Source organism: Streptococcus sp. C150 (assembly GCF_000187445.1).
Lineage (GTDB): Bacteria > Bacillota > Bacilli > Lactobacillales > Streptococcaceae > Streptococcus > Streptococcus raffinosi.
The window spans coordinates 454,853-495,409 of the sequence record NZ_GL698449.1 but is presented as its reverse complement, the minus strand read 5'-3'; the positions used below and the strand labels follow the sequence as shown (position 1 = coordinate 495,409).

Below are 40,557 nucleotides of genomic sequence, written 5' to 3'. Positions count from 1 at the left end.
ATGCAAAGAGTTTGTATTAAGCCTATCTCAAAGTAACTTGTGTGAGATTATCCGTCAATCTACCTCCAAACGCATCTCTGAAAAACGTATTGCTTACCTAACTGATAAACTTATAAAACTCGCTAAACAATCTTTTTGTGCGGTCAAGAAAACCTCTCCAATGCTTGAAGAGGTTCGTTACTATGCTCAAGAATTGCTTCGTCTTTCTGAACGCAGACAAGTTGTATTAAACGACATGGTAGCTCTAGCTCAGCCTTTACCAGAGTATGACATCTTACGGTCAATTCCTGGCATCGCAGAAACCACAGCGACATCTATCATTGGCGAATTGGGAGATATTCGTCGCTTTCAGTCTACCAATCAAATCAAAGCTTTTATTGGCATTTACCTGAGACACTATGAATCTGGGAACTTTCTCGCCAAGGAACACATCACTAAGCGAGGTAATCCCTATGCCAGAAAAATCTTGTTCAAATGCATTCACAACATCGCTTCAGCTAGTCATACCAATCCCTGCCATATCGCTGACTTTTATGAGAAACGAAAAAGACAATCGACAATAGCTTCAACTAAGCCACATACGATTGCCTCTATATATCGTCTCATTCGAACAATGTATTACCTCATTACGCATAACAAACTTTACGATTACTCTTTGACCCAAAATCGATAAGGCTGTCTATGCCGTATTATTGTAACACCTTGTTTCAAAAAATACCAGATGAAGTGTTTTTTTAGCATGCCCATTTATAGATCAAAAAGTGTTAAAAATAAGACAGTAACCTCAGAATAGATACTGTCTTATCTCTTTTTTTTACTTAAAGCCTTGATAGACTTGACAAATGGTAGAAAAGAGCCATTTTTTCTGCCTAACTTTTGGAGTGCCATTCACGAGTGTTGCTTTTTTCATTGTTTAGAATGACTTATCAAAGATAATCTCTAAAGAGTTATTTTATTTTTAGTTCATATTTTCTGGTGGGTAAGCAAGACCGTTTTTATCAAAGAAAACGAAGACTCCTGGTTGAATTTCTACCCAAGTGCTGATGGCTTTCTTGCCACTATCACCAAAGTAATAGCTAATACGGCCACTGCGAGTAGTTACGATTTGACCCTTAAGTTGTTTGCCGTCTTTAGCAAAGAAATAAGTGTCATCACCAATCTTCACTTCTCCAGTCACTGTCTTACCGTTGGCACCAATATAATACCAATGATTGTCTCCTGTTGTGAAGAACTCGTTGGTCAAGCGTTCACCAGAAGCAGCGTCATACTTGCTGTAAGTACCATCTGAGTTCTTAACAAAATCACCCTTAACCTGACTACCATCTTCTTTGAAGAAGAGGTGTTGACCATTGATAACTTGAGCGCCTGTAACAGTCTTACCGTTGGCACCTGCATAGTACCAAACGTTATCGCCTGTTGTGAAGAATTCGTTAACGACCAAATCTCCAGAACTATCTTTGTACTTGCTGAAAGTACCATCAGCATTCTTCACAATGCTACCCTTAACTTGGCTACCATCTTCGTTAAAGTAGAGGTGTTGGCCGTTAATAACTTGAGCACCTGTAGCAGCGACACCATTTGCATCGAAGTGGTACCATTTACCCTTGATATTTCTCCAAGTGTTCTTGATGGCATTACCAGTATGCGCTTCAAAGTAATAAGTCTTACCGTTATAGGTTACCAACTCATCTTTAGATTGGATACCATCTTCATTGAAGTATTGCGTGAAACCATCAACGACCGTAACACCCTTAGCCATGACACCTTCGTTAGTGAAGTAACGGAATTTCACGACCTTAGACTCTTTACCGTCTTTAGTTTCAGTAACGTCAAATTTAGAGTAACCACCCTTGTACATTTGACCTTTTGAATTGTAAAGGTAGGTATTGCCATTACCATCAACGTAGAAGGCATTGCTCAACATGATACCATTTGGCAAGAAACGATAGACGTCTTTACCATTTGGTGAATATTCACCGTTGGTAACCATGTGACCACGAGCATCAAAGTAATAAGTGTTACCATTGAAGGTTACAAAGGCAGACTTGGCTTGGTTACCACTTGTACCAAAGTAAGTAATACCTTTACCATCACTTGAGAAGCCTGTGATAACTTTTTTATTCCCCTTCAATTGAAGCGGAATGAAGTTACCTTCTTTCGTTACGGTGAAGTATTTACCTGTTGCTTCATCACTAAGAACATAGCCAACACCACGGTCAAGAACATTGGTTCCGTTGAAGTATTCGGCCTTCCATTGTTTCAATTTAACAGAATCATCAATTGGTTTACCAGTTGAGATCATGTTGACTTTGAACATTTCAGGGTATTTAGCCTTAAGTTCAGCCAAGAATTCACCACCGTATTTTGCTTGGTAATCCTTACCTGATGACTTAGAGTTAGCTACATAAAGAGAATGATCAATGATAGCATCTGAAATCTTACGTCCGGCACCATCTGTACGGGTCGCAGTGACAACTTCTTTACCAGGCAATTGGTAAATTTGGTCTGGGACCCAGTCAGCGATTGCTTGAATACCAGCCTTATGAAGTGCCTTAAGGGCATTACGCAAGTCTTCTTTAGAACCGTATTTATTGTTCTTACTCATGGCAAGGTCATAACGGTCCGCAAAGGCATAACCATTTTGAATGACAGAGTCAAGGAAGGTACCATCATCAGCTGATACAAATTGTGGTGCCATTTCAAATGATGTCACACCCCAAGACTTGAAGAGGTCAACATTTTCAGCAATCTTACGGTTAGTATAAACTGAAGGATCTGAACCATCTGGAATCGTTTGGAAGTTAGAAAAGCCTTCGTAAATCAATTGTGAATCGTAAGCTTCAGTCGCTTTAAGAGTCAATTCACCCTCTTTTTTAGCTGCTGTTGAAGCTGCTACACGGATATCTTGGTCATCTGAAGCGCCAACTGGAACCCAAACTGCTACGAAACCAGACATATCAAATGTTTCATAACCCTTGATGTCATTGGCACCAAAAGTCAAGACACCATTGCCATCTGTTTCTTTCACGTAACCTGCTGCAATGGCTTCTGCATCAGATGTGAAGTTCTTAATACCATTTGGTGTCCCAACAATCAAGGCACGGTATTTTTGGTTAGCATGGATTTTACCCATCACAACATTTAGCTTAGCTGACTGATCCAAAGTCAATTTTGGATTATTGACAACCAAGGTTACTTGTCCAGATGTACGGCTGTATTTTGAACCTTGAGTATCATCAGCTGTCATAATATCTTTACCATAACGGACTGACGTATAGACTTCATTTGTGCGGTAGAGTTCAACGTCTGACTTGTCCATCTTGCCATCAGTTGGCAACCAGTATGAACGTTGCGCTTGACCACCAGAAACATACTTGATACGGCTCTTCATCAAGTTAACAATGGTATCGTAGTATGGAGATTTGGCTTCCATATAGTTACCATCATCAGTGTAGAGGTCACCATAGTAGACACGAGTGATAGTTTCCATGTTTTGCAACATGACAGCGTAGGCTGCTGGAATATTGTTCAAGGTATATTTCTTATCATTGCTGAGCATGTCTTTGTTATAAATCTCAAAGGCACGTTTCATCTCAGAATCAGTAATGGTGAAACCATCTGATTTTTCGTTGATTTCTTTCTTGATGATTTCAGCAATGATGTCTTGAACGTTGTTGTCGTGGGCACGGATGAAGACGTAGTTTCCTGACGCATCACCGTACTTCTCATTGTATTTACCAATTGTAGACTTTTTAACGGTTCCGTCTTCGTTATAAGCCTTGCTTCCATCTTTGTTAATCCAATCAGTCTTTTCATCACGTTGTGTCGTGTTGAAAGTATTGTTATACAAAGGACTTACAGCCGGTGTACGTTCTTTGATTGGTTTAGCCAATGAGAAGAGGAGAGCCAAACGTTGTTTGTTTTCCATAGCAAGCGCAGCGACATCTGTCTTGTCATTGTAGTGGTTGTCATTAAGACTCCATGCTTCAAGGACTGAGATGTGAGCAAGAGCGTTTGCTTCAGATTTGTTAACACCATAGTACTCACGGAAGTAGTTTGTGTAGAGTTGAAGCATGTCTGCATCGACATTATCTACCGCGTCGACACGGATACCATCGAAGTTAGCATCCTTGTCACCCATAACGATTGAACCCCAGTTCATAAGGTAGTGGATTTGGTTCAATTGTTCCGCTTGAACAACTGGGTTTGACAAATCTACGTCATTAGCTAGCAAGAAGTCGAAACCACCCATGTGGTTTGGATCTGATTGCTCATCAAGAATTGATTTATCAATTGTACCAGTCTGGTTAGTTGCTGTACGGTTCAAAAGACGATAGTTAGAGTTCGCCCATGGTGTACGTGAATCATTTACATAAAGAAGGGCACCACCTTGAAGGTGATCTTCGCCGCCACCTTTAGAGTAGTTTTCAGTTTCTTTGTTCCATTGTGGTTGTGTCTTAACAAAGGCAGAGATAGTTTCACGCAACCATTGTGTTGATTTTTCAGCCTGAATCTTTTGCTCAATCTTGATTTGAATGTCCTTAGCAGCAACTTTCAAAGTTTCTTGCTTATCTGTACTTGAATATTTAGCATCCAAATTGAAGACTTTAGACATGTAGTTCAAGTAGTTAACTTGAGTATCTACATTTGGCCACCAAGCCATCAAAAGTGGACGGAAATCTTCTGCCGTTGATGCTTGCCAAGTTACACCATCTTTGATGATAGAAGCTGGACGGTACCAGCTATCTGCAGTCAAATAACCATCAATCAATTCAAAGCTAGCTTCAGATGAATCGTAGGCACGGTTATTTATTGAGAAACCATCAACAATATTTGTTGTTCCTTGTGTGAAAGAGTATGTTGATGAGCTTGTAAGGGCACCATCTTTACCGAAGTAAAGCAATTGACCATTTACAGTAATGGCAAAGTTTTCTTTGTGTGAACCATCTTCATTAACATAGTAATATTTACCATCAATGTTTTTGATGTTTTTCAAGGAAAGCGCAGCTTCTACTTCTGAATCTTTCAAAGCAGCTTCTGGCGCTTTAACTTCTGTGTTTACAACTTCAGCCTTCACTGTTGCTGGTTGTTCTTCTGCTTTTTCAGTTGTAACAGCTGGTGCATCTGTTGTCACAACTGCTTCTTTATTTGGAACAGCTGCCACTGCTACATCAGCAGTAGTTGCTGTTTTAGCTACTTCAGCTGTTGCTTGTGTATTCGTTGTAGTTGCTGTTTTAGCTGCTTCAGCTGTTGCTTGTGTATTCGTTGTAGCTGCTGTTTCGACAGTATTTGTTTCTTTAGCAGGTGTCAAAACATCTGCTTCTTTTGTATTTGTACGTTTATCGACTTCTTTGGTTGCTTCAGTAGAAGTAACTAAATCGGCTGTTGTATCTGAATTTGGTTGAGTTACTGTCTTATCTTGAGTTTCATCCGCTGAAACTGAAGATGTTGTTGCAGACAATCCTCCTACGACAGTAGCAAGTGCTGCAGAGGCAACTGCAATTGTAACCCATTGCTTCTTAACTTTATGAAGCTTATAGTGTACCTTATTTTCCATTATAATTTTCCCCGTGATTTTATTTGTCAAAATCAGACTGAAATCTATCCGATTTCAAACAATTACATTATATCATTATTTTCTAACTATTTTTCAAATTAATTGTATTTTTATAAAATATATGTAATATAATAGTAATATTAGAAAGGTTTTGTAATGCGCCTGTTTCATAGGTTTTCAATTCTCATTTTATATCATTTGATAACTGAAACTATTTTTTAGAAAATGTCTAGAACACTTGATTTAATAACATTTGTAGCCTTTCTGACTCAAAATTGATATTTGTCAGATTTTTTTCTTTAAGGAGCAAAAAAAGGTGAAATTTCTTTAAACGATTCTCGTTTTCAAGAAATTTCACCTATAAATTCATGTCAAATCATATCGTTTTTCACTTAATCTCTCAGATTAAGATTAGATTGATTGATTATTTATCGAAATCAGCATAACCATTTTCATCGAAGAAGACAGTCTTACCGTCTTGGAAAGTGATCCATGTGTTTGTCACACGTTCGCCAAGAACTGATTCGTAGTATTCTACTCCTTTTGGTGTGCTGATTGGGCTACCTTTAACTTGGCGTCCCAATTTATCAAAGTAATATTCTTTACCATCGATATTTTGGCGTCCTGTTACAGCCTTACCATCTTTGAAGTAGTACCAAACATTGTTACCAGTTGTCAAGAAACGGTTATTGAGACGCTCACCTGAATCTTTATCATAGTAAGAGAGTGATCCGTCAGCATTCTTAACAAAGTCACCTTTGACTTGACTACCATCTTCTTTGAAGTAATAGTTTTTACCGCCAACACTATAGGCACCTGTCACGATTTCACCATTATCTTTGGCATAGTACCATGTCTTACCACCATCAAGAGTGAAGAAATCAGATTTAACTTGGCTACCATCAGCATTGAAGTAATAGTTAAGGTGGTCAATCGTTTGACGACCTGTGGCGAGGTTACCATCCTTATCAGCATGGTACCACTTGCCGTTCACTTCGAAGAACTTGTCTTTTACTTTATAACCGTTATCTACAGTGTAGTAGCTGATTTTACCGTTTTCAGTAACAAAATCACCTTTAACTTGGGCACCATTTGCACGGAAGTAGTATTCGTGACCATCCAAAGTAAGGGCACCTGTCACATTCTTACCAGCTGCATCACGATAGAACCATGTTGAGCCATCAGTTGTGTAGAATTCACCCTTCGTAGCTTGTGCATAGCCTTGATCGTTGAATTCATACCAGATACCATCGATTTCTGCCCAACGGTTTGTATAGGCATTACCTGAATTTTTATCGAAGAAGTAGAGTTTCCCATCTGGAGTCACATACTTAGTACCTTTAGCTTGGAAGCCATTTTCATCAAAGTATTGCAATCCTCCACCAGCATAAGTCAAGCCAACTGCCATTTCTCCAGTTGATGAGAAATAACGGAATTTAGCTTCTGTTTCTGAAGTACCTTCTTTCGGTACATCGAATACAAAGTAACCATCTTTGTACTGCTCACCAAAGCTACCAAAGTAATAATATTTACCATCCTGTTGATAAATAGAATCACGAAGCTGGATACCGTTTGGCAAGAAGAAATAAGTCTTACCATCGACATCTTGACGACCAGTTAACATATAACCTTCTTTATCGAAGTAATAGTAATTTCCAGCATATTTAATGAAGGCATTCTTAGCTTGGAAACCACTATTATCAAAGTAGGCCATACCCTTACCATCATAGTAGAAACCTGTCTTACCACCTTGATCTGTCAAAGGTTTTGGCAAGAAGATACCATTATCAGTAACTTGATAGTAGCGACCAGTAGCATCGTTGCTGAGAACATAACGACTACCACGACCAAGGATATTAGTACCATTCATGTACTTAGCAGACCATTGCTTGATTTTAACAGATGGATCAATCTTCTTACCAGTTGATATCATCACATCTTCAAACAACTGTGGATATTTCTTTTGGAGCTCATCAAGGAACTCACCACCATATTGAGCTTGGAAGTCCTTACCTGATGATTTAGAATTTGCAACATATAAAGTGTTATTGATATAAGCATTGGCCTTTGGAGTACCATAACTATTAGCACGTGTTGCTGTTACAACTTCTTGTCCTGGCAATTGGTAAAGTTGATCTGGAACCCAGTCAGCAATTGCTTGAATACCTTGCTTGTGAAGGGCTTTAAGTGCATCACGAAGATCTTCTTTAGAACCGTATTTGTTATTCTTGCTCATGGCAAGGTCATATCGGTCAGTAAAGGCATAACCATTTTGGATAACAGAATCAAGGAAGGTACGGTCATCAGCCGATACAAATTGAGGAGCCATCTCGAATGATGTGATTCCCCATGACTTGAAGAGTTCTGCATTTTCTGCAATCAATTTATTAGTATATTGGCTATCTTTTTCAACAAAATCTTGGAAGTTTGAGAAACCTTCATAGATAACTTGTGAGTCCAATGCTTCAGTAGCAGAAAATGTCTTGTCAAGTTTCTTATCTGAACCTTTAACACGGATATCTTGGTTATCAGGTGCACCTACTGGTACCCATACACCAAGATAACCTCTCATATCAACAGTACGATACCCCTTAATTTCATCTCCACTAAAAGTCAAGTTCCCTTCAGCATCAGTGTATTTAATTTTTCCAGCTGCTGCTGCATCATTTTCGTAAGTGACAATTCCCTTATCAGTACCAAGAAGTAATGGACGGTAGGCTTGGTTAGCATGAAGTTTACCCATGTTAACTTTCAAAGTACCATCACCCAGTGAGAAATCCTGATTATTGGCAATAAGGGTCAACATACCAGAATGTTTACTTGTTTCTGCTACACCCGTAGTTTGGTCAGCAGTCATAATATCTTTACCGTAACGAACAGATGACAAGATTTCTTTTCCATTGAACGTGTCGACTTTCATCGATTGTCCACCTGAAACATATTTCATACGGTTCTTCAAGAGCGTTGTGATAGCATCGTAATAAGGAGACTTGGTAGCCATATATTGACCGTTATCCGTATAAAGATCTCCATAATAAACACGAGTTACCTGCTCCATATTTTGAAGAATCAAAGCATAGGCGGCTGGAATATTGTTAATAGTATAACGTTTTTCTGCCTTCTTCATATCTTCATTATAGATTTCAAAGGCACGTTTCAATTCAGCATCAGTCATGGTATAACCATCTGATTTTGGATTGATCTCTTTTTGAACGATATCACGAATGATATCTTGAACAAGGTTATCATGAGCACGCGCAAAGATGTAGTTAGCTTGTGTATCTCCATACTTACTATTATTTGTACGGTCTGTCAAACTGCTAGTAATCAAATCTTTCAATGAAGAGCCCGATCCATAAAGTGCACCCATAATTGCATAACGAAGGTTATTATCCATGGCAAGGGCTGCACCATCATGTTTTTGATTATAAGCATTATCATTTAAATCCCAAGCTTCAAGGATAGAAATGTGAGCGAGTGCATTGGCTTCAGATTTATCCACACCAAAGGCCGCACGGAAGTAGTTTGTATAAACTTGGAGAAGGTCTGCATCGACATTGTCAACTGCATCAACACGGATACCATCAAAGTTAGCATCCTTATCACCCATAACAATTGATCCCCAGTTCACAAGATAGTGAATTTGGTTCAACTGCTCAGCTTGCACAACTGGATTTGAGTTATCAACGTCATTGGCAAGTAGGAATTCATAACCACCCAAGTATCTTCCTGTACCATTTAGAGAACCATCTTGGTTACTTGGTGTACGGTTAAGCAAACGGTAATCAGAATTTGCCCAAGGTGTCTTATCATTATTGACATAAAGAAGGGCTCCACCTTGAAGGTGGTCAGCTTGTGTATAGTTTTCTGTTGCAACACTCCACTGCTCTTGTTCCTTAACAAATGAAGAAATTGCTTGACGAAGCCATTCTGTTGATTGTTTAGCAGAGATTTCTTGCTCAATCTTAATTTGAATAGTCTTAGCAGCTGCATTCAATTCTGATTGACTTTGGCTGGTTGAATAAGTTGCGTTAAGGTTAAAATGTTTAGAGAAAGTATTGAGGTAGGCCACTTGTGTATCTACATCAGGCCACCATGCCATCAAAAGTGGACGGAAGTCTTTCTCAGTTGACACGCGCCATTTTTCACCATTTTCCAAAATAGTGACTGGACGGTACCAGCTATTTGGCGTCAAATACCCATCTACCAACTCAAAGCTTTCTTTCTTAGAATCGTAAGCACGATTATGTGAAGAGAAAGAATCAACTAGATTAGTTGTACCTGGTGTGAATGAGTGTGTTGATGTGCTTGTCAAAGCACCGTCTTTACCGAAGTAAAGCAACTGGCCATTAACTGAAACAGCAAAATTTGTTTTGTATGAACCATCTTCTTTGACATAATAGTATTTTCCATCAACTTGCTTAATGTTGTCCAAAGAAAGCGCTGCTGTTTCTTCTTTTTCAGTAACACCAGATTTTGGTTTTTCAGCTACTGTAAGCGTTGTATCTGTCGCTACAGTTGCATTTGCTGGTGTTTCTGTAGCACCATTAGCTACTGCTGCACGATCAGTCGCTGCTGGTGCTGCCACATTAGTAGTTGTATCAGTTGTAGCCGTTGCTGGTGCTGGAGTTGCTACAGTATCTGTAGTTGTTGCCTTGTCATTTGTTACTGCTGTAACATCTGTCGTAGCAGTTGCTGCTGGAGTCTCTACTTCATGCGTTTCGACCACAACATCGCTTTCAGCTGTCGTAGTAGCAACTGGTTCTGTTGTTTCATCGGCTGAAACCTTTTGATTAGCTACTGTAGCACCACCTACAATAGAGGCAAGTGCTGCCGAAGTGACGGCAATCGTCACCCATTGCTTCTTAACTTTGTGAAGCTTGTAATGTACCTTTTTTCCCATTTTAGGTCCTCATTTCATTTTCCTAGTTTGAATGAAATCTACACCATTCAAACAGTCTCATTATATCATAATTTTTTTACCCATTTCTTTACTTTATCATTCCAGTTTCGTTTTTTAACCATAACTTAAATTGATTAGCAGTATTTCTAATCTAAAAAAACTACCGAAATCACGTAACGGTAGTCTATGGTTTATAAGTTGTATTTAAAGCCTTCAAGGGCTGCCCCAAGCTTAAGAGATGACATATTTCTATTATAGTTTGGAATGTTGAAACTGTTTATTAAGTAAATACAAGAGTATGTTGGACCCTATAGCTGACTAAAAAGAGTAAGGTTTCTGTAAGTAATTTAGCTAGTACCAGGCCAAGACCAATGGCTACCAGGCTACTCAACAAGAAATAGTTACAAGCCAAGAGAACCAATACCAACATAAAATAGCGAACACTTGATCTAAAGAGTGAACTGGTTGGATTGAAGACCACATTCGCATTCAGTAGACATTGGCTAGAAGCCGAAATCACACGGGCTAGCACGACCGAAAGCAGGAGATTTTTCGTCAAGGCAAAGAGCACAAATAAGGCTGTTGCATCAATGAGTGAGGCCAAGACGGCCGTGCCAGAGAACTTTAAAAACGGGCTATAAATACGGATGGAATCACGAATGGGCCGAAAGTGCGAACTTTTATTTTCCTCCAGATAGACCGTCTCAATAGGAACTTCAGAAATATGATAACCTGACTTTTTAGCTTCGAGGAGCATATTAAATTCGTATTCGAAGCGGTTCCCATCCAAACTAAGCAACCATGGAATGAGGTCTGTCGACATGCCACGAAGTCCTGTCTGAGTATCCGTTACCTTTTGACCAGTTACTAGACGGAAGAGCCCAGCAGTCACCTTATTACCAAAGCAGCTACGTGCTGGTACCTTACCCACAAAAGCACGGGCACCCAAAATCAGATGACTTGGATTTTCCTCAGTCGCTCGAGACACTCGGACAATATCCTGAATCAGATGTTGACCGTCACTATCAACTGTCACGATAGTCTGGGCTGGGAAATGTTGACTCACTACCTCCTCTTGAATATGCGCAAAGGCAGTCTTGAGGGCAGCTCCCTTTCCCTTATTAACCGGGTGTTTAAGGACGGTTGCTCCAAAAAGAGCCGTTTCGTCGTAAAAGTCGTCATAGCGTGGACCGCTCCCATCATTGACAACAATAATCCGTGCTTTAGGGAGTTTTAAAGTAATATCTTGAACCACCTGAATCAGGCGAATGTCTGGTTCATAAGCTGGAATAACAATATACATAGGCACTTCCTTTCTGTTTCATCCTATGATGCTTTATTGGCCTCCGCCAAAGCCACCTGCAGGGCCACCGCCTTGGAGACCACCGCCGCCTTGAGGGCCACCACCGCCACCAGGCATAGAGTTTTCAATCTTGGTTTGTTTTTCACCATTAATAGTAATGTCACCACCGGTATAGGTCGCTGTACCATCAAAGTCAAAGCCAGATTGACCGGTCAAGTTGATCGTTCCCCCCGATACAATAATATCACCATTTGAATCAATTGGGTCTGTGTCACCTTGACCAACCTCGACATTAAGGGTTCCACCTGTCATCTTGAAGAAAATTTCGCTTTGACTGGCATTGGCATTAGCCGCATTTACCCCATCATCTGTCGCATAAACATCGATCTTGCCACCGTTAATGGTTACAGATTTTCCTTCGATACCTTCGGTTGATTTTTCAACTTTGTAAGTACCGCTATCAATAATCAGATCGCCTGAGGCATGAATACCATCGTCACCAGCCTTGATAGTCATGGTATTGTCAGACAGATACATGGTACCTACTGAGGTGTCGTTATCGTTATCGACCTTAACGGCATCTTCTTCGGCCTCAATAGTCATGGTTGTTCCTGTGATATTAAGTTCATCATTAACATTGAAGGCATCACCGACTGAGGTAATCTTATAGGTACCACCAGTTATATGAAGACTGTCGCTTGCCTTAATACCGTTGTTTTTCTTGGCATCAATGTTAAGAGTACCTAAGCCGTTAATAGTCAAATCTCCCTTAGAGAAAATCACGGCATCCGCATCTTCGTCACTATTTGAACTTGAATCAGAAAGGGTGCTCGTAGTGCCATCTTTAAGTGTTAGATAGACATGACCAGCACTTGTCGCAGTAATTGGGGCATTGGTGTTGGTCATAGTTGCACCATCTAGAACAATATGGACATCGTCTGAATCACCAGCGTCCACCTTGATTTGCACACCATCAGATTTTCCTGAAATGACGTAGGTACCCGCTTTAGAGATGGTTACCGTTGACCCTGATACTGCTACGCCATCTCCTGAAACATCCGCAGATGAGCCTGATAGTTTAATCTTAGAAGCTGAACTTTCATCATAAGATGTCTCTGAGTCTTTTGATGTGAAATAGTTGCTGTTCTTTTTATTAGTAGTCTTATTAGTCGTTGCAGTTACAGCACTTGTTTTTGATGTCGTGCTTGAAGTCGTCATCGTTGCTTGACTGTTTGATTGGCTACAAGCTGTCATGACTGTTAGGGCTGTCGCACAGGTTACTAAAGTCGCACATTTTTTTAGTTTTTTTGATTTCATATCTTTTTTCCTCTCGGGTTCGTTTTGATGATTACAGTTTACGGAACTTCCCTAAAACATTTCTGAAGGTTAACTAAAACTTTTCTTAAGTTAAGTTTGGTGAAAGTTTGACTTAGGACTTCTTTCAGAAAAGTTCCATAGACTAATAGGCGAGCAAGTAAGTGCTATATAAAATAGTACATTTTCGCTCAACTTTTCTACTATAAAAATAAAAGCCAAATCTTAAAGTGAAGGCTTTGTATCTTATCTAATTGAACACGCCTACAACTCGGGGGAAAAAGATGGTCCTTGCTTGGAGATAAACTCCTACGGCTGGTCCCCCTATTTCTAATTCCGAGAATTGATTTGAAATGAAAAAGAATGCTGATAAATCAACATTCTTTTTAAGTATTATTTGCAAAAAACAAGATATTTTGTCTGTTTAGCTACCAAAAAGATACCATATCTGCTTATTTTTTCTTACAATTTTTTTGATGTGCTTTTAATTTCTTCATCGCCCAATCATAATGACTTGAAGTAGTGCTTACAAAATACGAACCAAGTACACTTCCTCCTACCCTACAATATTTGTACAAATTTTATAGGTTTCATCTAATAGAAACTTATAACTTGGGATTTGTTTACTTACAGTACGCCTCTATTTTATCCTCATATTTTTTCAAAAGTTCCCGTGAATATATTTTTTCATTTTTTGAATCTCTAACTTCTTTCCAAAGGATAGCTGCAACTTTTAACTTGTTAGAATAGTATTCGCTAAATTCATCTGTACAAAAATCTTTTAAAAATTGGTTCCATTGGCAAACTGAATTATCATATTTGGCATAGTCTGATTCTCCATAGTATATTTTAATCATATCTTGGATTGTAAATTTTATATCGTTATCCCTTTTTACTTTTCGCCAAGCTGTTGCCATATCAGCATTAAATTTAAACGAATTAACGCCTATTACCTCTGAAAAATAATCTCGAAATTTTTGGTTAAAAGAAAATCCGCATTCAAGTAACGGTGTATCTAATGTTATAACTTCGGATTGATTTTTGTTTCCTTTGCTCAAAAATTTTTCTATCCTATTTCCCTTAAAATATTGTTCTATAATATGATTCAACTCCTGTTTTGTACATCTATACTCCAATCCAAGAGATTTACAAATTTGTGAAAGTTCATCTCGATACCAGTAGTATCTGTTAAATTCTTCAAATGATTTTATATCTCGAAAATCAGGTCTATTCTCTTTCAAATGCTTACCTCTACAAGTTCTAATTTTACTATTTCTTTTTCTTGGGGTTAGGTGTTGGTAGCTCATCATACATTGAATTGTTTATTAAGAAGTCCTGTAAAAGACTAATAATTTGGTTTTTATCTTCCTCTGTTAATTCATGTTCTCTCAATAAACTAACTATCTCCTCAAGGCCATCATCTCGTCCTTTAAGAATCTCAAAAGAAGTATTTAAGATTTCAGCTAGTTTCTCTACTGTATCATCCTTTGGATTTCTCCCCCCGTTCTCCCACCTAGCATATTGAGCTTGAGCCACACCTAACTTTTCAGCAACTTCTAATTGAGTAAGTCCTGCATCTAGTCGGGCTTTTTTTATATTGTCTTTTAACATGTTATAATTCCTTTCGTTTTTCTATTGACTTATAACCAAAATGGTTATATAAAAACAAAGCATACAAAATAAGTGATACTAGTTAAATTTATGAGTATGCAAAAACACCCCAGAAAGCTCTGCAAAGCGTTCTGAGGCTTTCGTTTAAAACCAATACAATTATACCAAAATGGTAATAAAAAGTCCATAAAAAGCGAGATATGGCTAGATTGAGAATATTATGACATCAACACAATTGGCATTTCAAAACAACAAAATTAACAATACTCATTCTTTTTATTCGCCTAGTTTAGAAGAATATATTCAAGTAAATGATGATGTATTTAACGATATTCGAGACGAAGAAATTGAACTTCGAGCACTTGAACTGCTCTCGAGTTTTCTAGACAAGTATTTTGGGTAATTTAAAAACTAATAAATTAGAGATTGGGAGACAAGTGCAAGGGCGCGGGCCGAAGGCAGAGCGCCCGAAGCTCGAAGTTCTCCCAATCTCTAACATAAAAGCTGGCGTTTCTAACAGCCAGCAAACCGATACACTTAAGACAACGTCCTAAGTAACGAGTCATTGGCAAAAATCAATAGTAGCAACGAATTACGCAGTTTTTAAACATAGAAAGGAGGCGTTACAGTTGAAAAATACCATTCAATCTCTACGAGAGTATCAAAATCAAGTAGATTTATCAGAACTAGAAAAATCTATTTATATCAGTATTGACCGATTAACAGTAATCTTTGATAGTGAAAACCAATCATTTAGACGAATATTTCGTGAATTACGAAAATCACTCGATAATATAATTCAAGAATTTAGTATTCAAGAAAATCTAAAAGAAGACTTTTTTACTCTATATAAAACAATAAACGAAGATAGTATAAATCTAATTTTCTTCCAACTTTCTGATTATGGTGGTTATCAAGTCATACGCCTAGACTTCAACCCAAACTCACTAAAAGAATTTGAGGGTTTACAAGTGTGGAGGCAGATTATGAATTACGCTCGATTAAATCGATTAGAAATTAGACTGTCACGATTAGACCTTGCTTTTGATATCTTTAATAGGCCAGAAATAGTTTTTTTACAACATATCAAAGGAGGGGTTAGTCATAAAATATTCTACGGTAGAGGGGGAAATATAGAAAGTAAATACTGGGGTGCAAGTGGTAGCAACGTTCAAGTACGTTTGTACGATAAGAATATAGAGGTACTAAGTCACAAAAGAGCTGATAAATTAGATATAGAAAACAAACCCTTTTGGTGGCGGTTAGAGTTCCAACTACGAACAAAGGCTATAAACGAGGAAACCATTTCAGAGATTTCTAAACGATTGGAGAATTTTAGCTTTTTTAGTCTTTCAAATGTTCCAGATGATAGCAAAGCATTTGCCTATATTTTTCTTCATGAACCAGCACTCTTACCCGAATTATTCCCCTACCTGAAACCTAACACTATTAGAGTGAAAAAGACCAGACTTAGAAAACACCTAAAAGCATTTGATAGTAGCTCATTTTCTTTAGAACTACAAGATGCACTTAAAGAACAAACCCCACGGTTAAATAATGAACTCAAACAATTAATAGGAGAATTCCTAGAACTTACTAGTAAAGGAGAAACTGACTTATGAACGATAAGCTAACTATGACAGTACAAGAAATTATGGACTTAGGTTTTTCAAAATGGACTGCTTATAATATTTTACGGCAAGCAAAACATATTATGGTTGAACGTGGATTCGATTTTTATAATAATAAAGGACTTGGAACAGTTCCAGTATCAGTTGTAGCAGAGATACTTGGATTGGAGGAACTACATGTCAAAAACTAGATATACCGGTGTTACGAAAGATGATAAGACTGGCAAATATACTTATTATTTTAAAGCTGGAGTTGACCTAGCTACTGGTAAACCTTATCAAGAACGTAGACGTGGTTTTCAAACCGCAAAAGAAGCCTTTGAAGCACGTACAAGAGCCTTGAATAAGATACAACAAAAAGGAGGAATTAAGCATACTCAATGGACTTTTAAGCAGTTTATGGAAGAAGTTTTTATGCCAAATTATTACGCTACAACAAGTCCGGATCTCGAACACAGACGTCAAGTTATATTCGATGAATTTATTCAATACTTTGGTAAGAAAAAACCTAGAGAAATTACTACTTATGATGTGATTAATTATAGAAACGGTTTATTAGAGAGATATTCAAATTCATATGCAAGAAACAAGATGACTTTGCTTAATCAAGTTTTGAAAACTGCAAAAAAATATGGGTTGATTTTTCATGAAATTCCCACAAGTAATATCAGTCCAATTCCAATCATAAAAAAACATATAGATTTTTGGACAAAAGACGAGTTCCAAAAAGTAATACAATCACTTGATAAAAAGAGTTATTTTGAGCACTTTGTTTATACACTTTTTTGGCTTTATTATTTTACAGGAATGCGTGTAAATGAGGCGACTGCTCTTTATTGGGAAGATGTAGATTTTGAAAAGAAAACTCTAGCAATCAATCACAACTTACAGTACATAAACCGTGAAAATTGGGTTAGGCGTAACAAACTAAAAACCGAAAGCTCCAGACGAACCATTGGCCTTGATGATAATACTCTAAACGTACTTAAAGAATGGAAAGAAAGACAAGCAAAAGTTGACAAGATACCATTCATTCTATCTCTTGATGGAAATCCATATCGTAAACGTAGTATTAGAGACCAGATTCTAAAATATTCTAAACGTGCAGGAGTTAAATACATTCAACCAAAAGGTTTAAGACACTCCCATGCGTCATTACTTATTAATGAATATAATGTAAATGCTCTATATATTCAAAGACGATTAGGTCATTCTGATGTCAAAACTACACTTAGCATTTATAGTCATTTATACCCAAACGCTGATTCCGAATTAACGGATAAACTCAATCTCATATCAAGTGATTTTATCGATTAATTCTCTTTGGCTACCAAATTAGCTACCAAAAGATAAAAAACTACCTCAAAAGCCTTATTTTAAAGGGCTTTTTTCCTTATTTTCCCACTATTTTCCTGAGAGTTGCTTTACGGCTTTGTATCTCATCTATAAAAGGAGTTTTTTCATGGTTAAACAATTGGAAACACGTTTTAAACGTATTGAAACAAAATATGTGGTCTCAAAGGACAATCTTGAAGACCTGCTCGCTGATCTCAAGGAGTATTTGGTAGAAGATGATTATCCGACATCTACCATTTCAAATATTTACTTTGATACGGATAATTTTGATGTCATCCAAGATGCCCTTGATGGTAATCATCGTCAAGAGAAGATCCGCATGCGTACCTACCTAGCCAATCCCAAAATTGATAGCAAGGTCTTTCTAGAGGTCAAAGCTAAAGATGAGGAGGGAATCGGTCATAAGTTTCGTCTCGTTTCAACACCCCTTGCCATCACTAACTTGATGACAGACGGTAAGAATCATAGCCAAATCACCGATCGTCAGCTGTTACAGGATATTCACCACTTACGTCAGCGTTATGATGAAGGTCTCAAACCACGTATGTATATCTACTACGACCGTTTTTCAATGAAAGAAAAAGAGACTATCCAAGGCTATGCCTACAATAAAGTTCGTGTGACCCTAGACCAAAATCTGACTTACCGTGATGAAGACGTCAGTCTCTTTAAGGGCAATTATGGGTTTCCCCTTCTTGATGAAGATACGATTATCATGGAAATCAAGGCACCTGGCCAAAAGCCAGACTGGCTTCAAGCTATCTTAGACAAACATGGTTTGGAAGAGCAGAAATTCTCAAAATACAGCTGTGCCTATCATAAGTCTCAAGGTCTAGATTACGGGCCACATCCAGTCCAAGAAAAAGGAGCTGCCGCCTATGTCTAATCTCTTCAATTCTATCTTTAATGATGCAACCGCAACTGCAAGTCCCCTTCAACTCATGCTGGCCTTACTGGTCAGCCTTGTTTTAGGCTTGGCCCTAACCTGGACTTATAAATACCGAACCCTCTACACCCGAGAATTTGCCATCAGTTTGACCTTGCTGCCATGCTTGATGACCCTAGTAATCTTCCTTGTTAACGGTAGTTTGGGGACCTCTATTGCCGTTGCAGGGACCTTTAGTCTCATTCGTTTTCGTTCGGCTACCAGTGGTTCCAGAGAACTAATCGCCGTCTTTATGGCCATGATTATTGGTCTGGCATCTGGGACAGGCTATCTCTTACTAGCCGTCCTCTTCACCGCCTTTCTTTTGGCTGTCTGGCTCCTTTTGGAAAATCGTCAAAGTCGTACCGACAACCAACGTCGTAGACTCCTGACCATTAACGTCTCACATCAGGACATGATTGATCAAAAAATCACTAAAACCTTGCTCAATTTCACCAGTGAATGCGACCTGATTTCCCTTAACACAACAGGTGGGGGCGAAAGCATGCAACTGGTCTACGAAGTGGATTTGAATCCCAAAGTGGATGACTTCCAATTGACTAACCACCTTATCTCAAGTATTGAAAATTGTGATCTTGCCCTAACCAAAAAAGCTAAAAAGAAAAAGAATTTGTAAAGCAAAAAGACATCTCCGACTGATTTTCGGAGATGTTTTTGTATATTACAAATGATTTCTCAAAGAGAAATGAATGACTTAAGCATTATTTGAATCTTTTTTCAATACAATCACTTCAGGTCTTTTTTTAGTCTCAATCGCTTGATATAATCCTCAATAATCCGTTACTTCTTTTCGGTCATGGACATTGCTTTGTTTGCCTTGACGTGCTTTAAGTACGGCTTCAACGTCTTCAGGGCTGACCCCTGTTTCAACGAGCATGACTGCTAGGTGATAGAGGACGTCTGCTGTCTCGTTGGCAATTTCTTCTTTATCAGCATTTTTGGCCCCAATCACAACTTCGGTCGCTTCTTCGCCAACCTTTTTAAGAATCTTGTCTAGACCCTTGTCAAAAAGGTAATTGGTATAAGACCCTTCTTTAGGATTTTTTTTACGATCTAGGGCTTCTTTATAAAGTGTTTCTAACATAACTACTCCTATCTGTCTTGATTGTCATCATATATATCCGTAAAGAAACAGCTGTAAGCTCCTGTATGACAGGCTGCTCCTTCTTGTTCCACAGCGATAAGCAAGGTGTCCTGATCGCAATCTGTCTTGATGCTTTTGACATGCTGAAAATGACCAGATGTGGCTCCCTTATGCCAAAGCTCATTTCTAGAACGGCTCCAGTAATGCATTTGTTTGGTCTCTAGGGTCAACTGATAGGACACCTCATTCATATAGGCCAACATGAGCACCTGCCCCGTCTTGTAATCGGTCACAATGACTGGTACAAGTCCCCCTTGTTTATCAAAATCAAGTTTAACCTCTGTCATCGTCTCACCTCAATTCCTGCATTTGCCAAGACTTGTTTGGTTTCGCCTATATTTACCTCACCAAAGTGGAAGATAGAGGCTGCCAGTGCACCAGTCGCTGTTGTCTTTTCAAAGACCTCTACAATGTCCTCAATATTTCCCGCACCACCAGAAGCGATAATCGGAACATCAACGACTTCCGCCACACGATTTAGCATTTCCAAATCAAAACCAGACTTAGTGCCGTCCTTGTCCATGCTGGTTAAGAGAATTTCTCCAGCCCCCAAGGCGACGACTTCTTGAGCCCATTGGATGAGGTCCCTACCTGTATCCTTACGGCCACCTGCCACAAAGACATGCCAGCTCCCATCAGCCATCTTTTTGGCATCAATCGCAGCCACTACACACTGGTTGCCAAATTTTTGAGCACAATCAGCGATTAGTTGCGGGTTGGCAAGGGCTGAGGAATTGACCGCAACCTTGTCAGCACCGGCTTTGAGCATCTTGTTCATGTCTTCAACTGAACGGATACCTCCACCAACTGTGAAGGGAATAAAGACCTGATCGGCAACGCGTCGCACCATGTCAACCGTTGTTTCACGATTGTCTGAAGTCGCTGTGATATCTAGGAAAACGAGTTCGTCACAGCCAGCCTCATAGTAAGCACGTGCAGAATCAACAGGGTCTCCAACGTCTGTCAAATTCACAAAATTAACTCCCTTGACAACACGACCATCCTTGACATCCAAACAAGGAATAATACGTTTTTTAAGCATCTTAACCTCCGAAAGACTTGAGTTGGTCTAATGTGATATTGCCGTTATAGTAGGCTTTACCGACAATGGTTCCTGACACACCAATCTCTTGTAGGTGATCTAAGTCGGCTACTTCTGCAATCCCACCGGAAGCGATGACTTTGGCGGTTGTGAGTTCAGATACCAAACGTTTGTAGTGATCAAGATTGGGTCCTGTCAGTGTGCCATCTCGATCAACATCAGTATAGACAAAGAGGGTTACGCCCATCTTTTCCATTTCCTTGGCCAAGGTAATAAAGTCCACATTGCTGGTTTCCAACCAGCCTTCAGTAGCGACAAACCCTGCCTTGGCATCAATACCTACGACAATTTTATCAGCACCAAATTCCTCTAAAGCTGCTCGAACGAAGTCAGGTTTTTTAACCGCCATTGAACCGATAATGATACGGTCGATGCCAACTGCCAAATAGTCTCGAATCTGCTCCAAGGTACGGATACCGCCACCAACTTCGATGCCAAGTCCAGAAACCTTCTTGACCTCTGCAATCAAGTCACGGTTAGTGGCACGACCATCAAGGGCACCGTCCAAGTCCACGACGTGAATAAATTGAATGCCCGCATCCTTAAAGGTCTTTGCCTGCTCAATAACATCAGGATTGACAACGGTTTGTTGGTTGAAATCTCCTTTGAAGAGGCGAACAGCCTGGCCATCCTTAATATCAATTGCTGGTAGAATTTGCATCTCCCCTACCATCCTTTCTAAGTGAAAAAAACTTTGCTCTCACTAGCTTCTAGGCTTTGCATAAACCTACAAATTGTTCAATAATACCTAAACCAATATCACCTGATTTTTCGGGATGAAATTGAGCTCCATAAACATTGTCTTTATGAATCATGGCTGGCACCTCGATACTATAATCTGCGGTAACATCAATATATTGGCTAGGGACATCCGTGAAATAACTGTGAACGAAGTAGACAGCTTGGCCGTCTAAACCATCTGTCAAAGGGCTGGCTTGCTTAACAGCCAAATCATTCCACCCCATATGTGGGACAGGTTGCTCCTTGCTGGCTGGAATAGCACGGCAAACACCTGGAATAAAACCAAGACCATTTGTTTCCTCATGTTCCAGTCCTTTTTCCGTTAAAATTTGCATGCCTAAGCAGATTCCTAAAAGTGGAACTCCCTGTGCGACGGCCTCTTTGATAACAGCTACCAAGCCTCTTCGCTCAAGCTCTGCCATGGCTGTTGGATAAGCACCCACACCAGGTAAAATCAACCCATCTGCAGCTAGGATTTTTTCTTTATCGGCAGACAATTCTGCAGTCACACCGATCTTTTCAAGGGCACGCAAAACATTGGCGGTATTCCCCGCATCGTAATCAATGACGATAATCATAGCATCCCCTTTGTTGAGTTTACACCATGAATATCAGGATTAACTGTGATAGCCTCGCGCAAGGCACGTCCTGTTGCCTTGAAGAGACTTTCTGACTTGTGGTGATTGTTTTTTCCGTGGAGAATCTTGAGGTGGAGATTCATTTGAACATTAAAGGCCAAGGCTTGGAAAAATTCTTCTACCAATTCTGTGTCAAAATTACCCAATTTTGGATTATCAAAACTAGCATCAAAGACCAAGTAGCTACGTCCAGACAAGTCTAAACTTGCCATTCCAAGGGTTTCATCCATAGGTACAAAAGCCGTTCCATAACGATTGATACCTGCTTTATCGCCCAAGGCCTCTTTAAGAGCTTGGCCAAGGACAATACCGACATCTTCAACGGTGTGGTGACTATCAACCCAAAGGTCGCCATCAGCCTTCACCACCAAAGACATACGGCCGTGACGGGCAAACAAGGTCAACATGTGGTCAAAAAATCCGACACCTGTTTGAATATCTACTGGTTCTTGAGCATCCAAATTGAGGCTTAACTTAATTTTGGTTTCAAAGGTATTACGTTCAATTTCTGCTTGTCTCATAACTTCTTCCTCTACTCTCTCAATTATTGTCGTTTCTGACTTCAATAGCCTTAGCGTGGGCCTGCAAACCTTCCGCGTAAGCCAAGGTTGTGATATCGTGTTGAGCCTTATTGACTGCTGCTTTGTCATACTGCGTATATTGGATACGTTTGACAAAATCGTGCACACCTAAAGCTGATGAAAATCGGCTGGTTGCTGTCGTCGGAAGAACGTGATTGGCACCAGCATAGTAGTCACCAATTGGTTCACTGGTAAAGTGACCAAGAAAGACGGAACCCGCATTTTCCACTTTTTCTAGATAATCATAGGCCTTGTCCATAGCAATTTCCAAATGTTCTGGCGCAACCAAGTTCATGAGTTCAAACATAGCATCTGTATCATTGGCTATAATAATTCGACCGTTATTTTCGATAGATGGACGAGCAATCGCCTCACGTGGCAAAAGCTTAAGTTGACCTTCAATCTCACTTTCAACTGCATCAGCAAAGGCTCGAGAATCTGTTACCAAAATGGCGCGTGCACGTGTATCGTGCTCTGCTTGAGACAAGAGATCGGCTGCCACATAGGTTGGATTAGCGCTACTATCAGCAATAACACCGATTTCTGATGGTCCTGCAATCATATCAATACCGACAATACCGTAAACTTGCTTCTTAGCAGTCGCCACGAAAATATTTCCGGGACCTGTAATCTTGTCAACCTTTGGAATCGTTTCTGTACCAAAAGCCAAGGCCGCAACCCCTTGAGCCCCACCGACTTGATAAATGCTATCCACACCAGCCAATTTTGCGGCTACTAGAATTGCAGGAACAAAGTGTTCTTGTGGCGGCGTAATCATAATAATCTCTTTAACCCCAGCAATTTTAGCCGGGATGACATTCATAAGAACTGATGATGGATAAGCCGCAGTTTCTCCAGGCACATAAACACCTACACGATTGATGGGACGAATCAATTGACCACGAATAACACCCTCACTTGGTTGGTCCTCAAAACCAGCCTCCAACTGATGCTTGTGGTAAGATTCAATGTTTTCTTTAGCATTAACTAGGGCTTGGTAAACCTCTGGATCAATCTCTTTAAAGGCTTGATCAATCAAGTCCTGTCCTACTTCAAAATCAGTCAAGTCAACCTTATCAAATTTAGCAGAGTAATCACGAAGGGCCTCGTCTCCTCGTTTTTTGACATCCTCAATAATGGCTTGAACCGTGCTTTCAACATCTCTATTTTCTTTTGAAAGTTCCAATTGCTCCTGATAAAGAAGCTCAGCAATTTCTTTATTTGTTCCAGTTAATCGTTTCATTCGAACGGTACCTCCTCGTTCCCTACAAGTGATTCAATCTTACGAATGAATGGCAGAACTTCCTTGTTATTTTTCAAAGAAGCCTTATTAACAATCATTCGTGCTGAAATCCGGCAAATATCTTCATAAACTTTTAAGCCATTGGCAACAAGAGTATTCCCTGTTTCCACAATATCAACAATGGCATCCGCTAGACCAATGACGGGGGCAATCTCAACACTCCCTTGAATCGAAATGATTTCAACATCCTCACCTTTTTGATTAAAATAATCCGTCGCAATGGTTGGATACTTGGTCGCAATACGTTTTCGCTTATGGTCATTAGGATTATAGTCCTCTGTTGATGCTACGGAGAATTTACAAAGGCCAAAATTAAGGTCTAACATTTCCAAATAGCCTGTCGGATGTTCAACTAGAACATCCTTACCGACAATCCCAATATCTGCGACACCATGTCGGACATAGGTGGTCACATCTGGAGCTTTGACCAAGAGAAAACGGAAACGGTTATCAGGACTCTCGAAAATCAAATTACGTCCCTTATCGGCCATGAAAGACATATCAAAGCCAGCTTTTTCCAGTAATTTAACCGTATCTTTCTCAATACGTCCCTTGGTCAAGGCAATTGTGATTTGATTGCTAGTCATCCAAGTCACCTCCAAATTCCACATCGTCATGTACTGCTTGATAAACTGAGTCGATATCAATGGCCCAGCCAACCGCTGTTAACTCGGTAGCTCCAAAGCGTTCAAAGAGTTTATCGTAACGGCCACCTGATACAAAGGCATCTGGTACCTTGTCACCGAAGACCTTAAACATCATGCCAGTGTAGTAAGGCACTGCTGGCAATTGAGCCAAATCAAGCGTCGTCTCTGGGAGACTATCTGATAAACGATTAGTTAAAACTTCCAAACTATCCAAAGCCGTCAAAAAGGCTTCACTGTCTGTTAACTGTCTAGCCTTGGTCAAGACAGCATTTGTCTCACCAAACAAGAAGGGTAACTGCTCCAAAACCATGTCATATTGACTTGGATTTTCTTTGGTAAACTCCTTAAGACCGGTGATCGATTTATCACGGATATAGGCCGCCAACTCTGCTTCTTTTACAGCTGGAAGGTTTAATTCTTCAAAAATGAGTTGTAGGAGGCGGGCATGTGAAAATTCAAACTTGTAATTTTTGACCCCTGCAGCATCTAGAGCCTCTTTAGCAGAAGCTATTGCTTCTTCCAATGCCTGATGAACTGGAAAACCAATGATTTCCACACCAGCCTGCGTATGCTCATTGGACAAGCCACGCATTTCCTCATTGTAGTTAAAGACTTTTCCAGAGTAAGAAAATTTAATCGGTGTATGAACTTGAGTCGAAGCAATCACACGCCCAATTTGGCTAGTAATATCAGGACGTAAACTAACAAGATCTCCATTTTTGTCAAAGAAATTATAGTTTCCATTGTCCACAACATCACTAAAGACTTCGAAATGCTCTAAGGTTGGTGTCTCAATCCGAAGAAAGCCCTTTGTCATCAACAAGTCACAGATACGGTGTTCAATCTGATACATGGTACGGGCACGTTTGAAAAGTTTATCGTGCATTCCTAAGGCTAATGTCGTTTTTTTCATGCTTGTAACTCCTGTATTGTCATTAATACGCGCTCCATCTCATCCTGCGTCCCAATAGAAATGCGTAGTCTGTCTGAAATACGCTCCACTTTTGGAAAATAACGGACATAAATTTTCTTACTTTGGAGATAGTCAAACAATTGGCCTGCCGTCACTCCGTGCGGTTTAACCAAAACAAAATTGGTTTTTGAAGGCAGCACATCAAAGCCAATAGCTTGCAATTCTTGACTAAACCAGTCACGTGTATCCATAATCTTAGCGCAGATATCCTCATAATAATCCCAAGACTGAACGGCTGCAGTCGCCAAGACTTCTGCGATGCTATCCACATTATAGGGATTGACCGAATTTTTGACGGCATTGATCACAGCCATTAGCTTTGGACTTCCGATGCCATAGCCAACACGCAAACCTGCAAGTGAGGCGTCCTTAGAAAAGGTCCTGGTGATAAATACATTTTCATACTTTTCTAAGAGAGGTAAGGCAGTCTCCCCACCAAAGTTAATATAGGCTTCGTCAATAATCACAACTACTGACTGATTGGCCTTTACAATCTCTTCAATTTGATCGAGAGGTTTATAAATACCTGTTGGCGCATTTGGATTAGTAAGGACAATCCCACCATTTTCAACCAGATAATCTTGAGTATCAATCTCAAATGAAGTACTCAGAGGCACTTCTCTAAAAGGGATATGGTACAAATCTGCCCAAACCTTGTAAAAGCCATAGGTCAAATCTGGAAACAAGACTTCTTCCTCGCTGTTAAAGAAAGCTAGAAATGCCATTGACAAGATATCGTCTGACCCATTTCCAATAATCACTTGATCAGCAGGAACACCTAACTGTTCAGATAAGGCTTGACGCAAAGCCGCTTGATCCAAAGTCGAATACTTGCGTAACTGATGGGCATCAAAGGATGCTAAAGCTTGATGGACCGCTGGACTTGGTCCATAGGCATTTTCATTAGTATTCAACTTAATGATATTTTTCTCAGCAGGCTGACTACCCGCCACATAGGGTTCAATCTTTCGTAATCCTTTGATTTCCATAGTTTATCCTTTCTGTTCAACTCCGACCAAGTGTACGGCTAGCTACAAATACTAAAAGCAAGGGTAACAAAAAACGCCCTCGCAAAAACAACTTTTGCAAGGACGTTGGCACGTGGTTCCACCTTAATTCGAACAGGGGTCACCCCCTCTTCCTCATGAAGTCACAAGGTCTCTCTTGTAACTCCTAGTCTCTAACGGAACCACCCGTCGTACACTACTGTCATCCAGAGTTCGCATACGCTCTCAAGAATGTGTCGTCTTTGATCTCATGCGTTCTCAGCTTCCCGCATTCTCTGTGAAACGATCTGACTTTTTCTATCAACGATTTCGATTTTAGTTTATTTTACCTGAAAATTCAGAACAAAGCAAGTCTTTTTTGTATATTTTTATAAAAAGTTGAAAATCATGTATATTTAATAGCAGAAACAAGCCTTTTAAGACTTTTCTTAGGTGATGACGGACGCGGGTGAAATGATTCGGTGGGTGATTCTAGCTATCAAAAAAGTTCCATGCCTAAGTTTTGAACCTCATGTCTCAAAAATCCCTAGCGCCGGAAACACGATAGATTAAGGCACTTACATCACTATAGACAGTCTCGTTCTATCTAAATTCCTATCACAAAAAAATCAAGCTCAGTTATTTTTTATGAAAATGTCTTTAAGCAAATTCCTCATTTAAAATAATTTCTTCATTTTATGGTTTGTATATTTATCCTAAATATTTTTTCAAAGCAAGACAAAAAGCCTGAAGCAAAGCTCCAAGCTCTTATTGTTAAGCCAATTTTCTAGGTCTGATAAATCCTGTCATAATACTCAAACAAAGTAGGCCCGCAGCAACATACCAATAAGGCATATCCACGCTAGTTGTACGGCCTGAAACCTCAACGATTCCCTTAACCATACAGGCACTAGCTACAACTGCAATAGATGAATTAAAGAGAAGTTTTGAAAGACGTGTTTTCACCCAAGACATTCCCAACCCTGTTAGTAGATAGATGAGAGCCCCAGCTAGTGGTGCAAAAAACATCATACGCATAAACATGGACGATTCCCCATAAGAAAATCGCTCATAGACAAAGGTAAAGACTAGACTAAAGATAGTTAGACCGATATAAGTGAAAAAGTGTCTGCTGGCTGATTTTTTAGTAACCGACGTAAACAATATCGCTCACCGCCCTTTCTGAGATTTTATTTCCGTTTGTGGTTGGCTTGTTAATGACTTGACCATTGAAATACATGGTAGATGAGCCACCCCCATCAAGGTTGTAGGCTGTCGTCACGCCATAAGATTTCATCAATTCTGCCATTTCATAGAGGGTCAAGCCTGATGACTCACTGGTACGTCCATCCGAGACAATAACAATATAGTGCACACTGCCATCACTCTCTTCGATGACTCCGATAGCTGTACGTGGATTGTCGGCCATGGCCTGACCAACCTCTTCATTTTCCGAAACAGCTACCTTACCATTTTCAACCAAGGTTGGACCAAAAGCAAAGGTATTCACCACACCTGAATCGACCAATTTTTGAGCCGTTGTATCGCTCTCCTTAAAGGTCTTGAAGCTACCATCTGAGTATACTGCAAGGTCCTCGTAGTCACTGTTTCGATCAGTATCACGATAGACTTGACCATTTTTAATCACATAGCCCGACTGATTAGCCCCGTAATAGTCACCATTGATGGCAAAGATTGCATTATTTTGCTGGGCAATACTTGAAGTAGTGTCGGTGATGTTGGTCCCATAGGTATTTTGTGCCAAAGCCGTTTTAAGGTAATCTGCACTTGAAAGCTGGATATCGGCCACATAGTAAGTGGTATCACTGGTTTTACCTGTCGTGATTTTGATATCCATATTGTCATCTTTATAAGTCGTATCCGTCTTAGTCACCTTACCAGTGCTAGTAGATGCCGTCGACGAAGCTGTGGTTGAGCTAGTCGTATTGGCCGAAACCGTTGAGACCGCTGAAGGAATGACAAAGACCTTTAAGAGAGAGTAAACATTTGCTCCCATCAGAAAAAGGGTAAAGAGTAAGGCATAGGCATGCCTTTTTAGAAATTTCATAGAAGACCTCCAATTTTGAAAGATAAGATAGAAACCATAAGTTCCTTTTGCTTGACATTAGCATAACAAGCAAAGCTTAAAATCTTCTATAATTCCCACAACTACGCCTTTTCTTTAAGCTTCCCTTAAGAAAAAAGCAGAAGAGTAACTCCTGCTAGTTGGTCTCACTTGTAGTAGTGCCTTGAATCTTTGGAATGCTTGAGTTAACTCCATCAGAAGTTTCTTTTAAATCCTCTAACTTTCTATTCCAAATAGTTACCTGATTGACAAGGAGTTGATCTGACATTTTGGCATAAGAAAGTTTAAGAGAGGTCGTTTCTGTCTGTGTACTTTTCTGAGCCTTATCGCTGACATCAGACACATAAACAACTTGATAAGTAACCTCTGTCAGGGCTTCATTGTCTTCTGTATTGACATAGATTTGAGCAGTTTCGAAGTGATAATCCAACATATAATCCTTATAGACTTGGTTGATGGATTCTTCTTGACGAGCGACTTCTTCCTTATAAGCAGAATCTGTCATATAGGGCTTAATACGGTTGTTGTTCTCTCCCAGCTTTTCCTTGGTAAAGTACTGCGTAAGAAATTCTTTGACCAGCTCATCAGAAATAACACTCGCCTTTTCCTTTTCTTTCTCTTTGGTCAATAAATGATGAGCTTCAGACTGGATTTATTTCTGCGTGTGATTAGTCACAGACTGAGAACCAATGGTGTAACCCATCACAACAATAAAGCTGGTCACAGCTAGACCACCTAAACCAATCAAGAGCCGAGCTTTCATTTTACTCAACATGGATAATACTATCTCCTTCTTCATAAGATAGCACCATCATAACAAAATGGACTTGGAAAAGTTATCACAAAAAAAGATTTAGCATAATTTAAAACTAAATCCCTTTCTTTTATATAATTTTTTCTGAAGAAGCATGTCGTAAAAATATCAGGGACAAAACAAATAAATTCAACCCATATATGAAATATAACGACCAATAAGTTTGAACGTTTAAGAATTGTAGTATGGTTAGAATCATAACACTAGCAAGATTTATTAAAATAGATGTATGCAAAACAAATTTTTCATTTCCAAAGCTTTGTAGTAACATTTTAGAACTTTCGTAAATGGGAGATAGCCCCATAGCTAAAAATGTATACAAAGTAATAGGTACAATATTTGTTGTGATTTCATCAGAAAGAAAGTGAGATAGAATATTTGATGATAACACAACAGGACAAGCAAGTAACATACTAGCAATATATGAATTTTTAAATATAGTTTTCAAAAATTCTTTGACATGTCCCATTTTCTCTGCTTCCGGCAAATAGACGGAAACTGTTGTCGAATATACAAAAGAAGGAACACGAATAATTGAAAGTAGCTGACTAATAACAGCATAAATCGTAAGTATCTCCAAACCCAGTCTTGCCATAAATGCATCAAACACTATAATAAATAACACACTTTCTAGAACCTCTTGACCAACTAATGGGATACCAAATTTTACTAACTCTAATTTCGTTGTAGACTTCACAAATAGAGACTTCCAAATCATTGGATAAACCATGAATAAATAGCTACAAGAAACAAAACACAAAGATATAATCGTTGATATAGCAGCTCCTCTAATTCCTAATAGTGGTACCAATACATAGTTCAATAATACATCTAATACTGAGCTTGCCAATCCGATCCACATAATTGGTCTTGTTTCCTTTTGAACTCTCAATAGATTAGTAAGTGAAAAATTTAATAGTGTCAAAATTATATAGGGGGACGTAATAACTAAATAATTTGTTGCTAATGCTAATAAACTACCTCTAAATCCATAAAGTCCACTCAACATAGTTTCTCCGTAAAAAATTACAAAAAAAGCAAATGCTGTGCCAATAATCAAATTTATGATTAAATTTGATTTCAACAAATCGTTAAACCTGCTGTATTGTCGGTTAGAATAAGCCTTAGAACTTTTAATATTAAAAGACAGACTAAAGGCCCCTAAAAGACCACCAAAAGCAAATAGCATATTCTGAATAATAGATATTCCCGATAAAATTATTGATGAGTTATTCACAGCAAAATGTAAAGCCAGCTGTCCAATAATAATTTGACCAATGTTAGTCAAAACTAGTGGCCCTGCAAATCTGTTCACTTCTTTTGAATCTATCATTATTGCTCCCTAAAAGGTATTAACTGTAAATATATATCAGACTTAACTAAATTTGCATAAATAATATGTAAAATTGGTGTTTCTTCTAAGAAAGATATGATTGCTTGCTTACACTCTGCCGCAGATACATCATAGTTTTGCTGTAACAGTTCTACAATATTATCCAATGAAAAATTTTTGGAAATACAATAAAGTATTTCTGCACCTATTTCATCAAACGAATAATACTCTAAATCAAGTCTATCGTATCCTATATACTCATTTTCTACTTTATTTACAATGAAATCCCTCTTACCTTTTATAACGAAATGTTCTTTCATACGACTTCCACATCTCCTTTTTGTTCATAAAAGCAAGCTAAATCAGAACCCAATAAAGTTCCATCCAATTCCAGAGCACTGCATCGGCATCCTCCACCACACCATGGTAATGGACATTCCGCACATTTGCCGGAAATATCATCAAATGTAATTGATCTTAGTTTATTAAATACAATCGAATTGTGCCAAATTTCACTAAACTTTTGTTTTTTTACATTTCCAGCAACTAACTCATCTATCCCGTTCATCAAATCACAGCCATATACATCTCCCTTGTGATTGATTGAACAGGCTCTGACACCGGCTTGACACGATATCTCCCTTTGCTTATCAAAATTTATATCTACTTTTTGGTGCCAAACACTTTCTAACAGATCCAATCTATTATAAAACGCAAGCGGAAAATAATGTGTCCAAAAAACATCACTTTCATTTGGTGGAACAATTTTAAACTTAACTTTAAATTCTCCCCTAGAAAGTCGCTCAGTTAAATCAAGAAAAACTGGATACCAGTTTTTCTTATCCGCCAAAATACTACCATCATTAGCTCTACCAGTCGGACAGATAACCATTACTGACATATACTCTATACCAAGCATATCATTCAATCTTACAGTATTTATCAAATCATTGACATTATGCTTACCTAAGGTAAATAATGTTGATACAGGTAAGTTATATCGTTGTAAATTTTTAATTCCCTCAATAGCTTTCTTAAAACTTCCTTTTCCTCGTTGACTATCGTGTACACTAGATTTACTACCATCTATTGTTACACAAATTCTGTCTAAATTCAGTTTTGATAACTCTCTAGCAATAGAATCTGTGATTAAGTTTCCATTCGTATTCAAAACCTTAGCAAATCTATATTGATTAAAAGCTTTCAAAATGTCAAGGATGTCTTCACGCATAAAAGGTTCTCCACCAGTCACACCTACTCTTGGAACACCCATCAAATCAAGCTCTCTAAAAACAGAATCCAACTTTTCTACGCTCATTTCTCCTTTTTTACTTGCAAAAGGACCAGCTTCTGCAGAACAATAGGAACAATTTAAGTTACACCGATTGGTTACACAAACATCTACTAATAATGGATATGGTGAATAATCTCTCATATATTTTCCCTCCTAAAAACATATAGGCCAACAAATGTTGACCTACAGTTGCTTTCTTAATGCTTACCCCAACTGTTAACTTTAGTTGTCTTAGGAGCATTAAACTCTTTTTTAGGTGACATAGGTCTTTCCTCCTTAATTTGATAAATCTATTATATCTTTTTGAAATAAGTGTCGAAATTTTTCCCATATCTGCGTATTACCTATTACTTGCTAAAATTTTTTCTAGATGTCCTTCATAAGTTTTTGCTAGATGGTTACTTCCTGCTAGTTTCATTGCTCCAATACACTTTTTCATTTCAATAATAGCTTTATGGTCTCCCTCTTTTTTATACTGATATAGATGTTGTGCATACTGGAAAACGAGGCGTTCATAGACTTCTGTTTCAATGAAGAAACATTGATTTAATTGTTTTTCAAAATACAAAGCATCTATGAACTTTCCTCTTTCAACACATGTGATATAACCATTTAATAACATAGTTGAAATCAACCGTCTATTATTAGGAATCTCTTTATAAAAATCAGAACGTCTTGACATCTCTCTGGCTAAAACCATAAAAACATCGTGTTTTAGAACATCTAAGGTATTTGCAAAAATCAGTAATTCATAATAACCCCAGTATTCCACACCAAAAAGATAGTCTGTTAATTCAATTAAATCTTGTTCTGAATAATAGTCTTCGCCAGACAAATCTTGCAAGCGTATTTTTAATAAAATAGTATTAATGTGATAAAATTTCTCTCTCTTAGTCTTTGACTCCATTTGAGAATAAAGTAGTTTTTTCAATCCTTCAATATCATGATTAGATACAAAATGGCGTACCTTTGACAAGATTTCGTTAAGTTCATCACGGTGAAAATCATGAACGGCATACATAAATTCATCAATTGGCATGTTAATCTCATCCAAGATGAGCATAAATTTTGAAATGGTTAAATCAGTCTCCCCTTTCTCAAAGCGAGAGAGCTGAGACGTTGATATACCAGCCTTAGCAACATCTTTTAATCGTAAACCTCTTGATTCTCGAAAAGTTTTAAAAATTTCTCCAAAATTTTTCACTTCAATCCCTCCATCACGCATATATGGGAATAATTTTTCTTTGACATCATAATAGCATACAATTAAGAAAAACAAAAGAGAGGATTTACACATGAAAAAACAACAACTATTATCATTTCTACTCCTTCTATTTGAAGGAATTCTTGTAATTGTTGTAGGCTAATTATTTGTCTACAACAAGTAACCATCGTTCTTTTTCACCCCAACAAGTCAAAACCACCCGTGAGAATGATATGATACCTCTTAAGTAGACAAGGTAAATACCTAAAATCTACTTAAGAGGTATTTTTATGTCTAGAAGAGAAAGATTCACCCCATACGAGAAAGAACAAGCTTGTCTCAATTATATTAATGATAATCGTTCCAAATCTGAGATATATAACTGTCTCCATATTTCCACAAGAACGATTCAAGATTGGGCCGCCATCTATAAAAAATATGGGATTTTAGGATTCACAAAGAAAACAAAAAAACGTTCCTATTCAAAAGAATTTAAAATGGAACTTGTAGAAAAATGTATTAGTGGTGAGGCTTCATCTATTGATTTCGCCCAACCGTATCAACATGATACTTACAATTCCATGTAGTATGTGCTAAACTATTATTATCCTGTCTCATCAGGGGTCCTCCTTTTGTATATTAGTTAGTGGTCGGGAAACCTTATCTAATATAACACTTTAGGGGGACTTTTTTGATACATCGCTAAAAGCTTTTCGGAACCACTAGCATAGCTAGTGGTTTTCGTAAGACAAAAAGACAGCCTCAACTGAAGCCATCTTCGCTATATAATCATATCTTCAGTAATGTCAAATTCTCTCAAGAGCTCCTGAATCGTATCAAAGTTCAGACGGAAATGCTCTAATTTATGACCATCAGACCCTATAGAATACTTGCGACATCCCAAATCCTTAACAAGGCCTAGAGCATAACGGTAGAGGTCTTCGTGATGATAAAGATACATGCTCTTTGCATTCAGCTCAAAAGCCAAATCATTAGCAATCATTTTCTGGAAAATACGTTTGAGTTGTTCTTCATAGACTTTTAGCTCATCAACAGTCACATCAAACAGGCGGAAACCATAGTCAAAGTGGGCCAGAACATCTGCGTCCACACGACCAATAGCGTACTCCAACTTGTCCAGATACTCTTGAATAATGCTTGCCTTGTCCATATCCGCTACCTCATCATCAAGATAATCATTGACCCCATTATGGTGAACAGATAAAAGTTTGAGATCATAGTCCTTACCATCCAGAAAGTCTAAAATATCCCTTTCCCTAGGTTGGTAATAACCAATCTCGATACCACGTTTAATACGATTACCATACTTACGGTTAAGACTTTCAATCTCACGACTATAGGCCTCATACTCGGGCACATCATCCTGTTTGGTATAAGGATTAGAGAGATCATAATGCTCAGTCGTTACAATCTCCCCATCAAAATGCGTCAAATAATCAGTAAAGTTCGCATCCGAATCATAGGAATGATGGGTATGCAAATGGTTATCACGAATAGACATAACTACTCCTTATTTTTCAAATACATTGTAAGTTGCTTATGGGCCAACCAAGTCAAGCTCACCATGATTCCCTCATAAATAATAAAGAAAATCACAAAGCACTGAAGAAAGTACTCTTCTGGCAAAACATTGATAATCGGGTCCAAGATTGGATTAAAGAGCCAACTGCTATCCCCAGGAAAGAGGGCTTCATGAAAGAGCGTAAAAAACTCATCAAATCCGAGAAAAAGCCCCACAACCCCAATAAGGACTGGCAAGAGTGCTAGACTCATATAAAGTTTAACGTAAAGACCAAAGGTCCCTTTCTTCACATTACGCCAAAGAGAAGTTACTGCTGGATAAGCTAGTAGAATAACAAGCCCCTGAACCAAATGAAAGAGCCACTTCACATCATGGAAATGCTTAAGCCCACTCTCCGATGATGGAAAATCAGGCATGGACAGATGACCAACCCAAGGAAAGGTCAGGTACTGCATGAGGATATTGAAATTATGCCAGAGCTCTGTCTTGCCAAGAATGACATAGTCCAAAAGATGCATCCAATCAATATCAAAATAATAAAAGCCCCATGCCAGATAAATCGTCACTAGGATAGACAGGGCCAAGAGCCAAATCGGAGTCAGAACAGCCTCAATTTTAGTTCGCATCAAAATCCCACTCCGCTAGACTAGAAAGCACATGGTCTGGTTTTACTGGTAAATCCGAAACTTCTTCCGCCTTGGTAAATCCAGTTGTTACAAGAAGTGTTGGAAAGTCATTTTTTATGCCAGCTGTAATATCAGTCAAGTAATTGTCACCAACCACGATAGTTTGGCTACGTTCTGTCCCAAGGATTTCAAGAGCCTTGTTCATGATAATAGCTTTAGGCTTACCAATAATGATTGGTTTCACACGGGTAGCCGCCTCGATAAGAGCTAAGAGGGAACCAGCACCTGGAAGAAGACCACGTTCAGTTGGGATATTCAAATCTGGGTTAGTTCCAATAAATATAGCCCCTTTGTGGATAGCAAGCGTTGCTTTAACCAACATTTCGTAAGTGACTTCACGGTCCAATCCAACAACAACATAGGCAGGATTTTTCTCATCTACCGTATACCCCGCTTCTGCAATTGCAGATTTAAGTCCAGTCTCCCCGATAACATAAACCGTCTTGCCACGATTCATATCGTTCATATAGTCAACTGTCGCCAAGGTTGCTGTGTAAATAGTTTCAAGAGGCGTTTCCAACTCGCATTGATTACGCAAAAGTTCTTGCACCATCTCTGGTGTACGCATACTGTTATTAGTTACAAAAAGATAAGGAATCTGGCGCTTCTGCAATTTCTTAACAAAAGCCTCCCCTTCAGGAATACGGTCCTTACCCTTGTAAATGGTTCCATCTAAATCAATCAAATAACCCTTATATGTCATCTTACTCGTCTCCTATTTCCTTCCATTGGATGATGGCATGAGCATGAATATTGCCATCAACACAAATCTGATGTTGACTACTCAGACTCTCTTGGTCAAACTCATAACCAGAATATATTTCCGACCCATGATGAATCTCTTTCACATACTTAAGATCAATGTGGGCTGGCGTGTACTTGGTCAAAAAGTTCAAATCGAAAACATCCAACATCCACTCCAAATACTTACTATTGTTAACGTGACCATTCATGTCTAAGTCAAAATAGCGCACACGGTATAAGGTATCAACGGGATTTTCCAAAACCTTGTAGCGAGGACCACGAAGCAACTTTTTAGTTTTTTCAGCTTCATAAGGTGCCACCAACTCGTCTGGAACCTCAGCTACCTTACGTGTCTCATAATCCATGAGGGCAAAAGTAGTCTTAAAGAGCATGATTTGCTGACCAGCTTCATCAGTGATGTAAAAATTACGGTAACAGAAAATCTTATTATAGGAAATAGCTTCCGTTGTAATGGTCACCTTTTCATTGTAGCGAGGCAGGCGGTCAATCTCAATCGCATAGTCTGTCACAATCCAAACCAGACCATATTGATCAAAAACTGCGTCGTCCGCATTCCCAAGAGACTCAGACTGCATGGCTGATACTTGCAAGGAAAATGCCAACAAATGTGGTAATTTCACCTGATGCGTGATATCCGTCTCATAAAACGGAATCTGATAAGGAATACTAAACTTTAATCCCATCTAATCCTCCAATATAAATTGCTCAGCGACATTATCTCCCAGAAAGAGGCCCCGTTTGGTCATACGAATCACATCTGGATCCTTAACCAAAAGCCCATCTGCTTGTAGTTTTTCCACAATGTCCCCATAAGTATCTGCAAATGATAAGCCAAACTTCTCTTCAAACCGTTTGATAGACACGCCTGATTTTTTCCGTAAGCCAAGGAAGAATTCCTCCTCCATCATCTCCGCCTTAGTCAGATGCTCCTCGTGAAGTCTAGCATGCCCATCCTCTGCTATAGCCTTTAGGTAATGCTGGATAGGACCACGATTACGGTAACGAACACCATTGACATAACCAGAGGCCCCAGCACCCACACCATAGTACTCATCATTATTCCAGTACATGAGATTGTGACGACTCTCCATCCCAGGTTTGGTAAAATTGGAAATCTCATAATGCTCAAAACCATTTTTTTCCAACTCTTGAATAATATAGTCAAACATCTCTGCTTCCAAGTCTTCAGTTGGCAAATTGAGCTTACCCCGACGCATCTTATTCATAAAGACCGTGTGATGTTCCAAGATCAAACTGTAGAGACTTAGGTGTGGAATATCCAGTTCTATAGCCTTTCTCACATTTTCCTTAACCTGATCCATGGTTTGACCAGGTAGGGCATAAATGAGGTCAATGGAAATATTATGAAAACCAGCAGCCTTCAAACTATCAATACTTTCATAAATTTGTGCTTGATTGTGACTGCGACCAATTTGACGCAAGTGCTTGTCATCAAAAGTCTGAACCCCTAAAGACACTCGATTAACAGCAGATTTTTTGAGTACTTCAATCTTATCAACCGTCAAATCCCCAGGATTGGCCTCAATAGTAAATTCCTCCAACTTAGACAAATCCAAGTTCTTCTGAAGATTGCTTAAAAGATAGTCCAATTGCTCGGCAGAAATAGCTGTCGGTGTCCCACCACCAATGTAAAGGGTGCGAAGTTCCTTGATATCTAAAAGCTCCCACTCACGAATCAAAGCCCGTAGGTAGTCATCAACGGGCTGATTTTTAATAAATACCTTGGAAAAGTCACAATAATAACAAATTTGTGTGCAAAATGGAATATGCACATAGGCTGACGTTGGTTTTGTTTGCATGTAACTATTCTACCATTTTTTAAGCAGAAATGAGACCTTGAAAAAGAAGAGTTTGACGCAAAAAAGAAGCTATCTCTTCAGATAGCCTCTTCCTATTATTTTGTTAATGAGAATGGGAAAGCTTTGTAGTTACTATAATCAAAGCTTGGTCCCAAATCAGAGATGAATTGGACTGGCGTGTAGGTTCCATTTTCAAGAATAAAACCAGGCTTAGCTTGGAAACCAGCTCCCCCTAGTCCAGTAATACCAGGAAGCAAGGTTGAAAAATCGCCACCTTCCCAAACGTAGAGATTACCAGAAATTTGAACAGCTTTTGCAGTCGTTGAACTTTGACGATAGGGTTCGTAATCGACATTGAAATTAGCTTTTGAAGTGACGTTACCATTGGCATCTACTGTGAAACTAATATCTGTCGCCTGAGGACTGGTACCAGTCCAAGTTCCCACTAATGCTGCTGGAACAGGAGCGTCACTTTGACTATCCCTTGTTGTTTGACTAGACTTATTGGAATCAGAAGTAGCACTGCTACTTGCACCTGATTGAGCATCATTTCCAGCTGTAGCTTGATTTTTTGAGGAGCTAGCTTCAGGAGTACTCGCTTCTTCTTGACCTTGGTCTTTTTTTGAAGCTGACGCATCTGACTTAGCCTGTTTGTCGGTCTTCTTTTCAGTTGACCTTGTAGATGACTTAACTAACTGAGATGTTGAAGGTGTAGATGATGCTGCGGTGTCTTTTTCTGACTTAGAGCCACATCCAACAAGGGTTGTAGAAACTGCTACAGACAACAAAACAAGTGAGCAAACACGGATAACTTTTCTTTTCATTTTCATAAACCTCTTTTCTATATGTCTATTATATCTATTTTATTACAAAAATCAAGCATTGTTTGTAATTTTGTAACATTTACGTCATTATTTGTATCCCTGTCTTAAGTTAATATGTCTGTGTAACCAAAAAAAGCCTATCACTCCTTGAGGAATGATAGACTTTGGGATATGATCTAAGCACTTCTTATCTGCTAGAGGTATCCTTATTACTATTTGTCTTCTCTTTCAAGATAACCTTTATAAGAGAGAAGGTTAAAGCTATCCTCTAAGAGAATAATGCGCTTACCATCATCTACAAGGACATAATAGTATGACTTGCTCGCATCGTGGTAGATGTCATTAACACTCTTAGCCTGATAACCATGTGACTTAAGAGACTTCTGTATTTTAGCAAACTCTTTTTGCACCTTACCACTATCTACGCTGCCTGATTGATCCACCAGATATTCTTTTAAAGGCTTAGCAATTAAGATATCTTTACCATCAGAATCTGTAGTAACAACCCCATTTTCAGAGATAGTCCCTTCTCCTTCTGAATCATCATCGGAATCAAATTTTTTCCATTTGCCAACAAAAACTTTTGGAACCGCTACCTTATGAAAAAGATATATCTTTTTTAAATCTTTGGTACTTCTTGATCCGTAGTAGAGGTCTGATAAGAATAAATCTAGAACTAAGTTTGTCCCATCTTTCTGAATCAGATTATAGTAGCCAAACACATCCGTCTTTACCAGGATGATCTCTTTGGTCTGTAATTGGTATTTCTTGTCAAAATCAGCAATCGTTTTTAGTTTTGAATCACTGACGTCCTCTAAGCTTGTTTCAAACTTCTGTCTTACTTTCTGACCAGTAGAGATTTCTTTGATTTCTTCTTCCCTATGGCCTGCAACAAGTTTTGATTTTTTCCCACTTAACTCATAAACCAAACCAGCATTATAACTAGTTACCCACAAACCATTCAAGTTTGTTTCTTTGAAAGAAAACAAAAAGACACCAAGACTTGTTGCTAGGACAAGAAATAAAGCAATACCCAAACCAATAAAAGTCTTCTTCCCAAACTTTTTCTGTTTAACAAAGACAAGCTGCTGTGCTGAAGTTTGGTTGACCATCTGACCAGTCACTTGATTTGGTAAAGGCGTGGCTCCTGCAGGCACGGAATTTCCATTGTTAGAAAAAGTAGCTTGTCTACCTTCCATAACAAACTCACCATTTTGAAGAGCCTGCTGACACTCCTGAATAGTGGGCTTACGATTATTAATCACTTCAAAATATTCAATCCATTCTTTTCGATTCATCATCTCTCCTAACAGTTCTTAACAGAAAAATCTATCACTCGATTGGAAGTGATAGATTTTTCAATTATTTAAGCACTTCTTGTGTCTTAGCATAGTTAGCTTCAACAGCTTCTTTTTCAGCTTTCCACCAGTCTTGGTGATCGGTATACCACTT

The 40,557-nt window shown here is 38.8% G+C and carries 39 protein-coding genes and 2 pseudogenes (1 of these 41 running past the window's edge); 8 read left to right on the top strand and 33 right to left on the bottom strand.

What is annotated here, in order from left to right; translation table 11 throughout:
* The coding region (locus tag HMPREF0848_RS02400) for an IS110 family transposase (RefSeq protein ID WP_008534379.1) at positions 1 to 673 on the top strand (673 nt) is incomplete at its 5' end.
* Positions 674 to 958: 285 nt separating this feature from the next.
* On the opposite strand, the gene HMPREF0848_RS02395 is transcribed toward HMPREF0848_RS02400, so the two are convergent.
* The 7 genes and pseudogenes from HMPREF0848_RS02395 to HMPREF0848_RS02370 all read right to left on the bottom strand — a co-directional run bounded on the left by HMPREF0848_RS02395 (position 959) and on the right by HMPREF0848_RS02370 (position 14,688).
* The gene (locus tag HMPREF0848_RS02395) at positions 959 to 5,557 is read right to left on the bottom strand and encodes a glycoside hydrolase family 70 protein (protein WP_008534377.1); all 4,599 of its coding nucleotides are present in this window, start codon (positions 5,555 to 5,557) and stop codon (positions 959 to 961) included.
* 424 nt (positions 5,558 to 5,981) lie between these two features.
* Positions 5,982 to 10,460, bottom strand: coding sequence for a glycoside hydrolase family 70 protein (locus HMPREF0848_RS02390; RefSeq protein ID WP_008534376.1), 4,479 nt, complete (start codon positions 10,458 to 10,460; stop codon positions 5,982 to 5,984).
* A gap of 280 nt (positions 10,461 to 10,740) precedes the next feature.
* Complete coding sequence (locus HMPREF0848_RS02385; RefSeq protein ID WP_008534375.1) at positions 10,741 to 11,763, bottom strand: glycosyltransferase; 1,023 nt, start codon at positions 11,761 to 11,763, stop codon at positions 10,741 to 10,743.
* A gap of 33 nt (positions 11,764 to 11,796) precedes the next feature.
* Positions 11,797 to 13,080: a carbohydrate-binding domain-containing protein gene (locus tag HMPREF0848_RS02380; RefSeq protein WP_008534374.1), complete on the bottom strand. Its 1,284-nt coding sequence runs from the start codon at positions 13,078 to 13,080 to the stop codon at positions 11,797 to 11,799.
* 449 nt (positions 13,081 to 13,529) lie between these two features.
* Positions 13,530 to 13,655, bottom strand: a pseudogene (locus tag HMPREF0848_RS10350) (ClbS/DfsB family four-helix bundle protein); the annotation flags it as partial.
* A 45-nt stretch (positions 13,656 to 13,700) separates the two neighbouring features.
* The gene (locus tag HMPREF0848_RS02375; protein ID WP_008534373.1) at positions 13,701 to 14,318 is read right to left on the bottom strand and encodes an SAP domain-containing protein; all 618 of its coding nucleotides are present in this window, start codon (positions 14,316 to 14,318) and stop codon (positions 13,701 to 13,703) included.
* A gap of 28 nt (positions 14,319 to 14,346) precedes the next feature.
* Positions 14,347 to 14,688, bottom strand: coding sequence for a helix-turn-helix transcriptional regulator (locus HMPREF0848_RS02370; RefSeq protein WP_008534371.1), 342 nt, complete (start codon positions 14,686 to 14,688; stop codon positions 14,347 to 14,349).
* Positions 14,689 to 14,908: 220 nt separating this feature from the next.
* Between HMPREF0848_RS02370 and HMPREF0848_RS02365 the strand changes: the two genes are divergently transcribed.
* The 6 genes from HMPREF0848_RS02365 to HMPREF0848_RS02340 all read left to right on the top strand — a co-directional run bounded on the left by HMPREF0848_RS02365 (position 14,909) and on the right by HMPREF0848_RS02340 (position 19,237).
* Complete coding sequence (locus HMPREF0848_RS02365) at positions 14,909 to 15,091, top strand: hypothetical protein (RefSeq protein ID WP_000204837.1); 183 nt, start codon at positions 14,909 to 14,911, stop codon at positions 15,089 to 15,091.
* Between the two features lie 226 nt (positions 15,092 to 15,317).
* On the top strand, positions 15,318 to 16,310 hold the full coding sequence (locus tag HMPREF0848_RS02360) for a replication initiation protein (RefSeq protein WP_008534370.1): 993 nt from the start codon (positions 15,318 to 15,320) through the stop codon (positions 16,308 to 16,310).
* Positions 16,307 to 16,510 (top strand): DUF3173 family protein, encoded by a 204-nt coding sequence (locus HMPREF0848_RS02355; RefSeq protein ID WP_000998327.1) that lies wholly within the window; start codon positions 16,307 to 16,309, stop codon positions 16,508 to 16,510. The genes HMPREF0848_RS02360 and HMPREF0848_RS02355 overlap by 4 nt, the downstream gene beginning before the upstream one ends.
* Positions 16,497 to 17,636, top strand: a complete 1,140-nt coding sequence (locus HMPREF0848_RS02350; protein ID WP_002273085.1) for a tyrosine-type recombinase/integrase — start codon at positions 16,497 to 16,499, stop codon at positions 17,634 to 17,636. The genes HMPREF0848_RS02355 and HMPREF0848_RS02350 overlap by 14 nt, the downstream gene beginning before the upstream one ends.
* A gap of 145 nt (positions 17,637 to 17,781) precedes the next feature.
* Positions 17,782 to 18,561, top strand: a complete 780-nt coding sequence (locus HMPREF0848_RS02345; protein ID WP_008534364.1) for a polyphosphate polymerase domain-containing protein — start codon at positions 17,782 to 17,784, stop codon at positions 18,559 to 18,561.
* Positions 18,554 to 19,237 (top strand): DUF4956 domain-containing protein, encoded by a 684-nt coding sequence (locus tag HMPREF0848_RS02340; RefSeq protein WP_037608801.1) that lies wholly within the window; start codon positions 18,554 to 18,556, stop codon positions 19,235 to 19,237. Before HMPREF0848_RS02345 ends, HMPREF0848_RS02340 begins: the two co-directional genes overlap by 8 nt.
* Positions 19,238 to 19,390: 153 nt before the next feature.
* Here the strand turns inward: HMPREF0848_RS02340 and hisE are convergent, their stop codons facing one another.
* The 18 genes and pseudogenes from hisE to HMPREF0848_RS02255 form a co-directional block, all read right to left on the bottom strand.
* Positions 19,391 to 19,705 carry a phosphoribosyl-ATP diphosphatase gene (gene hisE, locus HMPREF0848_RS02335; RefSeq protein ID WP_002884043.1) on the bottom strand — a complete coding sequence of 105 codons (315 nt, stop codon included), beginning with the start codon at positions 19,703 to 19,705 and terminating at the stop codon, positions 19,391 to 19,393.
* 8 nt (positions 19,706 to 19,713) lie between these two features.
* Positions 19,714 to 20,052, bottom strand: coding sequence for a phosphoribosyl-AMP cyclohydrolase (gene hisI, locus HMPREF0848_RS02330; protein WP_008534361.1), 339 nt, complete (start codon positions 20,050 to 20,052; stop codon positions 19,714 to 19,716).
* Positions 20,049 to 20,807, bottom strand: coding sequence for an imidazole glycerol phosphate synthase subunit HisF (gene hisF, locus HMPREF0848_RS02325; protein ID WP_002890735.1), 759 nt, complete (start codon positions 20,805 to 20,807; stop codon positions 20,049 to 20,051). The genes hisI and hisF overlap by 4 nt, the downstream gene beginning before the upstream one ends.
* Before the next feature lies 1 nt (position 20,808).
* Positions 20,809 to 21,528, bottom strand: a complete 720-nt coding sequence (gene hisA, locus HMPREF0848_RS02320) for a 1-(5-phosphoribosyl)-5-[(5-phosphoribosylamino)methylideneamino]imidazole-4-carboxamide isomerase (RefSeq protein ID WP_008534359.1) — start codon at positions 21,526 to 21,528, stop codon at positions 20,809 to 20,811.
* 49 nt (positions 21,529 to 21,577) lie between these two features.
* Positions 21,578 to 22,186: an imidazole glycerol phosphate synthase subunit HisH gene (gene hisH / locus HMPREF0848_RS02315; protein WP_008534358.1), complete on the bottom strand. Its 609-nt coding sequence runs from the start codon at positions 22,184 to 22,186 to the stop codon at positions 21,578 to 21,580.
* Positions 22,183 to 22,767, bottom strand: a complete 585-nt coding sequence (gene hisB, locus HMPREF0848_RS02310) for an imidazoleglycerol-phosphate dehydratase HisB (RefSeq protein WP_008534357.1) — start codon at positions 22,765 to 22,767, stop codon at positions 22,183 to 22,185. Before hisB ends, hisH begins: the two co-directional genes overlap by 4 nt.
* A gap of 19 nt (positions 22,768 to 22,786) precedes the next feature.
* Positions 22,787 to 24,070 (bottom strand): histidinol dehydrogenase, encoded by a 1,284-nt coding sequence (gene hisD, locus HMPREF0848_RS02305; protein ID WP_008534356.1) that lies wholly within the window; start codon positions 24,068 to 24,070, stop codon positions 22,787 to 22,789.
* The gene (gene hisG / locus HMPREF0848_RS02300; protein WP_008534355.1) at positions 24,067 to 24,717 is read right to left on the bottom strand and encodes an ATP phosphoribosyltransferase; all 651 of its coding nucleotides are present in this window, start codon (positions 24,715 to 24,717) and stop codon (positions 24,067 to 24,069) included. Before hisG ends, hisD begins: the two co-directional genes overlap by 4 nt.
* Positions 24,710 to 25,690: an ATP phosphoribosyltransferase regulatory subunit gene (locus HMPREF0848_RS02295; protein WP_008534354.1), complete on the bottom strand. Its 981-nt coding sequence runs from the start codon at positions 25,688 to 25,690 to the stop codon at positions 24,710 to 24,712. Before HMPREF0848_RS02295 ends, hisG begins: the two co-directional genes overlap by 8 nt.
* On the bottom strand, positions 25,687 to 26,739 hold the full coding sequence (gene hisC / locus HMPREF0848_RS02290; RefSeq protein ID WP_004182683.1) for a histidinol-phosphate transaminase: 1,053 nt from the start codon (positions 26,737 to 26,739) through the stop codon (positions 25,687 to 25,689). The genes HMPREF0848_RS02295 and hisC overlap by 4 nt, the downstream gene beginning before the upstream one ends.
* Before the next feature lie 771 nt (positions 26,740 to 27,510).
* A complete protein-coding gene (locus HMPREF0848_RS02285; protein WP_008534352.1) occupies positions 27,511 to 27,900 on the bottom strand; it encodes a hypothetical protein in 390 nt (129 codons plus the stop codon).
* Positions 27,881 to 28,804: a phosphodiester glycosidase family protein gene (locus tag HMPREF0848_RS02280; protein ID WP_008534351.1), complete on the bottom strand. Its 924-nt coding sequence runs from the start codon at positions 28,802 to 28,804 to the stop codon at positions 27,881 to 27,883. The genes HMPREF0848_RS02285 and HMPREF0848_RS02280 overlap by 20 nt, the downstream gene beginning before the upstream one ends.
* Before the next feature lie 154 nt (positions 28,805 to 28,958).
* Positions 28,959 to 29,597 (bottom strand): annotated as a pseudogene (locus HMPREF0848_RS02275) (peptidylprolyl isomerase).
* Positions 29,598 to 29,706: 109 nt separating this feature from the next.
* Complete coding sequence (locus HMPREF0848_RS02270; protein WP_008534349.1) at positions 29,707 to 30,969, bottom strand: MATE family efflux transporter; 1,263 nt, start codon at positions 30,967 to 30,969, stop codon at positions 29,707 to 29,709.
* Positions 30,969 to 31,289, bottom strand: coding sequence for a PqqD family peptide maturation chaperone WgkC (gene wgkC / locus HMPREF0848_RS02265; protein WP_008534348.1), 321 nt, complete (start codon positions 31,287 to 31,289; stop codon positions 30,969 to 30,971). Before wgkC ends, HMPREF0848_RS02270 begins: the two co-directional genes overlap by 1 nt.
* On the bottom strand, positions 31,286 to 32,404 hold the full coding sequence (wgkB, locus tag HMPREF0848_RS02260; RefSeq protein WP_008534347.1) for a radical SAM/SPASM peptide maturase WgkB: 1,119 nt from the start codon (positions 32,402 to 32,404) through the stop codon (positions 31,286 to 31,288). The genes wgkC and wgkB overlap by 4 nt, the downstream gene beginning before the upstream one ends.
* 56 nt (positions 32,405 to 32,460) lie before the next feature.
* Positions 32,461 to 32,526 carry a tryglysin family RiPP peptide gene (gene wgkA, locus HMPREF0848_RS10975; protein ID WP_428835785.1) on the bottom strand — a complete coding sequence of 22 codons (66 nt, stop codon included), beginning with the start codon at positions 32,524 to 32,526 and terminating at the stop codon, positions 32,461 to 32,463.
* Between the two features lie 77 nt (positions 32,527 to 32,603).
* Positions 32,604 to 33,467 carry a helix-turn-helix domain-containing protein gene (locus HMPREF0848_RS02255; RefSeq protein ID WP_037609114.1) on the bottom strand — a complete coding sequence of 288 codons (864 nt, stop codon included), beginning with the start codon at positions 33,465 to 33,467 and terminating at the stop codon, positions 32,604 to 32,606.
* Positions 33,468 to 33,757: 290 nt separating this feature from the next.
* Between HMPREF0848_RS02255 and HMPREF0848_RS02250 the strand changes: the two genes are divergently transcribed.
* Positions 33,758 to 34,054: a transposase gene (locus HMPREF0848_RS02250; protein ID WP_008534345.1), complete on the top strand. Its 297-nt coding sequence runs from the start codon at positions 33,758 to 33,760 to the stop codon at positions 34,052 to 34,054.
* A 194-nt stretch (positions 34,055 to 34,248) separates the two neighbouring features.
* Here HMPREF0848_RS02250 and HMPREF0848_RS02245 read toward each other — a convergent pair whose 3' ends face one another.
* The 8 genes from HMPREF0848_RS02245 to rfbB all read right to left on the bottom strand — a co-directional run.
* Positions 34,249 to 34,983, bottom strand: coding sequence for a PHP domain-containing protein (locus HMPREF0848_RS02245; protein WP_037609112.1), 735 nt, complete (start codon positions 34,981 to 34,983; stop codon positions 34,249 to 34,251).
* Between the two features lie 8 nt (positions 34,984 to 34,991).
* A complete protein-coding gene (locus HMPREF0848_RS02240) occupies positions 34,992 to 35,636 on the bottom strand; it encodes a TIGR01906 family membrane protein (protein ID WP_008534343.1) in 645 nt (214 codons plus the stop codon).
* A complete protein-coding gene (locus HMPREF0848_RS02235) occupies positions 35,626 to 36,399 on the bottom strand; it encodes a TIGR01457 family HAD-type hydrolase (protein WP_008534341.1) in 774 nt (257 codons plus the stop codon). Before HMPREF0848_RS02235 ends, HMPREF0848_RS02240 begins: the two co-directional genes overlap by 11 nt.
* Before the next feature lies 1 nt (position 36,400).
* Complete coding sequence (locus HMPREF0848_RS02230; protein ID WP_008534340.1) at positions 36,401 to 37,144, bottom strand: acyl-ACP thioesterase domain-containing protein; 744 nt, start codon at positions 37,142 to 37,144, stop codon at positions 36,401 to 36,403.
* Positions 37,145 to 38,281: a radical SAM family heme chaperone HemW gene (gene hemW, locus HMPREF0848_RS02225; protein ID WP_008534339.1), complete on the bottom strand. Its 1,137-nt coding sequence runs from the start codon at positions 38,279 to 38,281 to the stop codon at positions 37,145 to 37,147. It abuts the gene before it with no gap.
* Between the two features lie 95 nt (positions 38,282 to 38,376).
* Positions 38,377 to 39,111 carry a hypothetical protein gene (locus tag HMPREF0848_RS02220; RefSeq protein ID WP_050787992.1) on the bottom strand — a complete coding sequence of 245 codons (735 nt, stop codon included), beginning with the start codon at positions 39,109 to 39,111 and terminating at the stop codon, positions 38,377 to 38,379.
* A gap of 206 nt (positions 39,112 to 39,317) precedes the next feature.
* Entirely contained in the window at positions 39,318 to 40,403 is a 1,086-nt protein-coding gene (locus HMPREF0848_RS02215; protein ID WP_008534335.1) for a hypothetical protein, read from the bottom strand.
* A 64-nt stretch (positions 40,404 to 40,467) separates the two neighbouring features.
* Positions 40,468 to 40,557, bottom strand: the end of a protein-coding gene (gene rfbB, locus HMPREF0848_RS02210; RefSeq protein ID WP_003096936.1) for a dTDP-glucose 4,6-dehydratase. The gene runs 957 nt beyond the window's last position; the window shows 90 of its 1,047 coding nt (coding positions 958-1,047); its start codon lies beyond the right edge, outside the window; the stop codon is at positions 40,468 to 40,470.

Bases quoted from the DNA above. Each gene is read 5' to 3' on its own strand.
- HMPREF0848_RS02395 (WP_008534377.1), bottom strand. From the start codon at position 5,557: ATGGAAAATAAGGTACACTATAAGCTTCATAAAGTTAAGAAGCAATGG.
- HMPREF0848_RS02390 (WP_008534376.1), bottom strand. From the start codon at position 10,460: ATGGGAAAAAAGGTACATTACAAGCTTCACAAAGTTAAGAAGCAATGG.
- HMPREF0848_RS02385 (WP_008534375.1), bottom strand. From the start codon at position 11,763: ATGTATATTGTTATTCCAGCTTATGAACCAGACATTCGCCTGATTCAG.
- HMPREF0848_RS02380 (WP_008534374.1), bottom strand. From the start codon at position 13,080: ATGAAATCAAAAAAACTAAAAAAATGTGCGACTTTAGTAACCTGTGCG.
- HMPREF0848_RS02370 (WP_008534371.1), bottom strand. From the start codon at position 14,688: ATGTTAAAAGACAATATAAAAAAAGCCCGACTAGATGCAGGACTTACT.
- HMPREF0848_RS02365 (WP_000204837.1), top strand. From the start codon at position 14,909: ATGACATCAACACAATTGGCATTTCAAAACAACAAAATTAACAATACT.
- HMPREF0848_RS02355 (WP_000998327.1), top strand. From the start codon at position 16,307: ATGAACGATAAGCTAACTATGACAGTACAAGAAATTATGGACTTAGGT.
- HMPREF0848_RS02350 (WP_002273085.1), top strand. From the start codon at position 16,497: ATGTCAAAAACTAGATATACCGGTGTTACGAAAGATGATAAGACTGGC.
- HMPREF0848_RS02345 (WP_008534364.1), top strand. From the start codon at position 17,782: ATGGTTAAACAATTGGAAACACGTTTTAAACGTATTGAAACAAAATAT.
- HMPREF0848_RS02340 (WP_037608801.1), top strand. From the start codon at position 18,554: ATGTCTAATCTCTTCAATTCTATCTTTAATGATGCAACCGCAACTGCA.
- hisE (WP_002884043.1), bottom strand. From the start codon at position 19,705: ATGTTAGAAACACTTTATAAAGAAGCCCTAGATCGTAAAAAAAATCCT.
- hisI (WP_008534361.1), bottom strand. From the start codon at position 20,052: ATGACAGAGGTTAAACTTGATTTTGATAAACAAGGGGGACTTGTACCA.
- hisF (WP_002890735.1), bottom strand. From the start codon at position 20,807: ATGCTTAAAAAACGTATTATTCCTTGTTTGGATGTCAAGGATGGTCGT.
- hisA (WP_008534359.1), bottom strand. From the start codon at position 21,528: ATGCAAATTCTACCAGCAATTGATATTAAGGATGGCCAGGCTGTTCGC.
- hisH (WP_008534358.1), bottom strand. From the start codon at position 22,186: ATGATTATCGTCATTGATTACGATGCGGGGAATACCGCCAATGTTTTG.
- hisB (WP_008534357.1), bottom strand. From the start codon at position 22,767: ATGAGACAAGCAGAAATTGAACGTAATACCTTTGAAACCAAAATTAAG.
- hisD (WP_008534356.1), bottom strand. From the start codon at position 24,070: ATGAAACGATTAACTGGAACAAATAAAGAAATTGCTGAGCTTCTTTAT.
- hisG (WP_008534355.1), bottom strand. From the start codon at position 24,717: ATGACTAGCAATCAAATCACAATTGCCTTGACCAAGGGACGTATTGAG.
- HMPREF0848_RS02295 (WP_008534354.1), bottom strand. From the start codon at position 25,690: ATGAAAAAAACGACATTAGCCTTAGGAATGCACGATAAACTTTTCAAA.
- hisC (WP_004182683.1), bottom strand. From the start codon at position 26,739: ATGGAAATCAAAGGATTACGAAAGATTGAACCCTATGTGGCGGGTAGT.
- HMPREF0848_RS02280 (WP_008534351.1), bottom strand. From the start codon at position 28,804: ATGAAATTTCTAAAAAGGCATGCCTATGCCTTACTCTTTACCCTTTTT.
- HMPREF0848_RS02270 (WP_008534349.1), bottom strand. From the start codon at position 30,969: ATGATAGATTCAAAAGAAGTGAACAGATTTGCAGGGCCACTAGTTTTG.
- wgkC (WP_008534348.1), bottom strand. From the start codon at position 31,289: ATGAAAGAACATTTCGTTATAAAAGGTAAGAGGGATTTCATTGTAAAT.
- wgkB (WP_008534347.1), bottom strand. From the start codon at position 32,404: ATGAGAGATTATTCACCATATCCATTATTAGTAGATGTTTGTGTAACC.
- HMPREF0848_RS02250 (WP_008534345.1), top strand. From the start codon at position 33,758: ATGTCTAGAAGAGAAAGATTCACCCCATACGAGAAAGAACAAGCTTGT.
- HMPREF0848_RS02240 (WP_008534343.1), bottom strand. From the start codon at position 35,636: ATGCGAACTAAAATTGAGGCTGTTCTGACTCCGATTTGGCTCTTGGCC.
- HMPREF0848_RS02235 (WP_008534341.1), bottom strand. From the start codon at position 36,399: ATGACATATAAGGGTTATTTGATTGATTTAGATGGAACCATTTACAAG.
- HMPREF0848_RS02230 (WP_008534340.1), bottom strand. From the start codon at position 37,144: ATGGGATTAAAGTTTAGTATTCCTTATCAGATTCCGTTTTATGAGACG.
- hemW (WP_008534339.1), bottom strand. From the start codon at position 38,281: ATGCAAACAAAACCAACGTCAGCCTATGTGCATATTCCATTTTGCACA.
- HMPREF0848_RS02220 (WP_050787992.1), bottom strand. From the start codon at position 39,111: ATGAAAATGAAAAGAAAAGTTATCCGTGTTTGCTCACTTGTTTTGTTG.
- HMPREF0848_RS02215 (WP_008534335.1), bottom strand. From the start codon at position 40,403: ATGAATCGAAAAGAATGGATTGAATATTTTGAAGTGATTAATAATCGT.